This is a genomic window from Paenibacillus sp. NPDC058177, from assembly GCF_042883835.1.
Taxonomy (GTDB): Bacteria; Bacillota; Bacilli; order Paenibacillales; family Paenibacillaceae; genus Paenibacillus_AQ; species Paenibacillus_AQ agri.
In genome coordinates this window covers 1-57671 of record NZ_JBHVVB010000002.1, presented here as the reverse complement: position 1 = coordinate 57671, position 57671 = coordinate 1, and the positions used below count along the sequence as shown (strand labels likewise).

The 57671-nt window shown below is 49.2% G+C and carries 62 protein-coding genes, 1 riboswitch and 1 other annotated feature (1 of these 64 running past the window's edge); of the genes, 52 read left to right on the top strand and 10 right to left on the bottom strand.

Annotated features, from left to right (window positions below; genetic code table 11):
• The 8 genes from ACFVU8_RS10290 to ACFVU8_RS10255 all read left to right on the top strand — a co-directional run.
• Positions 1–52, top strand: the end of a protein-coding gene (locus tag ACFVU8_RS10290; protein WP_379465581.1) for a spore maturation protein. Its footprint begins 482 nt before the window's first position; only the last 52 of its 534 coding nucleotides appear in the window; its start codon lies beyond the left edge, outside the window; its stop codon occupies positions 50–52.
• 730 nt (positions 53–782) lie between these two features.
• A complete protein-coding gene (locus tag ACFVU8_RS10285) occupies positions 783–1127 on the top strand; it encodes an N-acetylmuramoyl-L-alanine amidase (RefSeq protein WP_387427283.1) in 345 nt (114 codons plus the stop codon).
• A 20-nt stretch (positions 1128–1147) separates the two neighbouring features.
• Complete coding sequence (locus ACFVU8_RS10280; protein ID WP_175373731.1) at positions 1148–1906, top strand: pseudouridine synthase; 759 nt, start codon at positions 1148–1150, stop codon at positions 1904–1906.
• 111 nt (positions 1907–2017) lie between these two features.
• Entirely contained in the window at positions 2018–2542 is a 525-nt protein-coding gene (gene resA, locus ACFVU8_RS10275; protein ID WP_175373730.1) for a thiol-disulfide oxidoreductase ResA, read from the top strand.
• The gene (gene resB / locus ACFVU8_RS10270; RefSeq protein WP_175373729.1) at positions 2539–4224 is read left to right on the top strand and encodes a cytochrome c biogenesis protein ResB; all 1686 of its coding nucleotides are present in this window, start codon (positions 2539–2541) and stop codon (positions 4222–4224) included. Before resA ends, resB begins: the two co-directional genes overlap by 4 nt.
• Positions 4221–5483, top strand: coding sequence for a cytochrome c biogenesis protein CcsA (gene ccsA / locus ACFVU8_RS10265; protein ID WP_387427281.1), 1263 nt, complete (start codon positions 4221–4223; stop codon positions 5481–5483). The genes resB and ccsA overlap by 4 nt, the downstream gene beginning before the upstream one ends.
• Before the next feature lie 76 nt (positions 5484–5559).
• Positions 5560–6276 (top strand): response regulator transcription factor, encoded by a 717-nt coding sequence (locus ACFVU8_RS10260; RefSeq protein ID WP_066363404.1) that lies wholly within the window; start codon positions 5560–5562, stop codon positions 6274–6276.
• On the top strand, positions 6277–7716 hold the full coding sequence (locus tag ACFVU8_RS10255; protein ID WP_379465577.1) for a HAMP domain-containing sensor histidine kinase: 1440 nt from the start codon (positions 6277–6279) through the stop codon (positions 7714–7716).
• A gap of 296 nt (positions 7717–8012) precedes the next feature.
• Here the strand turns inward: ACFVU8_RS10255 and ACFVU8_RS10250 are convergent, their stop codons facing one another.
• The 8 genes from ACFVU8_RS10250 to ACFVU8_RS10215 form a co-directional block, all read right to left on the bottom strand.
• Positions 8013–9005 (bottom strand): 3-oxoacyl-[acyl-carrier-protein] synthase III C-terminal domain-containing protein, encoded by a 993-nt coding sequence (locus ACFVU8_RS10250; protein ID WP_387427279.1) that lies wholly within the window; start codon positions 9003–9005, stop codon positions 8013–8015.
• 83 nt (positions 9006–9088) lie between these two features.
• Positions 9089–9439, bottom strand: a complete 351-nt coding sequence (locus ACFVU8_RS10245) for a hypothetical protein (protein ID WP_379465575.1) — start codon at positions 9437–9439, stop codon at positions 9089–9091.
• 167 nt (positions 9440–9606) lie between these two features.
• Positions 9607–9987: a carboxymuconolactone decarboxylase family protein gene (locus ACFVU8_RS10240; protein WP_066363379.1), complete on the bottom strand. Its 381-nt coding sequence runs from the start codon at positions 9985–9987 to the stop codon at positions 9607–9609.
• Between the two features lie 15 nt (positions 9988–10002).
• Positions 10003–11640, bottom strand: coding sequence for a thiamine pyrophosphate-binding protein (locus ACFVU8_RS10235; protein ID WP_387427277.1), 1638 nt, complete (start codon positions 11638–11640; stop codon positions 10003–10005).
• A 185-nt stretch (positions 11641–11825) separates the two neighbouring features.
• Positions 11826–11919: riboswitch (cyclic di-GMP riboswitch) on the bottom strand.
• A 568-nt stretch (positions 11920–12487) separates the two neighbouring features.
• Complete coding sequence (locus tag ACFVU8_RS10230) at positions 12488–13738, bottom strand: methyl-accepting chemotaxis protein (protein WP_379465573.1); 1251 nt, start codon at positions 13736–13738, stop codon at positions 12488–12490.
• 88 nt (positions 13739–13826) lie between these two features.
• The gene (locus ACFVU8_RS10225) at positions 13827–14813 is read right to left on the bottom strand and encodes a helix-turn-helix transcriptional regulator (RefSeq protein ID WP_387427275.1); all 987 of its coding nucleotides are present in this window, start codon (positions 14811–14813) and stop codon (positions 13827–13829) included.
• A gap of 194 nt (positions 14814–15007) precedes the next feature.
• A complete protein-coding gene (serA, locus tag ACFVU8_RS10220) occupies positions 15008–16600 on the bottom strand; it encodes a phosphoglycerate dehydrogenase (protein WP_379465571.1) in 1593 nt (530 codons plus the stop codon).
• Positions 16601–16856: 256 nt separating this feature from the next.
• Positions 16857–17082 (bottom strand) — a binding site (T-box leader).
• Positions 17083–17201: 119 nt separating this feature from the next.
• A complete protein-coding gene (locus tag ACFVU8_RS10215) occupies positions 17202–18107 on the bottom strand; it encodes a hypothetical protein (RefSeq protein WP_387427273.1) in 906 nt (301 codons plus the stop codon).
• A gap of 116 nt (positions 18108–18223) precedes the next feature.
• On the opposite strand from ACFVU8_RS10215, the gene ACFVU8_RS10210 reads away from it, so the two are divergent.
• The 4 genes from ACFVU8_RS10210 to ACFVU8_RS10195 all read left to right on the top strand — a co-directional run bounded on the left by ACFVU8_RS10210 (position 18224) and on the right by ACFVU8_RS10195 (position 20345).
• Positions 18224–18820 carry a CPBP family intramembrane glutamic endopeptidase gene (locus ACFVU8_RS10210; protein WP_175373719.1) on the top strand — a complete coding sequence of 199 codons (597 nt, stop codon included), beginning with the start codon at positions 18224–18226 and terminating at the stop codon, positions 18818–18820.
• Complete coding sequence (locus ACFVU8_RS10205) at positions 18817–19185, top strand: hypothetical protein (RefSeq protein ID WP_175373718.1); 369 nt, start codon at positions 18817–18819, stop codon at positions 19183–19185. Before ACFVU8_RS10210 ends, ACFVU8_RS10205 begins: the two co-directional genes overlap by 4 nt.
• Positions 19186–19250: 65 nt before the next feature.
• A complete protein-coding gene (locus ACFVU8_RS10200) occupies positions 19251–20021 on the top strand; it encodes a metallophosphoesterase (protein WP_387427998.1) in 771 nt (256 codons plus the stop codon).
• A 3-nt stretch (positions 20022–20024) separates the two neighbouring features.
• Positions 20025–20345: a hypothetical protein gene (locus tag ACFVU8_RS10195; protein ID WP_387427271.1), complete on the top strand. Its 321-nt coding sequence runs from the start codon at positions 20025–20027 to the stop codon at positions 20343–20345.
• 750 nt (positions 20346–21095) lie between these two features.
• Here ACFVU8_RS10195 and ACFVU8_RS10190 read toward each other — a convergent pair.
• Complete coding sequence (locus tag ACFVU8_RS10190; protein ID WP_387427996.1) at positions 21096–22004, bottom strand: polysaccharide deacetylase family protein; 909 nt, start codon at positions 22002–22004, stop codon at positions 21096–21098.
• Positions 22005–22098: 94 nt separating this feature from the next.
• Here ACFVU8_RS10190 and ACFVU8_RS10185 point away from each other — a divergent pair, with 94 nt between their 5' ends.
• The 40 genes from ACFVU8_RS10185 to ACFVU8_RS09990 all read left to right on the top strand — a co-directional run bounded on the left by ACFVU8_RS10185 (position 22099) and on the right by ACFVU8_RS09990 (position 57151).
• Positions 22099–22479: a hypothetical protein gene (locus ACFVU8_RS10185; RefSeq protein WP_387427269.1), complete on the top strand. Its 381-nt coding sequence runs from the start codon at positions 22099–22101 to the stop codon at positions 22477–22479.
• A 228-nt stretch (positions 22480–22707) separates the two neighbouring features.
• Positions 22708–23322, top strand: a complete 615-nt coding sequence (locus ACFVU8_RS10180) for a genetic competence negative regulator (protein ID WP_175373715.1) — start codon at positions 22708–22710, stop codon at positions 23320–23322.
• A gap of 132 nt (positions 23323–23454) precedes the next feature.
• Entirely contained in the window at positions 23455–24150 is a 696-nt protein-coding gene (prsW, locus tag ACFVU8_RS10175) for a glutamic-type intramembrane protease PrsW (protein ID WP_175373714.1), read from the top strand.
• A 385-nt stretch (positions 24151–24535) separates the two neighbouring features.
• Positions 24536–25894 carry a germination protein YpeB gene (gene ypeB / locus ACFVU8_RS10170; protein WP_387427267.1) on the top strand — a complete coding sequence of 453 codons (1359 nt, stop codon included), beginning with the start codon at positions 24536–24538 and terminating at the stop codon, positions 25892–25894.
• A gap of 163 nt (positions 25895–26057) precedes the next feature.
• Positions 26058–26711: a flagellar brake protein gene (locus ACFVU8_RS10165; RefSeq protein ID WP_175373712.1), complete on the top strand. Its 654-nt coding sequence runs from the start codon at positions 26058–26060 to the stop codon at positions 26709–26711.
• Positions 26712–26913: 202 nt separating this feature from the next.
• A complete protein-coding gene (cmk, locus tag ACFVU8_RS10160; protein WP_246317366.1) occupies positions 26914–27624 on the top strand; it encodes a (d)CMP kinase in 711 nt (236 codons plus the stop codon).
• Positions 27621–28208: a lysophospholipid acyltransferase family protein gene (locus tag ACFVU8_RS10155; RefSeq protein ID WP_379465566.1), complete on the top strand. Its 588-nt coding sequence runs from the start codon at positions 27621–27623 to the stop codon at positions 28206–28208. The genes cmk and ACFVU8_RS10155 overlap by 4 nt, the downstream gene beginning before the upstream one ends.
• 108 nt (positions 28209–28316) lie before the next feature.
• Positions 28317–29612 carry a 30S ribosomal protein S1 gene (gene rpsA, locus ACFVU8_RS10150; RefSeq protein WP_175373709.1) on the top strand — a complete coding sequence of 432 codons (1296 nt, stop codon included), beginning with the start codon at positions 28317–28319 and terminating at the stop codon, positions 29610–29612.
• 220 nt (positions 29613–29832) lie between these two features.
• A complete protein-coding gene (der, locus tag ACFVU8_RS10145) occupies positions 29833–31155 on the top strand; it encodes a ribosome biogenesis GTPase Der (RefSeq protein ID WP_066363333.1) in 1323 nt (440 codons plus the stop codon).
• A 12-nt stretch (positions 31156–31167) separates the two neighbouring features.
• The gene (gene plsY, locus ACFVU8_RS10140; protein ID WP_175373708.1) at positions 31168–31785 is read left to right on the top strand and encodes a glycerol-3-phosphate 1-O-acyltransferase PlsY; all 618 of its coding nucleotides are present in this window, start codon (positions 31168–31170) and stop codon (positions 31783–31785) included.
• Positions 31778–32818: an NAD(P)H-dependent glycerol-3-phosphate dehydrogenase gene (locus tag ACFVU8_RS10135; protein WP_175373707.1), complete on the top strand. Its 1041-nt coding sequence runs from the start codon at positions 31778–31780 to the stop codon at positions 32816–32818. The genes plsY and ACFVU8_RS10135 overlap by 8 nt, the downstream gene beginning before the upstream one ends.
• 67 nt (positions 32819–32885) lie before the next feature.
• Positions 32886–33161: a stage VI sporulation protein F gene (locus ACFVU8_RS10130; protein WP_175373706.1), complete on the top strand. Its 276-nt coding sequence runs from the start codon at positions 32886–32888 to the stop codon at positions 33159–33161.
• 138 nt (positions 33162–33299) lie between these two features.
• Positions 33300–33479, top strand: a complete 180-nt coding sequence (locus ACFVU8_RS10125; RefSeq protein WP_066363310.1) for a DUF2768 family protein — start codon at positions 33300–33302, stop codon at positions 33477–33479.
• Positions 33480–33563: 84 nt separating this feature from the next.
• Positions 33564–34178 (top strand): nucleotidyltransferase family protein, encoded by a 615-nt coding sequence (locus ACFVU8_RS10120; protein ID WP_379465565.1) that lies wholly within the window; start codon positions 33564–33566, stop codon positions 34176–34178.
• A gap of 16 nt (positions 34179–34194) precedes the next feature.
• Positions 34195–34563, top strand: coding sequence for a 2Fe-2S iron-sulfur cluster-binding protein (locus ACFVU8_RS10115; protein WP_379465564.1), 369 nt, complete (start codon positions 34195–34197; stop codon positions 34561–34563).
• 39 nt (positions 34564–34602) lie between these two features.
• A complete protein-coding gene (locus ACFVU8_RS10110) occupies positions 34603–35352 on the top strand; it encodes a hypothetical protein (protein ID WP_387427265.1) in 750 nt (249 codons plus the stop codon).
• A 429-nt stretch (positions 35353–35781) separates the two neighbouring features.
• Complete coding sequence (spoIVA, locus tag ACFVU8_RS10105) at positions 35782–37260, top strand: stage IV sporulation protein A (protein ID WP_379465562.1); 1479 nt, start codon at positions 35782–35784, stop codon at positions 37258–37260.
• A gap of 297 nt (positions 37261–37557) precedes the next feature.
• Positions 37558–37830, top strand: coding sequence for an HU family DNA-binding protein (locus tag ACFVU8_RS10100; protein WP_066363296.1), 273 nt, complete (start codon positions 37558–37560; stop codon positions 37828–37830).
• A gap of 114 nt (positions 37831–37944) precedes the next feature.
• Positions 37945–38193 (top strand): trp RNA-binding attenuation protein MtrB, encoded by a 249-nt coding sequence (mtrB, locus tag ACFVU8_RS10095; RefSeq protein ID WP_175373702.1) that lies wholly within the window; start codon positions 37945–37947, stop codon positions 38191–38193.
• A gap of 156 nt (positions 38194–38349) precedes the next feature.
• A complete protein-coding gene (locus ACFVU8_RS10090) occupies positions 38350–38892 on the top strand; it encodes a hypothetical protein (RefSeq protein WP_387427263.1) in 543 nt (180 codons plus the stop codon).
• 114 nt (positions 38893–39006) lie between these two features.
• The gene (locus tag ACFVU8_RS10085; RefSeq protein ID WP_379465560.1) at positions 39007–39876 is read left to right on the top strand and encodes a heptaprenyl diphosphate synthase component 1; all 870 of its coding nucleotides are present in this window, start codon (positions 39007–39009) and stop codon (positions 39874–39876) included.
• Positions 39877–39878: 2 nt separating this feature from the next.
• Positions 39879–40625 (top strand): demethylmenaquinone methyltransferase, encoded by a 747-nt coding sequence (locus ACFVU8_RS10080; protein ID WP_175373806.1) that lies wholly within the window; start codon positions 39879–39881, stop codon positions 40623–40625.
• A 1-nt stretch (position 40626) separates the two neighbouring features.
• On the top strand, positions 40627–41502 hold the full coding sequence (locus ACFVU8_RS10075; protein ID WP_379465559.1) for a UbiA-like polyprenyltransferase: 876 nt from the start codon (positions 40627–40629) through the stop codon (positions 41500–41502).
• Positions 41499–42101, top strand: coding sequence for a UbiX family flavin prenyltransferase (locus tag ACFVU8_RS10070; protein ID WP_379465558.1), 603 nt, complete (start codon positions 41499–41501; stop codon positions 42099–42101). Before ACFVU8_RS10075 ends, ACFVU8_RS10070 begins: the two co-directional genes overlap by 4 nt.
• 4 nt (positions 42102–42105) lie before the next feature.
• On the top strand, positions 42106–42963 hold the full coding sequence (locus tag ACFVU8_RS10065) for a menaquinone biosynthetic enzyme MqnA/MqnD family protein (protein ID WP_387427262.1): 858 nt from the start codon (positions 42106–42108) through the stop codon (positions 42961–42963).
• Positions 42960–43928: a polyprenyl synthetase family protein gene (locus ACFVU8_RS10060; protein ID WP_387427260.1), complete on the top strand. Its 969-nt coding sequence runs from the start codon at positions 42960–42962 to the stop codon at positions 43926–43928. Before ACFVU8_RS10065 ends, ACFVU8_RS10060 begins: the two co-directional genes overlap by 4 nt.
• 110 nt (positions 43929–44038) lie before the next feature.
• The gene (gene ndk, locus ACFVU8_RS10055; protein WP_175373695.1) at positions 44039–44482 is read left to right on the top strand and encodes a nucleoside-diphosphate kinase; all 444 of its coding nucleotides are present in this window, start codon (positions 44039–44041) and stop codon (positions 44480–44482) included.
• Positions 44483–44508: 26 nt separating this feature from the next.
• A complete protein-coding gene (locus ACFVU8_RS10050; RefSeq protein WP_387427258.1) occupies positions 44509–45312 on the top strand; it encodes a CheR family methyltransferase in 804 nt (267 codons plus the stop codon).
• Positions 45313–45421: 109 nt separating this feature from the next.
• Positions 45422–45583 carry a hypothetical protein gene (locus tag ACFVU8_RS10045; RefSeq protein WP_175373693.1) on the top strand — a complete coding sequence of 54 codons (162 nt, stop codon included), beginning with the start codon at positions 45422–45424 and terminating at the stop codon, positions 45581–45583.
• A gap of 190 nt (positions 45584–45773) precedes the next feature.
• Entirely contained in the window at positions 45774–46943 is a 1170-nt protein-coding gene (aroC, locus tag ACFVU8_RS10040) for a chorismate synthase (RefSeq protein ID WP_387427256.1), read from the top strand.
• A 2-nt stretch (positions 46944–46945) separates the two neighbouring features.
• A complete protein-coding gene (gene aroB, locus ACFVU8_RS10035) occupies positions 46946–48049 on the top strand; it encodes a 3-dehydroquinate synthase (protein ID WP_379465554.1) in 1104 nt (367 codons plus the stop codon).
• Positions 48043–48417: a chorismate mutase gene (gene aroH / locus ACFVU8_RS10030; RefSeq protein WP_379465553.1), complete on the top strand. Its 375-nt coding sequence runs from the start codon at positions 48043–48045 to the stop codon at positions 48415–48417. Before aroB ends, aroH begins: the two co-directional genes overlap by 7 nt.
• Positions 48418–48748: 331 nt before the next feature.
• The gene (trpE, locus tag ACFVU8_RS10025; RefSeq protein ID WP_379465552.1) at positions 48749–50302 is read left to right on the top strand and encodes an anthranilate synthase component I; all 1554 of its coding nucleotides are present in this window, start codon (positions 48749–48751) and stop codon (positions 50300–50302) included.
• Between the two features lie 33 nt (positions 50303–50335).
• A complete protein-coding gene (gene trpD / locus ACFVU8_RS10020; protein ID WP_175373689.1) occupies positions 50336–51376 on the top strand; it encodes an anthranilate phosphoribosyltransferase in 1041 nt (346 codons plus the stop codon).
• A complete protein-coding gene (gene trpC, locus ACFVU8_RS10015) occupies positions 51366–52196 on the top strand; it encodes an indole-3-glycerol phosphate synthase TrpC (protein WP_387427254.1) in 831 nt (276 codons plus the stop codon). The genes trpD and trpC overlap by 11 nt, the downstream gene beginning before the upstream one ends.
• On the top strand, positions 52189–52869 hold the full coding sequence (locus ACFVU8_RS10010; RefSeq protein ID WP_379465550.1) for a phosphoribosylanthranilate isomerase: 681 nt from the start codon (positions 52189–52191) through the stop codon (positions 52867–52869). Before trpC ends, ACFVU8_RS10010 begins: the two co-directional genes overlap by 8 nt.
• Entirely contained in the window at positions 52866–54065 is a 1200-nt protein-coding gene (gene trpB, locus ACFVU8_RS10005) for a tryptophan synthase subunit beta (protein WP_175373686.1), read from the top strand. The genes ACFVU8_RS10010 and trpB overlap by 4 nt, the downstream gene beginning before the upstream one ends.
• Positions 54062–54883, top strand: a complete 822-nt coding sequence (gene trpA / locus ACFVU8_RS10000) for a tryptophan synthase subunit alpha (protein WP_066363241.1) — start codon at positions 54062–54064, stop codon at positions 54881–54883. The genes trpB and trpA overlap by 4 nt, the downstream gene beginning before the upstream one ends.
• Positions 54884–54910: 27 nt before the next feature.
• Complete coding sequence (gene hisC / locus ACFVU8_RS09995) at positions 54911–56008, top strand: histidinol-phosphate transaminase (RefSeq protein ID WP_387427252.1); 1098 nt, start codon at positions 54911–54913, stop codon at positions 56006–56008.
• Between the two features lie 48 nt (positions 56009–56056).
• On the top strand, positions 56057–57151 hold the full coding sequence (locus tag ACFVU8_RS09990) for a prephenate dehydrogenase (protein ID WP_379465546.1): 1095 nt from the start codon (positions 56057–56059) through the stop codon (positions 57149–57151).
• Positions 57152–57451: 300 nt separating this feature from the next.
• Here ACFVU8_RS09990 and ACFVU8_RS09985 read toward each other — a convergent pair.
• Positions 57452–57671, bottom strand: a 220-nt coding sequence (locus tag ACFVU8_RS09985; protein WP_387427250.1) for a hypothetical protein, incomplete at its 5' end; no start/stop codon positions are given.

The following is a 57671-nucleotide window of genomic DNA, read 5'->3' as shown; positions in this document are numbered from 1 at the left end:
TGTCGTCGGCTTCGTGGCTGCCATTGCCATTTGCCTGCTCTTATTCGGATAATGGGGTATTCAAGCAGCATTGGTCTAAAGGGTGAGGCGAGCGAGGTACGAGCAGCATGGTGATGGGCAGGAGAGGTGGAGTCTCCAGTAAGACTCTTTGAACAACATGGCAGGGACTCTCTCGCTCAGCGTCGGGTTGCTTCCAGCCTCGGGAATATGTAAGTAAGAGCATTTTTGTACCTTAGTTAGATGGCAAGAAAGGGGGGGGAATCAATTAAGGGCATTTTTGAATGTTAATTATTCGGGTATACCACCTTTTTAGTGATATGTAGAAAAATAAGGTACAATAATGCACTTAATTCCCTTTTTCACTCTAAAATCATGAATTTAAGGTACAAAAATGACGTTATTTTGACGCTGAGTAGACTTTAGAAAAAGAAACGTTACATGAACGAAAACGGCGGGGATGGCAACTGTAGTGGCACAGGCGACCAAGTGAAAGTTGGGTTTTTCTGATTCACTGAACTTGTATGTCAGCTCCACATTGTGCAAGGTACATCAGTTCCCAGGTCAGTTCTCGGTCAGTCCTCGATAAGTCCCTGGAAGTCCCATGAAATGAATACATCTTCACTTTTGTTCTCTGTCCGCATCTCTCCGTATCTCTCTACCCGTAATCTTCCCGCACTAATCCCCCTTTTGCAAAGTACAAGATATTCACCGCTAGATCGTCACGCAGCTCTTCTCCTGGGCATATGCTATTGCAGCAATGTGTGGAGGGAGAGATTCTGCTGATGACGTACAAAGGTTTTATTTTACACCATTCCCGCTGCTCGTCAATTAACGGTAAAGGCTTCGATTTCTGGGTCGGGCAAGACGGGTCCATTTATGCCGCCCCGCTGCTCACCGATCCAAATTATATTCATCTCTGTCTGGAGGGAGATTACAGTACAGTCGAAAGTGCGCCGGAGCCACAGCGCAGAAAGGACCAGCTGTTTGCCACAGGCAAACTGATTCTGGAGCTGACCTCGCGCTACCGAATGGCCCCACTTCTTATCGAACCCCATAGCAATTCTTGCCCTGGTGCATTTTTTCCGTGGAATGAACTTGTGATTTATCCCTCGGGTGGTTATCATTAGTCTGAGGTGACTAGTCGAAAATGGAAAGATTACAGAAAGTTTTGGCACAAGCTGGCGTTGCATCCAGACGCAAATGCGAGGAATTGATTTTGGCCGGCAAAGTAGAGGTTAACGGGGAACTCGTAACCACACTGGGTACGAAGGTGGACCCCGCCCAAGATATTATCAAGGTCTCCGGCAAGGAAATCCGGGGCGAGAATAAAATCTATATTATGTTCAACAAGCCCAAGGGCGTAATCACAAGTGCTTCCGATCCTAAAGGCCGCAAGGTCGTTACGGATTATTTGAAGGGCATCAACGAGCGGGTATATCCTGTTGGCCGCCTGGACTATGATACGGAAGGATTGCTGCTGCTGACCAATGATGGCGAATTCGCCAATCTGCTGACGCATCCCAAGCATCATGTTCCCAAGACGTACCTGGCCACGGTCAAGGGTGTACCACATGGCAGCGCGCTGGACAAGCTCAAGGCGGGCATCAAACTTGAGGATGGCATGACAGCTCCGGCAGAAGTGGAGTACAAGGACATCGATGAAGCCAACAAGGAAGCGGTAATCAGCATCACGATCCACGAAGGCCGTAACCGTCAGGTTCGCCGGATGTTCGAGGCCGTGTCTCATCCCGTTATTCGTTTGAAACGGATTTCGTTCGGAGATATTTTGCTGCAGAATCTCAAACGTGGCTCTTATCGCCATTTGACTAAGGATGAAATCAACCATCTGCAGCAAATTGCCAAAAATGGATTGCTCAAGTCAAAAACACCACGCAAGGACACATAAAGTTCACAATTTGGCGCCCTAAAGTTGTGACAATATTCGTTATAATGTTCATAGGATGTTCACACCTAACAACTAAAGTAACGAGTTGCGTCACAGAAGGGGGCTTCATGTGTGGGCAAAGCTAGAAAACCGGTTCAGATTGTAATTTTATTACTGGTAGTCCTGCTTGGCGGCTATGCCATCGCTACCTCCGTATTTGGAGGGGACGGGAAACCCAAGGAAGGCAGCAAGGCGCCAGCCTTTGAACTGTTGGGCTTGGACGGCAAAGCTCATACGCTGGATGAGTACAAAGGTAAGGCTGTCGTGTTGAATTTCTGGGGTTCCTGGTGTGCGCCATGCGTGAAGGAAATGCCAGCTCTCCAGGCGCAGTGGGAGAAATGGAAGGATCAAGGCGTTGTTGTCGTAGGCGTAAATGTAGGCGAAGACCAAATGACTGTGGAAAACTTTGTGAAGATGGTAAACATCAATTTTCCGATTGTTATGGACCCGGGGCGGGATGCAGTACGCAGCTACGGGATTTCGCCGATGCCTACGACTTTTTTCATTAATAAAAAGGGCAAGGTGGACAGTATTCATATCGGTCAGCTTGATCTGGATACGCTGGATTCACAAATCGGGAAGTTGGTGGGCCCATGAGCGGACGGACGCCGTTAATTACCAACACCAAATGCGAATGCGGCCATCAGAATCCGGTAGGCACAGTCCTCTGCGAAGCCTGCGGCAAGCCGCTGGACGAAACGGGGAATTCCAGTGAAAATCTTGAAATGCGGTATGACGGTGTAGCCCGCCGTTCACAACGTTCTAACCCGAATGTGATCGACCTCGTCTGGAACTTTTTTTCATCCGTCAAAATTGCCATTTATCTGATCGTTTTAACACTGCTTGGCTCCATGCTGGGAACCATCTTTCCGCAGGAGAGTACCTTTCTCAACATCGATGCTTCAACGTATTACAAGGAGCAATACGGAACAGCAGGGCACATCTACTATAAGCTCGGACTATCCCATACATATGAATCCTGGTGGTTCGTCCTGCTGCTGGTAATGATCGGGGCCTCGCTCGTGATTTGTAGCCTTGACCGCGTGCTTCCACTTTATAAAGCGCTAACAAGACAGAAAATCCGCAAACACCGACAGTTCCTGACCCGGCAAAAGGTCGTGCTGGTCACGGAAATGGGGGAAGAGCCGGAGGAATGGGTCGGCCGGATATCTCAGCCGCTGAAGAAGCGTGGTTACCGTGTCATCACGGAGGGCGGGGCGCTACTCGCCGAGAAACACCGCTTCAGCCGCTGGGGGCCATACGTCATACATATCGGCCTGATTATTTTTTTACTTGCCGTACTTGCGAGAGGGTTGCCGGGTCTAAATATGGATCAGCACCTTGCCTTTCCGCAAGGGGAGGTTACGCCAATTCCGGATACGACCTTTTATCTTAAAAATGAGAAATTCACCGTAGAATTCTACACCGAAGCTGAAATGCCGGAAGAATTCCGGGGCAAAAAAGTGCTGCCCAAGCTGTACGAAACCAAGGCGGTCCTGTATGAATGTATAGCAGACTGTGGGGATCCGACGCGTACACCGCAGCTAAAAGAAGTGGCCGCACATGATATTCAGGTCAACTCTCCTTTGAGCTACAATGGTTTGAAAGCGTATCAGTTTGATTATGATCTCACCCCTGTCCTGCGTTCAGTACAGCCGGAACTTAAGAATAAGGTGACCGGGGAAGCGTACGGCAAATTCAAGCTGGAGATGAAGAATCCGCAGCGTAGCTTTGAGGCAGGACCTTATACGCTTACCCTGAAAGAGAAGTACATGGACTTTGGTCTGAACGAGAGCGGGCAGCCAGTGTCCAAAACGCCATATCCCAATGCACCGGCCTTTCTCTTCCTGATTAAGGGACCGGGCCTGCCGGCAGATGGTCAACAGTATTTCTATTTCCCTAAGCAGGTTGACAAGGTGCAATTCCAGCAGGAAGGCATCAATGACAAGCTGGGCGGGGCAGATCGCTTCCTGGAGCTTGAAGTCAGCAGCATGCAGGATGTCGATTTTTCCGAATCTACGGCATACCTGAATGTGCGTGTGGACCGGGCCATGCCTTTTGTATGGATAGGTGCGGGTATAGTGATGTTAGGCCTTGTACTGGGCTTCTACTGGCAACACAGACGCATCTGGCTCACCGTCCAGAACGGAGAGCTAATCCTAGGAGGACATACGAACAAGAACTGGTTCGGATTTCGCCGTGAGATCGTATCTATTCTGGAGAAGGTAGACATGGTAGTGGATGAAAAATCATTGGACAACGGGGGAGGTCAAGCATGAGCTTACTCGATTTCAGCAGTGATGTTTTTATAGCCGCCTTTTTCTTATACAGCGGTTCGTTCATGCTATTCACGATTGCTATTATGGGCCGGAAGTGGTCTGGTCGCAAACCGGAGGAACACACTGCCCGCTGGGGCCGTATTGCTTTTATCGCCTCTTCACTGGGGCTCTTGTGCCACATGGCTTACTTCTTTACCCGCTGGGCAGGGGCAGGTCATATTCCGGTTAGCAATATGTATGAATTCATGACCTTCCTGTCGATGATGGTGATGGTCGCGTTTACCGTGATGTTCGCTATTTATCGTAAAATTTTGCTGGGACTGTTCGCAGTTCCTATCTCGATTATTATTATGGCTTATGCTGCTGTGTTCCCGCAGGAGGTTCAGCCGCTGATCCCCTCGCTGAAATCTATCTATCTGAACATCCACGTTACGCTGGCAGCGCTGGGCGAGTCGTTCTTTGCTGTTGGTTTTGCCGCGGGACTCATGTATCTTCTGCGTACTGTGAACTTCACTAGCAAGGAGAAAAACGACCGGAAGCAGCAACGGCTTGTTGAATTTACTTTGTTCTCTATTATTGTCATCATAGCCTTTCTGGGGTCGGTTTTTGCTTTCCGGGGAGCCGGATACGAATCGATTTTTGTCCGCGAGAACGTTACGATTGACAGCCCTGGGCAGGAAGATAGTACAATAGAGAGAGTGAGTTATAAAATGCCGCCGATTGTGGCACCTTACCATAGCGAAATTGAGAGCTTCCAGCCCTTCCTGGGCATGAAAAAACCGTTGTTCGAAGCGCCTTCCTGGATGAATGGCGTGAATGCGGGCCGGAAGTTTAATACCGTAATCTGGTCGCTCCTTTCCGGGCTAATTCTCTACGGGTTGATTCGGCTAATTGTCCGCAAACCGCTGGGAGCAGCCCTGCATCCCGCAATGGAGGGTATCGACGCTGATGATCTTGATGAGATCACCTACCGGGCGATAGCGATAGGCTTCCCGATTTTTACACTGGGGGCTTTGATTTTTGCAATGATATGGGCTCAAGTGGCTTGGGGAAGATTCTGGGGTTGGGACCCCAAAGAGGTCTGGGCTCTTGTCACCTGGCTGTTTTATAGCGCTTATCTCCATTTACGGCTTGCTCGCGGATGGCAGGGACGCAAGTCCGCATGGCTCGCCGTACTCGGCTTTTTGGTCGTAATGTTTACCCTGATTGGCGTTAATCTGGTCATTGCCGGACTTCATTCCTATGCAGGAACGGATTAAGCGGTAAGTAAATCTGCCAAAACAGCCGATAGTAAGGGTAACGTTCTACTGTATTTGATGAAGGGGTTGTAGTGAAATGGCAGATCATTTGAACAGAATTCTGGTCGTGGATGACGAAGAACGTATCCGCCGCCTGCTTAAGATGTATCTCGAAAAAGAAGGTTATGAAATCGATGAGGCGGAGGACGGCGAAATCGCCCTTCGCAAAGCAACAGCCAATGATTACGGGCTGATTCTGCTGGATGTAATGCTGCCTGGCATTGACGGGATTGAAGTATTGACTAGACTTCGCGGCGTTAAATCGACACCGGTGTTAATGCTTACCGCCAAAGGCGAGGAGATCAACCGGGTGCAGGGCTTCGAGATGGGTGCAGACGATTATGTCGTCAAGCCGTTCAGTCCGCGTGAGGTCATCTATCGGGTGAAGGCGATTATGCGCCGCTCCTCGGCTACAGCTTTTCTATCTAAGGAGAGCAATTCCAGCAACAATATTGTATTCCCGCACCTTATTATCGAACATGATGCACACCGTGTAACTGCCGGCGGCCAGGAAGTCAGCCTGACCCCTAAGGAATACGAACTGCTGCATTACCTGGCGATTTCGCCGGACAAGGTGTTCTCACGTGAAGAACTGCTCAAGGACGTCTGGAATTATGAATTTTTCGGAGATTTGCGTACTGTAGACACGCATGTGAAGCGTCTTCGTGAGAAGCTGAATAAAGTATCGCCGGAATCTGCAAGCATGATCACGACCGTCTGGGGCGTAGGCTACAAACTTGAGGTGCCTAAATAGGTGAACTTCTGGAGAAGCCTTGTCGGCAAGCTGTGGGTCACGATCATCTGTCTGGTTGCTGTCGTACTGATGACACTGGGATTATTCCTGTTGCCTTACATCGACAGTAATTTTGCCAATTCCGGGGCGATCAAGCGCTTATTTTTGTACACATGCATGATTGGGTTTTCTCTGACGACGTTCTTTGCCTTATTTCTGTTCACTAAGATCACACAGCCGATGCAGCAGGTGATCGAGGCCGCTAACAACATTCGCAAAGGCGAATACGGAACCCGGCTGACCCTAGTCACCAGTGACGAAATCGGACAGCTCGCGACCTCCTTCAACCACATGGCAGCGGAGCTGGAAGAGAATATTCGCAGTCTGAATCATGAGAAGGGTCATCTGTCCAGTGTTCTGCGCAGTATGAGTGATGCAGTGGTCACCTTTGACATTGATGGTCACATTATTCTGACTAATCCGCATGGACAATCTCTGCTGGAGACCTGGCGTAACCTGGAGTGGGAGCAGGAAAGCGACCCCGAACCCGGTGAGGAGATCATCAGCAAGGGAGAGGTTCCCCTACCGCTTCGTCCGCTCTTTCTGAGCACACTGCAAGAAGGGGGCGATCAGCGCTCTAATGTGCATGTCCGGCAGGGTGTCTGGTCTGTACATATGGCTCCGCTGTATTCCGAGAACCATATTCGGGGTGCTGTAGCGGTACTGCGTGATGTGACTGAGGAGGTCAAGCTGGAGAAAATGCGGCGTGACTTCGTAGCGAATGTATCGCATGAGATTCGCACTCCGTTGTCTATGATGCAAGGGTACAGCGAAGCACTGCTTGATGGGATGGCCTCTTCGCCCGAGGAGAGCAGTGAATTGATTCAGGTCATTCATGATGAATCACTGCGTATGGGCCGGCTGGTGAAGGATCTGCTGGATTTGGCACGCATGGAAGCCGGGCATACGGATATGCTAAAGGCCCAGGTTGATATGAGTGAATTGCTGGAGAGGGTCTACCGCAAGTTCTCTGTGAGGGCCAAGGAACGTGGCATTGATCTGCAGTACAGGAAGCTAAGTGAGGAACTGTTGCTGAAGGCGGCCGATGAGGACAAGCTGGAGCAAGTGCTTACGAACCTGCTGGACAATGCTTTCCGCCATACCCCTGCCGGGAAGAAGATTCTGATTGTCGCGGGTCAATCCGTACAGGAGAGCCGCCGTTATGTTGAGATCGAGATTCGGGATGAAGGTGTAGGCATTCCGCCGGATGATCTCCCGTACATCTTCGAACGGTTCTACAAGGCTGACAAAGCTCGTGTCCGCGGGGAATCCGGGGGGACGGGACTGGGTCTGGCCATTGTTAAGAATATAGTCGAATCTCACCATGGTCACATCTCGGCTGCGAGCAAATTGAGTGAAGGAACGACCTTTACACTGCGCTTACCTGTCGAAAAACAGTAATTCTGAACAAAGCCTGACAGCACCTCTGATCTTCGGAGGTGCTTTTTTGTTGAATGGAACCGATTAATCTTGTTCATCGTGGAACAAAACACAGCTGTACAGCCCCTTATCGTCTTCAGCAACACCTTTAACAGACAAATGAGTATAATCGTATAATCCCTAAGACAATCCCTAAGATCCGGAGAGAAGTCTCCTAGAATCGGTTTTGCGTAGGCCTGCCGAATATAGAAAAAGAAGCACTCCTCAGCACTAAACTGCTGTTGGAATGCTTCTTTTGTAGACTTATATAAGTAAGCTTAGTATTCGATCACGACTGCAATATTCTGCATGCCTCCACCGACAGTCCAGAATAATACTTTATCGCCGCGTTCGATTTGTCCGGTAGATACAGCCTTATGAAGAGCAATAAATGGACTGCTGGTCGAAGTATAACCAAATTCATCCCCGACATACACGGCTACGCTGCTATCAATTCCGACTTTCTCCGCAACACTGAGTATATTAGGAAGAGACAGCTGCGAGAAGCAGGCTGCTTTGATGGACTCCGGAGCGATGTCTGAATCGGCAAGTAATGTTTTGATCGATTCGACAGCCGCTTCTACACAAATGGAATCATCAAAGGGAGTGAATTCTACATTAAATTCGCCAGGAGCGATGCCCTTCGTTCCCAATTTGGCTAAACCTTCAGCAGGGAAGACAGAATTGTACAACACACAAGTATCCGTCTGGTAGATAGAATCGATTAATCCAACTGCGTTCTCATCACGCTCCAGGATGACCGCTGCGGCAGCATCGCCGAATCCGGCATAGTATACCGGGTTATTGCGGTCGGCATGTGGAAGGATATGGTCGGACCCAATTACCAGCGCACGGCGGATACGGGGGTTCGCCATCATCTGCCGGCTGACCTGTTCAAAGGCTGCTGTCATCCCTGTGCAGTTTGCATTGCTGTCGATGCAGATGGTATGCGAAGCCGCATTAATCAAACGGTGCATGATCACCGAATTAGTCGGGATTATGTATTCCGGCGTTTGACTGGAGAAGGCGATAAGGTCGATATCTTCACCAGCAAGTCCCGCTTGCTCCAGCACATTGCTGGCCGCCTCAAATCCCATAGTCAGTGCATTCTCGTCCTCATTATCAATACTGTAGCGGGTTTCACGACCCAATGCCGCCAGAAGTCCACGAATCTCTATTCCTCTATCGTCAAAATGTTTGATGTAGAAATCATTACCGATTTTGTTACTCGGATGATAAATAGCGATGTCTCTGATGCGTATGCCGGCCATTGAATTGCCCCCTTATTAGTGATGAGCTGATGGATCGTTGCATGAGCAGGTAAGATACAGGCTGTAATATGAAGTTATTTGTCTTATGCAGTAACTGTAGAGATGATTTCCAGGTTATCCAGACCAGATTTTCGGCCCAGACGAGCCAATTGCATTTTAAGAATTGGGTTGTTCTCAAGGGTTAGGAGTACTTTGGCAAAGCCGTCCTTCTTGATCATGATGAAGCATCCTTCCAGCAGAGGTACGACATTAGGAGCGGTAACGTTAAGCTTTCTGCAATCAAAGTGTAGCTCATAGTCTGCTGGAGTGATCGGGTTAATGGTTTGCTGATAAGCTTGAATGGATTTGATGCCATCCTCTTCAGAGAACGTGCCATCCAATTCGACATTGATAATCTTTTTAACCGAATCTGTCTTCAAAATAAATTTACCCATTCCTTCATCGCTCCTATAAATTAGTTTTATCCAAAAACTTTGATTCCCTATTTTCGGCAATCGATAATATACTTATTTTTGGGATAATTTAACTATATTAATAGCATATGATTGATAGAATTACAATGAGAAAGTCGAAAAATGTAAATTTTTGAATTATACAGATGTTACTTCACTTCTTCTAAAACTTCGAGCAACACGTTAAAGGCACTGATTACTCGCGGAGCTCCTAGAGCAGGCACCAAATGAAGCAGAACACCTTTAAGCTGTTCCTCAGTGACACCTACACTTAGCGCCATAACATAATGGACGCCTAGTTGTTCGTATTGTCCCATCGCAATCAAGGCGGAGATCACGGCAACTTCTTTCCAGTCATCACCGATCGTGTTGCGCTGGAAAATGTCACCGTAGGCGGCGCCCATAATGTATTCAGCCAGATCTGGAAAATGGTCTTTAATAGGTGCCAAAGCTTTGGCACCATACTCCCCAGATAAGTTAGCAAAGTGGTTGAGACCACTATTGATATTTTTGTTCAAATTGTCGCTCATAAATTGGCCTCCTGATTAAAGATTCACTACACGGTGTGCAGTAGGTGGTACTTCGTCACGGTCAGTCAACAGTTCGATTACCGCGACCTTGTTCAAAGCTACCGCATCTGCGATCGCAGCGGAGAATTGATCCAAAGTTTCACAGCGATATCCGGTTGCTCCAAGCGATTCGCCGAACTTCACAGCGTCCATTGGGACTTCGAAAAGGGTTCCGTCAATACGGCCTGTGGTCTTCTCCATGCCCTTAAGCGCCATATCCAGTTGCATGTTGTTTACAACGATAAAAATAACCGGGATATCCTTACATACTGCTGTATTAATCTCTGCACCCAGCATCATAAAGCATCCATCGCCAGTCACACAGAAGATCGTTTCATCCGGTGATGCAACCTTGGCGCCGATAGCCATGCCAATTGCATTACCCATGCAGGCAAAATAGGCATCGAACACAAAACTGCCCGGTTTTTTAACGTTATACCATTTAACGGCATTAAAGCCATGGCTTCCATCATCCACGAATAGAGTGTTGTTGTATGGAATAAAGTCACTCATCACGCTCATAACTGAAGCCAGGGACAGGCCTGGAAGCTCAGGCAGTTCTTCCCGATAGTTAAAGCTTGGAGTATTATGTTTGGTCACAGAATCTCTATCCAGGTGTTCAAGATAATACACAAGATTATCACGCAGATCCCCGGTGACCGGTATAGTTTTGGAGGTCAGAATCTTGCCTACAAACGTTGGGTCACTATCGAACTGAATTAATGTCTCTGGATGATTCTCGCGTTTTAGATTACAGATAGTCATATCGCTCAGACGGGAGCCCAGCACGATATACAAATCACTACGATTCAGCATGTCATCGCCATGTGTACATCCGCCGACACCGACAGGACCGTGATACAGCGGGTGATCCCAAGGAATAGCACCTTTGCCGCCAGGAGAAGTCACGACAGGGATGTTGAATGTTTCAGCCAGTTCAATCAGCTCTTTGTGAGCCCCGGAACGGTTAACACCTTTACCGGCAATAATCAGTGGGTTCTCAGCATTGTTAATAGCGTTGATTACACGGTCATAATTGGAGATGCTAACGAGCGATTCACGCTCTGGATAAACTACCGGGAATTCTTCCAGAAGTTCAGTCTGAACGTCGAATGGCAAGCAAAGATGAACGGGACCACGGTTACCGCTCAGAGCAATTGAGATAGCATGATTGAAAATGGTGCTTAAGTTATCGCCACGTTCTACAAGCTTACTGAACAGGGTAGCGGGTTTAAACATATCGGCAAGATCAGCCAGATATGAGGAAGAATCCTGACATTGCGGAATACCTAGTTCTTTTATAGATTGATGCCCTGTAATAAATAACACCGGAATGTTATTCGCCTTGGCATGGGCCGCTGCAGTAAGCAGATTCGTTCCTCCGGGACCGGATGTCCCGAAAGCAACGCCTAGTCCGCCAGTCTTAAGGGCATAGCCTGCGGCTTCAAAGCCGGAACTGGATTCATGTCTTCCAGGAATAAACTCAATACCGTAATCCACCATCTTTAGAACTAAGGGACAAATGGATTTACCAATAATACCAAATGAATGGGTTACTCCGAGGTTACGTAGTGCCTCCGCCATATAATCTGCGACTGTCTTCAAAAAAAACACCTCTCAAGTAAATGAATTGGGTTAAGTAAAAGATAAATATATTATCGTTCTGGTAACGCCAAATGTTTAGAACGATACTAACAGGTACAAAGAAACAACAAAACCTGTGCTCGAATAATGGAGCACAGGTTGGAAGCAAAAAACCGCCAATCAGACCGCGAAATTAAGTCGATCCTCCTGGTTTTCTCTGCAACCTGGCAGTCATGGCCCCCAAAAAAATGAGGCTGTAGATCCATGGCTTTGCGTCATTCCTTTTCAGGAATTTTGCCCATATAAATGTTATAACTAATTATAAGAATAATTTTCCTTTACATTATATTCCTAGCTCGTCTTTGTCAATATATTTTACACAAACGAACTCGGAATTTGACGAAAAATATGAAATAAAGTAGGAATTTAGTTTTAATTTAAAATGTATCCAAGGGTGCATTGCAAAATGGAATGCGGTTACAAAATAGGCCTGAAATATGCATATCATTCAGAGAAAAAGCAAGATTGTATTAAAGGGATTGGTGTAAAAATGCAAATTAGATGAAAACAGCTGAATGGACAAGATTAGATATTAATTGAAGAAATTAGTTGGAGTTATATTTACGATGATGTTTTTCATGAAAGGCAATGAATCCAAGTGCTCAATTTCTTTTGGACTGCACAGGAGGGAACTGGGTTAAAAGTAGGGTGTTTGAAAGGGGAGAGGATAAACTTTATTTGTGGGTACGAACTTCTAGAAAGGTCTGAAAGTGATATAATGCAAACGTTTCATAAGTTACAAAACAGCCGTGAAAGTTTGAACTTATACGGCTGTTTTGTGTTAAAAGGAACAAAAATAAAAATTTTATGACAAGTTCTAAAATTTAAAAATATGAATCGTTTTTTGTAGCTGAAAGACGGCTGACGTCATTTTTTCAGACTCATCCGCAACGGATTGGAGGGCATTGATCTGCTCACTCATCGATGCAGAGACTTCCTCGGTGCTGGCTGCTGTCTGCTCTGTAATTGCTGAAATATTCTCAATCGCAGAGGAGATCTTCAGAGCACTGTCCAGCATCAGGTCGCTTTCCGAAGAGAAGGCGGCGATTTGCTCGGTAATGTACTGTACACTTTGGACAATTTGCCCGAAAATCTGTGCAGTTTGAATGATCATTTCATTCTGTACCTGAACGACTTCTTCATTGATGGTGATGTTCGCAATGGCTTCCTTAATGTCACTTTCAATGCTACGTACGAGGCCGAAGACCTCTTTGGTCGAGGCAGTTGATTCCTCTGCCAGTTTGCGTACTTCCTGAGCTACCACAGCAAATCCACGGCCATGCTCTCCGGCACGGGCAGCTTCGATGGAAGCGTTCAGAGATAACAGGTTGGTCTGTTCCGCAATTTCGGTGATGGTTTTCGTAATCATGGTGATACCGCGAGCATTATGGGAAAGGGCATCAATGGTATCGGCCACTTTTTGTGTAGCTTCGATATTCTTACGCATGCCTTCTGCCTGGGTATCCACCGATTGGCGACCTTGCTCCACCAATTCTAGCGTATGTATAGATTTCTTGTTCATTTCTTTGGTTGAATGTGCGTAATTGGAGACCTTAGTCTCAATATCTTTAATAGAATCAATCATACCGGCAATATCACTCGAAATTTCGTTGGCACCTTGAGCCAGCTCATTAGAAGAGGTCGCCACCTGGGACATGACGATCTTCAGATTCTGATTCTTGTCTTCGATGCCGCGGCTTGCATCCATAACCTGACGGGTGATCTGTGAGGCGTCGGTCAAAATGGTCTTCAATTTGTCGATCATCGTATTAAAGGAGCGGCTGATATCACCCATGGAGCCATTCTCGTCGGCTCTATGCGTAAAGTCTCCCTTAGAGATCGTATGCGTTACGTTGGAGATGTCATCGAACGACGATGTAAGCGTTCTCTCAACAAAGCGGGAAAGAGGGTAAGTCAGGGTTGCAAGCAGGACCACCAGAATGATGCCGATAACAATTTTGCCGAGAATAATAAAAGTAACCAAAACAGGGATGGAGAATAAAGCGGCAACGAGGTAGCATCCGGCGACAATTCTTTGCTTCAAAGGCAGCTTGTACATCCAGTCCATAGGAAATATGTCCCCCTTTAATGTTGTGTATTGTAATATTATAGGCGATTAAAGGGGGATAGGTCTATTGTAAGAACTGACATAAATGCTATTCGGGACAAATTTTGACTAAATTCTGTCCGATAGACTCATATAATGCGGTGGTATCTATCAGTGCTTGTCGTACTTGCTCCTGCAGTACTTGCGGTGAAAGGACCAGGACACTGGACCCATAAGACAAAAGTACCCGGCAGGCCCACTCCAGGGCGTTGAAATCGGCCTCAACCTCCAACCATCCGGCGAGGGAGGACGGGGTAGTGTTTTTTACAGTAAGATATCGCTCCCGCGCGAAGTCCTTCATTATTTCTTCCCTTATCAACACGGTAGCTGGATAACTTGGCAAGGCAGATTTGAAAGCCTGGGTGGATTGCCGCCAATACTGGCCAAGATCGAAGTCTTCCGGACGCTTGAAAAAGTCATTCGTGAGCTCTGCATGTTGCAGTCTGGACACCCGGTAGGTCCGTAGCTCACCTCTGCTTTCTGCAACGACATACCAAACTCCGCGTTTGGTTACGAGCCCGAGGGGATGAATTAGTCGTTCGCTAGCTTCGTTATTGCGCAGGTATGTTATTTTGACAACACGATCATGCCAAAGGGCCTCCTGCAGTAGCGCCAAAAAAGGATATGACTCATCTGAGGGATGCCAGCTTGCCCCGTCCACATGAATCCGTTGAACCGAATCAAGCGTGGAACTGCTGGAATGCGGTGCTACTACGGCCTCCAACTTGCGGGCGGCAGAAGAGAAATCCCCTTCGATGCCAAGGTCGCTAAGAATCGTAGAGTCAGCAGATAGCAGGAGAGAGGCAATCTCTTTAGGCTTCATGCCTGTCAGGGAGGTGCGATAGCCCTCGGTAAGCATCCAGCCGCCTTCTCGTCCCCGCTCTGCCAGTACGGGAATGCCAGCTGTGCTGAGCGCCTCCATATCCCGGAATATGGTCCGCTCAGAGACTTCAAGTGTTTGCGCCAGGTCACGGGAGGTCATTTTGCCGCGATTCTGCAGCATCAGTAATATAGAAACGAGCCGGTCAGCTCTCATATCCGTTGTCCTCCTTGAGCGTTATAGTTCAAGTTTATCATATTAATATGTCAGTTGATGTCATATATAAAATGGAATTTAAGCAAAATGAGATTCTGTGTTCCTGAGTAAAATACAATAAGCCACCCCCGCTAAAGAGCGGAGATGGCTTATTGTTGTATCTATGGATATCATTTAAGGCAGTAGCATGAAGCCTACAGCAGAACGATTTCCTCAGCAGTATTGATCTCTGGAAGTCCAGCCAGCTTCACGAGCACGTCTTGTGGAACGGCCTTGTCAACAGTGAGCAGCATGATTGCTGCACCGCCAACGATTTTGCGTCCAACCTGCATGGAGGCGATATTGACATTGTTCTCACCCAGCAGCGTTCCTACCAGACCGATAATACCCGGTTTGTCATTGTGCGAGATGACGAGTTGATGACCTTCCGGCGCAATATCAACCGGGAATTTATTCACTCGTACGATCCGCTCGCCATAGCCTTGAAGCAGGGTGCCGGCTACGAGACGCTCTTCATCATGCTCAGCTTTCAAAGTCACGGTGATGAGGTTGGTGAAGCCTTTTGTTTTGGAGGCTTTGGTCACAACAACATTCACATCGCGAGTTTTGGCCAGATGCATGGAGTTGACAATATTAACATCCCCAGCAAAGTGACGGGAAAGCACACCTTTCACGATGTAGCGGGTCAGCGGCTGTGTATCCACATCCGAGAGGTCTCCGGCATATTCGACGTGAATTTCACGGATCGCTGCATCGGTGATTTGGGTCGCAAAGCTACCAAGTTTCTCACCAAGGTTAAAGTAAGGCTGCAGCTTGTTCATTACGCTTGGTGCTACCGGCGGAATGTTAACAGCATTAATGAACGGTTCGTTACGCAGGATATTGAGTACCTGCTCAGAAACGTCGATTGCAACGTTCTCTTGGGCTTCAACGGTGGAAGCACCCAGATGCGGCGTTACAATAATTTTCGGATGGGAGAGGAACGGGTGGTCAGCTTCAGGCGGTTCCTTCTCAAATACGTCAAAGGCGGCTCCGGCAACAATCCCGCTGTCAATTGCTTCTACCAGTGCAAGCTCGTCAATAACGCCGCCGCGGGCACAGTTAACAATGCGCATGCCTTTTTTCATTACTTCGAACTGCGGACGGGCAATCATATGACGTGTTTCTGGTGTCAGTGGAGTATGAACCGTCATGAAATCTGCATTTCGAACGATATCATCTACAGAAGCCAGCTTAACTTCGAGCTTCTCAGCACGATCAGCTGTCAGGAACGGGTCATATGCCAGAATGCTCATACCGAAGGCTTTGGCACGTTTGGCTACTTCGCTACCGATCCGGCCCATACCGAGTACGCCGAGTGTCTTACCACGCAGCTCAACGCCGAGGAAAGACTTTCTATCCCAAGTGCCGCCAATAGTCTTGGCATACGCTTGTGGAATGTGACGGGCAAGAGCCATCATCATTGCAAAAGCATGCTCACAAGTAGTAATTGTGTTACCATCCGGAGCGTTAATAACAACTACCCCGCGCTGGGTAGCAGCATCCAGCTTAATGTTGTCAACGCCCACGCCAGCGCGGCCAATGACCTTTAGCTTACTTCCGGCTTCAATAATTTTTTCAGTAACCGTTGTTTGGCTGCGCACGAGCAGGCCGTCGTAATCCCCAATAATCGCAATGAGTTCGTCTTCGCTAAGTCCTGTTTTCTTGTCAACCGTTACATCATTTGCATCCATCAACTGCTGAATCCCCAAATCACTGATCGGATCCGATACTAATACTTTAAACATGGTTTCTCTTCCTCCTTATGATTAGAAAGCTTTTTATGTTGAGGATGCCCCCGAAAGGGCGGTCCACAGTACCCGTAGTATCTTGTTTTGTTACAGTCATGAAGAAGAACGCTACAAAAATAACGAAGCAACGCGGTGTCGCATCAAAGAAATTGGATACAACTATCCCGCGAAAATAAGACAATAGCCCATATAAGAGAAGGATATTGGGATGCTGGAGATACAAAAAAACTCTCAACCCCATACTACTGCCGTAGTAAGGGACGAGAGTTGTCGTGGTACCACCCTAATTCACTGCCTCTTGTCAGAAGCAGCCTCAATGGCCTGCATAGGCCACACTGGTAACGGAGTGATCCGATTGCATCTACTTAAAGTTCGATACAATATCTCAGGAGCGCTAAAGAGTTCTGTTCGTCACCGGTTTGCACCAACCACCGGCTCTCTGTAGACTAGCATCGTCTTTGTTCCATCATCGCTTTTGCTTGATTAATTTTTCATAATGTAACATGGCTATGCCAAATGTGTCAATAGGCTTTTGCAGGATGAGTCTTACGTCTGCTTGAAGTGAGCCTCATTTTTCGTTATGATGCAGTAACTGGTCTTATTCATAAAAGAACGGGAGCTGGGGAATCGTTTCCTTAGGATAATATTGTTCCCGCCATTTGATGAAATCCTGTTCCTGAACAGCACCTGTGGAAATCAGCAGCGTCAGAGACGACTGAACGTCTGCGAGCTTGAGTGAGCTTGCGGTGCCGGAGTAAATCATATCGTCCACTTTTGCTGTGATGTCCTGGGGATCATACCCCGCAAATATCCCCCGGTTCAGCAGCATATCTGCGATTGTCGCATTCTTGAGTAGTAACGGCATCTTCTTCCATTGGACAAAGCTCAGCGTTTTGATCTCCTTGGTAGTAGCGGGTATCTTATTGTTGGCTCTGGCTCCCCACTTCAGCATGGAATCGTAGAATTGTTTTTGTGACTGCAGGCCAAATTTAACTGCGCTGACTGTAAAAGGATCACTTTTTAGCAGCTTGGCAGTTTCCGTTCCCACTGCACTAGCGGATACCTTGCCGGAGGCCTGTGAGAAGAGAGTCAGACTTTTCAGGATATTCAGTTGGGACTGCTGAAGCAGCGGTGAGTTGGTGAAAATAGAGTCCTGGGTAACCTTTTTGTACTGTTTGTCGGCGAGGATACCCAGGTTCTTGAGTGTGGCGGCGTTTTCACGGGCATCCGTACTTCGAGCGAGCTTGTCGACTTCGCTATTCCAGCTTCGCTTGAATTCCCGATAAGGCAAAAATACGTTATGATAGAAGGTAACAAGATCCTGCTGCTGGTATGATCCAGAAGATTCCTCTGGGCTCTTGGCCTCCTGGAGGTGTTCGTATTTTGCTTCAGTTTTATCTGCGCCAACCTTCACTCCCGTAAAAAAAGCGGCGAATGCGGAAATCAGAAAGAAAAGAAATCCAAGAGTGTACAGCATTTGGGTTCGGGAGGTTAGATTTTTCATAATTAAGTGCTCCTTTTTCTGGGAAAATAATCGTTATGTATTTTGCAGTAATCGCTAAGGACGGACTCTACTTTGGGAGCTGCCCGGAAAAATCATTATAGAACAGGCAGGTTAAGATGAGAAAAAAATTTAAGATTGGTGATATCAAAGTAAAAAGGGTAGAACCGCAGCAGCTTACAGACCGTCTTCTTTTGCTTAATCTCTACATTACACAAGGGCTTACGTTATTTATCGGTTTGATCTGGATTTTATTACAGAAAAGAAATCCGCTTCAAGTCATAAATCTGCCCGAAAGCACACAATTTCTGTACTGGGGCCTTGGTTTGGCTGGGTTAATGCTAATTGTTGACTTTTTAATGACATATATTGTGCCCGAGGAAACGATGGATGACGGGGGCATCAATGATATGCTATTCCGCGCCCGGCCCATCTGGCATATCGTGCTGATCGCGGCCATGGTGGCAGTATGCGAGGAAGTGCTGTTCCGGGGAGCGATTCAACATGCATTTGGTCCATATTGGACTAGCATTCTGTTCGCTCTGATTCATGTACGTTATCTGCGACACTGGATACCTACGGGCTGGGTGTTCTTGAGCAGCTATGGACTAGGTTATATTTATATCCATACAGGAAGTCTCTGGGCGCCTATTTTATGTCATTTCGTGATCGACCTCTTCTCCGGTTTGGTCATCCGCTACAGGAGGGAGTCATGAGCGAGCAATTAAGCCGGGTTCAATCCCGGCAGAAGAAAAGTCGGAAGCAGACTTCTGTCAAAGCCAAACCGTCGACTGGGACAAATAGCCATCCTGCTGTAGATGAGCCGGTTCGTCCTAGCACGCTAAAGCCACCAGCTACGCTTTCTCGTAAGGGTCGTCGCCAGTCTGGCGCGGCTACGCCTCCCGATAAAGGGAACACTGGTGAAGAGTCAACCCCGTCCCGCACCGAAACTTATTCCTCTGATCGTGTCCGCCTCAGTAAAATGTTCGTCAATTCCTTGATTTTTCTATTCGTTTTGCTGCTAGCGTTTCTTTTGACATGGGGAATTAAGGGTGCTCCGCCATTGGGTGATCTATGGTAATTTTGCCCATCTTCATTATTATTGGATCCCTTTTGCTCTTAGCAGGGGGCACATTTGTGCTGCTGATGGTGAGGAATGCATTTAAGAATCGAATTATTGCCGAGGAAATATTATTGGAGACGCTGCCCGCATCTTTTGACGGCTATCGGATTCTGTTCATAACCGATATTCACAGGCGGAGGCTCCCTTCGGATATGCTGAAGGCACTAAAAGGCAAAGTGGATGCTGTTTTTGCGGGCGGCGACCTGACCGAAAAGAATAGTCCGCTAGATCGTCTGGCTGAAAATATGGAACTGTTGGTATCCATCGCACCTACTTATGCAGTTCATGGCAATCATGACTATAAGGCGGACATAGAACGTGTAGATGAGATTATCCGAAACAGCGGTGTAAGGCTCCTGCTCGATGAGAATGTTCTTATTGAACGTAAGGGAGGAGCATTCTGGCTGACTGGAGTGGATTTCCCCAAGCGAGGCGGGAAGACAGCGTATGCCCCACTGCCAGCATTGTCCGGTTTAGATCCTGACGTCTGCAGAATCTTTCTGGTGCATGATCCGATGTGGCTGTCACAAAGGCGTACAGTTCCAGGTGAATTGGTGCTGTCGGGGCATACCCATGGCGGTCAGGTGATTCTGCCACTTATCGGCAGCAAGCGTGTGGAAAGCTTTTACGATCACTACAAGGCTGGGATGTATCCGTGGCCCCGCAACGATGGTTCAGGAGCAACTGCACAGGTGCTGATCAGCCGTGGCTTCGGTACGGCGCATTTGCCGATTCGTTGGGGCAGTCCTGCCGAAATGCATGTACTCACGTTACGTTGTAAGGAACCTGTATAACATATGAAAAAGGACTGTCCCAAAACAAGTGAATTCCTTGATGAGAAGTCCATCTACTTAAAAATAAAGCGGAAAAACATGGCGGTGCTCAGGAAGATTCCTGAACCCGCCATGTTCTATTTGTGGCCGACGACCACATTCTGGAGCAAGGATGGGAAAGCGCAAGTCAAAGCGCAAACCCAAACCCAAACCCAAACCCAAACCCAAACCCAAACCCAAACCCAAACCCAAACCCAAACCCAAACCCAAACCCAAACCCAAACCCAAACCCGAACCCAAACCCAAACCCATTTGGCCTTGAGGGGTGCCGATCTTGTACAGTAAAAGTGGATGTCGTGAGGTGCTTGAACAACTGGAAATACTCCCGTTATTGATTCGAAAAAGGGAGTGATTCCAAAAATAACGGGAAAAACTCCCGTTAATCTTTAGGGTTTCCCTCTATTTTCTTATAACAGAGGGGGATTAACTGGATAATTTCCCGTTAATTCGAATAGAACCTTAGAAAAGGGGAGAAATAACGGTGCTTTTTCCTGTTAAGCGAAGCCCAAGCTTAGAACAAGCTCAGAGCCAATCTCAAAGCAACTATCAGAGCAATGCCTAGAGCCCAAAGCCCAACTCAGAGCAAAACTCAGAGTAAACCCTAAACCCCAAAACCAAATCCCAGTGCCCAACTCAGCGCCTAGCTCCTAAGGTAGGGTGTAAGGACTTACACCGATCTCTGACCAGTCCACCATTCTGCACAACATGCGCACGACGGCGGTTCAAGGTCCCGATTTACTTATAGTTCCTGACCTTCAGGTCCTGCGTTCGAGCTGGGGCCTGCTCTACCGTGATCTACTATTTGAATTAACATGAAAAAGCTCCCCTATTCGCAGCAGAGTTTATGATTATCTCTGTCTACCAAGAGGGGAGCTTCTTCGTTTAGAATCAACGCTGCTCAATGGGGCGTTGATTTTGAACTGTCTATTTTTGAACTTTCTACCTCTGTCCTGCCTACTTGAAGGGGCTTATTTACTTTTGAAACAACCCCTTAATTTTCACGATATCAGTAAGCGGTCAAATCGTCTTCCATTCTCAGCGCATCTTCAGTTCAATGCTGCGGGGATCCACGAAGCTATAGCCTTTCTCCTCTAGAGTCGTTAGGAGCTTATCCAGCGCTTCAGTTGTCCATGGCAGCTCATGCATCAGAATGTTGCTTCCGGAGTGAAGCTGGTCCGTTACGTTTCCTATCAGTTTCTCGGTCTTGTTGCTGTCTTTCTCCTTCATTTCCCAGTCCAGAGAGCCTACGGACCAGGTCATGTAGAGCATGCCATTCTCCGCAGCAACCTTCTTGCCAACATCGCCACCCGCCCCATAGGGAGGTCGGAAGAAATGCGGTGTCTCACCTGTAATGTCTTTAACAGCTGTTTGAACATCTTCAATCTGCTTCTTCACGGTGTCATAAGGCTTATTCTTTAATTCGATATGATCCCAGCTGTGATTGCCGAGAATACCGCCACGTTCGTGAATAAGCTTCAATAGCTCGGGGTGCTCCTTAATCCGGTATCCGTTCATGAAGAAAATGGCCTTGGCATGGTGCTTGTCCAAGGTATCTATAATCGAATTGATCATTTTAGCTTCCTTGGGTCCGTCATCGAAGGTGAGGAGGACTACTTTCTTGGGCGTGCCTTCCTCATTCGGGACGATATCATAATTTTTGTTCATATGGTACAGAAGCGGAACTTCAGCCGCCTGTTCATTGCCGCCAGTACTGCTCTCCGCGTCATGATTTATCTGTGGGGAAGGACTTGCCAGATTCCCTTCAGAGTTCCCGGTGTTAGTTGCAGAATTATTTGTTCCCGCCGGTACTGTGGATGCTTCCTGCGACGGAGCTGCTGTAGGTGAATTCCCTGTGTTGTTCACTGCTTCAGAAGAGCCCTCATTATTGCTGCATGATGCCAGCAGAAAGGCGGAGAGCAGCAGCGCTATTGTTGCTTTACCCACTTTTTTCAACTCGCTTTCCTGTTATTAGACTGTATGAGCCGGATTCTTTCCGCGAACACTAGACATGATTTTACCATACAAGGAGGTTGAGGATATGAATACTTCGTCATTTTTATGCGGAGTTTTGCTGGGTGCCGCGGCCAGTATGATCATCTCGAAAAAACGCAGCGTGCTCATGTCTTCGCTAGGACAATCAGGGGCGAACGGGCACGGCGCCGGTGATCGGGCCAAAGAAAAATTATTCGGCATGGCTATGACTGGATTTGGAAATACCTCGGCATCTGGAGAACAAGACCAAGGCCATGAGCCGGATAGCAAATCGGGCAAGGGTGAGCATAAAAAGTCCGAATCCCCGGTCCAGTCGAAGGAATCCAATCTGAAAATGCTGAAGGAATTTATCAGCAGCAACCCTGATGTGAAGCATGAAGTCGAGAAGATTCTGAAAGATACGCACTCTGCCATACCGGGTTTGTAACCGCAAAAGGCTCTTGCAGAATCATTTTGAGGATGCACATATCCGCAAAATGATTCTTTTTTATTCGTCATGGAATACAGCTTGGAAATGGGGTGCGGATTTTATATTTATTTACGTGCATTTATGGCGCCAAAATGATAACATACATACATAGTAACCATTTTTGGCTCATTACTCGGGACTCATCATACATTATAATAAATTGAGCTTGCAAAGGAGGATCCTGTCATGAGAATAGAGAGATTAGGTCAAGATAAGATACGGATTTTCCTCACTTTTGACGACCTGAGCGAGCGGGGCATCCAGAAGGAAGATATGTGGCAGGAAGTTCCCAAGGTGCACGACCTGTTTACGGAAATGATGGATCAGGCGTACAGCGAACTTGGCTTTGACGCTACAGGTCCGCTGGCCGTGGAAGTGTTCGCTTTGCCCGCACAAGGCATGGTCGTTATTGTGACCCGGGGAAAATATGATCACCATCAGTACGGTGCGTCCGGGGAGGATGAATTGCCCGAAGAGATTTACGAAATGGAAGTTACTCTTGAACAAAGCGACTCCATTGTATATGCATTCCGCGATTTTGAGGTTCTGATTGAAGCGGCCCATGTACTCATCGGCAACATTACTTCCGGGGGAAAACTGTATTCTTATAATGATAAATGGTATCTCTACTTCGATCCGAAGGAATACGAAGAATCTGTTTTATCTGGTCTAGTGGCCGTGCTGTCTGAATTTGGTGATTCGTCATCGATTACAGACGCTGTACTGGCTGAATACGGTAAGACTGTTATGGCTGAGAATGCAGTGGAAGTGCTCTGCACGCACTTTAAACGGCAGGAATAATCAGAGAGAGACAGGGCTGAAGCTTGCTTGTCAGCCCTGTTTTGCTTTATGGAACAGGTAGCTTTTTAGTTGGAAATTGGATTAACAGAGCTGGGCATGTGCCCGGTTCTTAACATGCAGGGAGGTTGTTCGGTGCTTATCTTATCGATTATTTCGTCGGCAGTGGCGCCAGGACTAGCTCTGCTAACTTTTTTCTATCTGAAAGACAAGTATGATCAGGAACCATTGCACATGGTTATCAAAGTGTTTCTTCTTGGTTTTCTGATCGTTTTTCCGGTAATGATTATTCAAAGAGGACTTATGCTGGGCTGGGGCGACGGTCCGTATGTGGAATCTTTCCTCATATCGGCCGGCGTGGAAGAATGTCTGAAGTGGTTTGTGCTGTACCATATGATTTACAACCATACCGAATTTGACGAGCCATATGATGGAATACTATATGCCGTAGCGATCTCGCTCGGCTTTGCAACAATAGAAAATGTAATGTACGCCTGGTACAGCCATGCCTCCATTGGCTCCATGTTTCTGCGTGCCCTGCTTCCTGTCTCCGGACACGCCATGTTCGGTGTAATTATGGGATATCACATGGGCAGGGCCAAGTTCTCAAAAGGGGCCAGAACGCGGTGGATTCTGGCCATTTCACTGGTTCTCCCATGGATCTGGCATGGGATTTACGATTTTATTTTGAACACAACAGCAAACTATTGGATTTGGTTTATCGTTCCCTTAATGGCCTTCCTGTGGTATGGGGGAATGGGCAAGGTTGCCCGGGCTAACAATCGATCCCCATTCCGGGTTCTGAAGCGAGAAGAAGAGATTAACATGTAGCAAATTTGGGCACACTTACTCTAAAAGCAATTCCTCAGCAAGGAATTCCACAGAGTAGCGAGGTGTCTTTTTTTGCGTGTAAAGGTTCGAATCATTTGCAAAAACTGCGGCGAGACCTATATTTTAAGAGGGGTCAAGGAGCAGGGTGTCATTCAAACCGGCTTCAGGCAATGCCTGTGCAGCAACAGCAGTGGCTTTCATATTGAAGAGAGAATTTAAACGGCAGGAGACTGTTATGATGGAACTATCCTTTGCTGCGCCGGGTCCCCACATTATGCGGGGATTTTTTTGTGTGAACGGTAAAGCTGGTTCTTTTTATGCATAAGACTTCTCGGTTATTGTCAAACTAACGGCAATTAGCTATCGAAAGGAGTCTTGCAGCCATATGTACAAAAGATTAAGTGCTGTAATGTTTCCCTTGACCGCGCTGCTGTTGCTTGGAGCGCTTGTGTGGGGATACCAGGAGAATCAGGAGAAGAACTCAATTTTGCTTAAGGCAGAGAACCAGTATCAGCGGGCCTTTCACGACCTTTCTTATCATGTGGAACGTTTGCACGGTGAGCTGGGAAATACGCTTGCGGTCAACTCTGCATCCAGCGGGACGCACCGCAAAGGTCTTGTCAACGTATGGCGTCTGACCAGCGAGGCGCAGAATGAAATCAACCAACTGCCGCTGACCTTACTGCCTTTCAGCAAAACGGAGGAGTTCCTCTCCAAAATCTCTAACTTCTCTTATAAAGCCGCCGTGCGGGATTTTACCAAAAAACCTCTTACTGATGGTGAACTTCAAAACTTGAAGACACTCTACACCAACTCGGGTGAAATCTCGAAGAACTTGCAGGACGTACAGAATAAGGTTATCAGCAACCGCTTGCGCTGGATGGATGTGGAGACAGCCCTGGCGACAGAGAACAAATCGGAGGACAACACGATTATCGACGGGTTCAAGACCGTGGACAAGCGGGTTGGCGAATACCCGGAGCTGGATTGGGGCCCTTCCGTCGCAAGTATTTATGAGAAACGCTCTGTCAAGAAACTGGGTGGTGCTCCCGTAACCCCTGAACAGATTCGAAGTAAGGCGATCAAATTCGCCGATGCCGGGTCTAATGCCAAAGTGGATGTTCGAGAGAATGGGAAGGGTACGGAGTGGGAGTCTTATACTGCCACGGTTACCGGCTCAAATCAAAAACAGCTCATCAGTATGGATTTCACCAAAAATGGCGGTCTGCTGATCTCTTACCACAATAACCGCGAGGTAGGGCCTGCTAAGGTCTCCATGAAAGAAGCGGTGATCAAAGCAGAACAGTTTCTGAATAAGAAGGGCTTTCCTCATATGACAGCAGTAAGTGCCGATCAGTACGATAACATGGGGAACCTGACATATGTTACGAAGCAGGGTGACGTCCTGATTTATCCGGAGAAAATAACCGTTCGTGTCGGACTCGACACAGGGGAAGCGACCGGGTTTGAAGCCAGTGACTATGTGAATCAACATAAAGAAAAACGGGAGATTCCGAAGCCGAAGCTTTCTTTGGCAGAAGCAAGGAAATTGCTGAATAAAGATTTTAAGGAAAGCTATAACCGCTTAGCCTGGATTAAGAACGATGATTCCACAGAAGTGCTGACTTATGAGTTCGGCGGGGCGATTAATGGCTCAAAATACCGTATCTATTTGAATGCAGAGGATGGTACCGAAGAATCGGTTGAACAGATCAGAACCTCCTCTGGGGCTCAGAAAAAATAACGGATGACCTTCCGGAAAAGAGAGCCAATCAAGCAGGGCGCACCCTTAAAGGGCTGCCGCCCTTTTTTCTTGCCATCACGAATATATTTCTCACCCGGGCTGCAAAAGGCCATGCTATAATCAGAATTAGAATATCTTACTAATTCATGTGGCGGTGACACCTTTGTATCCCAAAATCAACGACAATCTATACATTCAAGTCGCTTCCAGTGATGCTGTCGAAGCAGAAGTTGAATATAGATCGAGAATCGCAGAGACGGAAGATGAAGCTTTTTTGATTGAAATCCCGATGCAAGAGGGCAGCGGGAGGCTGAAGAAATTGACGGTTGGGGACGAGCTTTCGGTCTACTTTATGACTGAGGGCGGCATTAAAAATTACTTTTACACCCACGTTGTAGGTTTCAAGGAGGATGTAATCCGGATGGTTCGGGTGCGCAAGCCTGCACCAGAATCCATTTTCAAGATCCAGCGGCGGAGCTTTTTACGGGTAAGCGCAGAATTGGAGCTAGCTGTAAAGAGCAGCAATGGCAACCGTTTTCTCGTACGGACGGAGGATGTCGGCGGAGGAGGAACTTCCTTTCTGACCGATGCCAAGGTAAAGCTCGATGTAGAGGACAAACTTTCTTGTTGGTTATTAGTTCCTTACCGTAACGGTACATCAGAACATGTGAATTTTGAGGGCGAAGTGGTGCGGATCAAAACGCTGGAGAACGGGCGTAGTCTGGCGATGCTGAAGTTTGCTGCGATTTCCGATACCGAACGCCAGAAAATAATCCGCTACTGCTTTGAGCGTCAGTTCGATTTCCGCAACAGATAGGGCTTTTTTCTGGTGTGATACGACCTGTGCGGTTTTGCACTGACGTACAAACTGTGGTATAATTTCATAAGTCGCAGGCAATGCCTGCTTTTTTCTTGATAATATCGGCGGGAGCACCCTGCCGGTATGAAGTCAATGCTGATTTGAAATGTCATCGCCAGATGCTTTTCTTATGAAAGCGTGTTTGAGGAGGAATGCCCCGTTGGATAGGCAGGGTACACATATTAACGACAGAATTAACGTCGCTATCGACGGACCTGCCGGGGCAGGCAAGAGTACTGTTGCCCGATTGGTTGCCCAGAATCTTTCTTACATTTATGTTGACACAGGGGCAATGTACCGGGCGATAACCTGGTATATGATCCGTGAAGGCATTGTGCCGGAAGATGAGAGCGAAGTCAACCGAGCCGTTAACGGCATGGAGATGGAACTGATTCCGGAGAAGGACAGGCAGAAGGTGTCGATCAATGGGGAAGACGTGACCCCATATATCCGCAGTCTTCAGGTCAGCGGCCTAGTGTCGCAGTATTCCAAGATCGAGGGTGTAAGATCCAGGCTCAGTCACCTGCAGCGCCAGATGGCATTGCGCAAGGGGGTTGTGATGGACGGCCGCGATATCGGTACGACCGTGCTGCCGGATGCCGAAGTGAAGATTTTCATGACGGCCAGTGTGGAGGAGCGCGCGCTTCGCCGTTACAAGGAGCTCAGGGATACGGAAGAGGTTACTCTGCAGCAGCTTGAACATGATATTGCCCAGCGTGACCGTCTGGATGAAGGACGGGAAATATCGCCGCTGCGTCGTGCGGAAGATGCGATTCTTCTGGATACGACGTTAATGGATATCACTCAGGTTGTAGAGGCCATCGTGTCACACTGCAGATCTTATGTTGACGGGGAGAGAAATCATTTATGATTTATAACATTTGCGTTGGAATACTCCGTGTGATCTACGCTATTGTCTTTCCATTAAGAATCATAGGGAGAGACAATGTGCCAAAGGAAGGCGGGGTACTACTCTGCGCGAACCACATCAGCCTGCTTGATCCCATGACGATTGGCATTAAATTGAAGCGCAAGGTGAAGTATATGGCAAAGGCGGAGCTTTTCGAGGTTCCTGTTCTGGGCTGGCTCATCAGACAGTTGGGCGCTTTTCCTGTCAAGCGTGGCGGTGTAAGCAAAGAATCCATTAAGACAGCCCTTACTACACTTCGTAGTGGTAATGTAATGGGCATTTTCCCCGAAGGTACCCGCAACTCCGATGCTGGAGCTGCGAAGAAAGGTGCAGCAAGCTTTGCGCTTCGCAGCGGAGCGGCTGTTATTCCGGCAGCGATTATCGGCGAGTACAAGCCTTTTCGCCGGATGACTGTAGTTTATGGAGCTCCCATTGACCTCAGTTCCTTCGAGGGAGCAGGAAGCGATTCTCTGGATGCCGTTACTGATGTCATTATGTCTCGGATTCATGAGATGATGGAGACTGGAAAGCCAAGCGCAAGCTAGGTTTCAAATCCGGTATCCTAGTGGTAAGATTTTAAGGTAATGATTGTTTTGAACTCTGCTCTACGCGGGTTTAAATAAATGGGGTTTTGAATCGAGGAGGGTAATCACATGTCTGAGGAAATTAGAAATCAGGAAGCTGCGGAGAATGTTGAGAACAACGAAACCGTAGAAACAACAGAAGCTGTGGAAGCTGCTGGAAACAACGAAGAAGTGACTAACCAGGAAGATTTGGAAATCATTTCTTTGAAAAAAGGCGATACCGTGAAAGGAACAATCGTCAAAATCGAAGATAACCAAGCTTATGTAAGCATTGGATATAAATACGACGGTGTGATTCCAATTCGCGAACTTTCTTCTGTACAACTTGACAACGCTGCTGCAGCTGTCGAAGTTGGACAGGAAGTAGAGTGCAAAGTTGTCAGCATCAACGACAACAAGGAAAGCCTTGTGCTCTCCAAACGTGCAATCGACAGCGAAAAATCATGGGAAGATCTTGAGAAGTATTTTGCTTCCCAAGAAGCTTTCGAAGTTACTGTGGCCGACGTAGTTAAGGGCGGTCTGGTAGCAGATGTTGGCGCGCGCGGATTTATTCCAGCTTCCATGGTTGAGCGTCACTTCGTTGAAGATTTCAGCGACTACAAAGGACGTACCCTGCGTGTGAAAGTCAAAGAACTTGACCGTGAGAACAGCAAGGTAATCCTGTCGGCTAAAGAAGTTCTTGAAGAAGAATTCGAAGCCAACAAGCAAAAAATCATGGCTGAGCTTACTGAAGGCCAAGTACTTGAAGGTACTGTACAACGTCTGACTCAATTCGGCGCATTTGTTGATGTGGGCGGAGTAGACGGTCTTGTACACGTATCCGAAATTGCTTGGAACCATGTTGATAAACCATCTGACGTGGTATCAGAAGGCGATAAAGTAACTGTTAAAGTACTTAAGGTTGATCCTGAAAAAGGAAAAATCAGCCTGAGCATCAAAGCAGCTGCTCCAGGTCCTTGGGATTCTGCAGCAGGCAAAATCAATATCGGCGATGTTGTTACAGGCGAAGTTAAACGTCTGGTGAACTTCGGCGCATTCGTGGAATTGCTTCCAGGTGTTGAAGGTCTTGTTCACATCTCGCAAATTTCCCACAAACATATCGGCACTCCGCATGAAGTGCTGAAAGAAGGACAAGAAGTTCAAGTGAAAGTACTTGACTTCAACCCGTCCGAAAAACGCGTTAGCCTGAGCATCAAAGAAACTGAGGAAGCTCCTGCTCCTTCCGCTAAACCGGAAAGACCAAGCAGAGACAGAGCACCTAAAGAAGTGCTTAACAATCCAAATGTTTCTCTGAGCAACGAAGGCCTCAGCTTCACACTTGCTGAGCGTTTCGGCGACAAGTTGGACAAATTCAAGGGCAACTAATCCCTTAACCCAGAAAGAAACGGATACCCCGTCTTTTCAGGGATGGGGAATCTAACCGGGTAAAGTAATCGGCGAACCCTCAATACGGGGGTTCGCCGATTGTGTTTTTACTGGTGCTTTTGGCTGAACGGTAGAAGTGGATACTACCCGAAGATACGGTTAGCCAATTTTATAGTTTTTTGCTATGATGAGTAACGTAAGGAAGACAGGAGGAATGAATATGGCAAGACCCGTAGTGGCGATCGTTGGGAGGCCTAACGTCGGGAAATCGACGATTTTTAACAGGTTGATCGGCGACAGATTAGCCATTGTAGAAGATAAACCGGGGATTACACGTGACCGGATCTATGGTATTTCGGACTGGAACGGTACTTCGTTCAGTGTAATTGATACTGGTGGGATTGAAATTGACGGTGAAGATGCAATTCTGAAATCGATCCGCGTTCAGGCGGAACTGGCGATTGAGGAAGCTGATGTCATCGTCTTTATGTGCGAGGCCAAAAGCGGATTAACGAATTCCGATGAGGAAGTTGCTCAAATTCTGTTCCGTTCCGGCAAGCCGGTGGTGCTAGCCATCAATAAAGTGGATAACATGAAGCGTACGGAAGATATTTATGAATTCTACAGCCTCGGATTTGGCGATCCAATCGGTATTTCGGGAAGCCATGGTACCGGTCTGGGAGACTTGCTGGATGCGGTTACGGAGCGCCTCCCAGAGCCAACGGAAGAGGAATATGATGACGATGTGATCCGTGTTGCTTTGATCGGCCGTCCGAATGTTGGTAAGTCCTCGCTGGTCAATGCGATCCTGGGAGAAGAGCGCGTTATTGTCAGCAATATTGCTGGTACAACGCGGGACGCGATCGATACGCCATTTGAACGGGACGGACAGCGTTACGTGCTGATTGATACTGCGGGTATGCGTAAGCGCGGTAAGGTATATGAAAATACCGAGAAATACAGCGTGATGCGTGCAATGCGTGCGATTGAGCGCGCGGATGTCGTGCTCGTTGTTATTAATGGCGAAGAGGGCATTATTGATCAGGACAAGCATATTGCCGGTTATGCTCATGATGCGGGTAAAGCATCTATATTTGTAGTGAACAAATGGGATGCGGTAGAGAAAGATGACAAGACGATGCAGAACTTTGAGAACAAGATTCGCGATCATTTCCTGTTCATGAGTTATGCTCCTGTAGTTTTCTTGTCCGCACTGACCAAACAGCGTCTGCAAAAGCTGCTGCCTGTAGTTCAACACGCGGCACAGCAGCATGCGCTTCGGATTACGACGCATCTGATTAATGATGTTATTTCTGATGCTGTTGCCATTAATCCGCCGCCAACGGACAAAGGACGTCGTCTGCGCATCAACTATGCAACTCAGGTTGCCGTGAAGCCTCCAACGATTGTCGTGTTTGTCAATGATCCGTCGCTGATGCATTTCTCCTATGAACGTTATCTGGAGAATAAAATCCGGGCGGCGTTTAATTTCGAAGGAACGCCGATCAGACTCTTTACACGGCGCAAATCAGACGAAGGTTAGGGGAGAAGAAGCGTGGCGCTTGAAATTCTGGTTATCGTTGTCAGCTATTTGCTTGGCTCCGTCAGCTTTAGTGTACTGCTTGCGAAGCTGCTGAAAGGCATTGATATCCGTCAGTATGGGAGCGGCAATGCAGGTGCAACCAATACCTTACGGGTTCTTGGTAAAGGTCCTGCGATATTGGTGCTGGTTCTGGATGTACTGAAAGGGATTGCCGCAGTATGGCTGGGCACCTGGCTTTTCGGCTGGGGAACCTGGGCAGCGGCACTCTGCGGAATTGCTGCCATTGTGGGGCATAATTGGCCGGTGTATTTTCATTTTCGCGGGGGCAAAGGCATTGCTACTACGATCGGTGTGATGGCTACGTTTGCGTTCTGGCCTGCGCTGTCCGCCGGGATCATCGCCATTTTAGCTATTGTCATTACCCGATATGTATCTCTGGGTTCGCTTATTTTTGTAGCGTTGACACCACTCTTTCTGTTGTTGACTGATTATACGCCGCCGATTCTGTGGACAAGCATTGTTATTGCTATCTTTGCTTATTGGCGTCATCGGACCAACATTGTGAAGATCGCCGGGGGCCGTGAGAACAAGATCGGCTCCAAGGTTAAAGGAGGAAACCGCGTTGTCTGATAAAGTTTCTGTGCTGGTCGCGGGAAGCTGGGGGACGGCGCTGGCAAGTGTGCTGGCAGCCAACCACCGGGAGGTTTATCTGTGGACGCGCAACCCTGATCAGGCTGCTGAAATTAATACATCCCATACCAATCATCATTATTTGCCGGGAATTAATCTGCCGGCTAACATTATTGCGACAACGGATTTGGAGAGCGCCGTAACTGGCTCCAGCGCTGTGGTTATTGTGGCACCCTCTTCGGGCATGCGGCAGGTTGCGCGCAGTCTGAAGCCCTTCTGGAAGGAAGATATGCTCTGCGTTCATGCGACCAAAGGCTTCGAATCGGAGACGATGAAGCGCATGTCTACCGTGATATCCGAAGAGCTAGGCTGTCCTGAAGGACAGGTAGTGGTGCTCTCCGGGCCAAGTCATGCTGAAGAAGTTGTGCGCCTTTGTCCGACAACGGTTGTCGTGGCTTCCAATGACGACAAACGTGCAGCCGCTGCGCAAGAACTGTTCATCAATAATGATTTCCGGGTATATACGAACCGTGATCTGGTAGGGGTAGAACTGGCCGGAGCGCTTAAGAACATCATTGCACTTGGCGCAGGTCTTTCTGATGGTCTGGGGTTTGGCGACAATGCTAAAGCTGCGCTATTGACCCGTGGTTTGGCCGAGATCTCCCGGGTCGGGGTAGAGCTCGGAGCGAATCCGCTTACGTTTGCTGGTCTGGCTGGAATCGGGGACCTTGTGGTTACAGCCACCAGTCAGCACAGCCGCAACTGGCGTGCAGGGTCACTGCTGGGTCAGGGCAAGCCTCTGGCTGAGGTGCTGGATTCCATGGGCATGGTAGTGGAAGGTATTCGCACGACGGAAGCAGCCTATGCCATTTCACTGAAGCTCGGTGTGCAAATGCCGATTACCGATCAGATCTATCATGTTCTGTTCAAGGAAAGAAGTCCGCGTAAGGCTGTGGAAGCACTGATGGGCCGCGACCGCAAGACGGAAATGGAAGCTATCTCGCAGGAAACTTGGGAACAATGGCACTCCTGATTAGGTTCACCTTTTGCCGGATATCCTCATATGTTGTTATTGGGGATTGACGGAGGAGGGATGAGAAGTGAGCAAAAATTTTTCCAAGGACGCTTTGAACGCCATTAACAAGAAGACGGGGAAAAACATCACCGAAGGCGCCATCAAAAAACTTGCCGGTACTGTCAAGCCGGGAACCACGCAGAATGAAGCCCAGCTCCGCCAGTTGATCAAGCAGGTGTCATCAATGGCCAAAGTACCGGTCAGTGAAGAGACGGTAAAGAGTATTGTTAATGCTGTCCAAAAAGGCGGGGCTACTTCAGGCTCGATGGAGTCTTTAATGAAACTGATCCTGAAAAAATAGCGTTATGGCCTGGCAAAAGAGCAAAAGATTCTGGAATCAGCAGTATTCCGGTACTTTTGCTCTTTTTTTTGCAGAATTGGATATCTTTCATGATATAATAGTCCCTATACATTGCAGCCGAATGGGAGGAGTTCAGCCATGGATCCAATGACAAAAATGTGGTTGTCCCTGATTGCGATCCTAGTGATGGGATTGTCTGTATTCCTGATTACCTTCGCCCGCAGTAAGACTAAGGGCGTAGTTCGGGCTATTCTGTCGGTCATTGCTTTTCTGACAATGGTGATCGGTATTTTAGGCGGGGCAGCTTCAATTATGTAAGCAGTTACATAACAACATGGACTAACTTCATAGACAAGTTCTGAAGGAATCGTATCACGATTTTGTAGGGATGGATGTGATGATATGGCCGAAACAGAGATATCTCTGGAACTGCTGGCGGCCTTACGTAGCGTAGCCGATTTACTGGATTTCACATGGGAGGACAACCCTCCGATCTGGATGCTGGGCGGGAGCTGCGGGCTGCTGCTGCATGGAGTGGCGCTGGGGAGAAAGCCGCAGGACATTGACCTGTATGCCGACATGGGGGCCGCTGAGCGGCTTCATGAGGCCATGAGCGCTTATGCTGTAGATAATCCTGTGGAAGACCGTAGCAACGGCTGCTATTCCTTACTCAGTCATTACCGGATCGGCGGGATGAGTGTGGAGCTTGTGTGCGGTTTTCAGATTTACAGAGGACTTTCCCGTTATTCTGTAGAGACAGTCCGCTTATTGCGCCATGCCTCATTGCAAGTAATTCCAGAGATCGGAATGCTGAGGCTGATGCCATTGGCGCACGAGTTGGTTTTCAATATCCTTAGAAGTCGTGCAGATCGTTATAAAGCCATCTCTTCCGTGATGAGAATGGATATGCCGCGCCATTTGCCTCCCTTACAGGAACTCATCCAACATCATCAATGGGGACCGTCCCACATGTCTGTACTGGAAGGGCAACTGGATATTACGAGGGCAAATGCGTAAGGAAAGGAAGGACAGCATGATATCGCAAAAAGGAAGTACAGTAGTGTTTCAACCTGACGGGCGTCATGCGGTTGTGAACCGGGGTGTAACTCTACTGGAAGCTGCCCGCAAGGCTGGTGTAACGATCGCAACACGTTGCGGCGGCAAGGCCGGCTGCCTGATGTGCAAGGTTACAATAGATCCCGAGCAGGCAGAAGGCGTAAGACCGCCTTCAGAGGCGGAACGGAGAAAGCTTGGAAGCGCCATCGGGCAGGGGCAGCGCCTGGCCTGTCAGGCCGCTGTATGGGGTGACGTCACGGTCATTGTGCCGGAGGACCCGTTCAAAGCTGCGGTCCGGCGGAAACTGGAAGCCGCCCGGCGCGGGGAAGAAGACGAGCTATGGTAATAATGAGCAGATACATTCATAGAGAAAGGGGAACATCTGTTGAAATACATCTTGCAAAGGAAGGGGCTCAGAGCGGCTGGAAGCCTCATGGGACTGTTGCTGCTGCTGTCTTTTCCTCTTTCCGGCTGTATGTATCCAGGGGAAACGGAACGGCAGTCAGGGGTGAATTACCGTGAGAGTGTCAAGCGGATACAAGCTGCGGTTGACGATTACCAGCAGGAGGAGGAACTGCTCCCGATCCTGAATGCTGACGAGACAACACCAAGATATGAGAAGTTCAGAATTGATCTGGACAAGCTGAACAAAAAGGGTTATCTGGACGACATCCCGGCCACCGCCTTTGAGAAGGGCGGCAGTGCTTATTTTCTACTCCTGGATGAAGAAACTGATCCTAAGGTGAAAGTCATGGACCTAGTGACCGTACAGAAGGTTAATGATGTCCAGCGCCAAGTGAACCGCTACAAGTCTTCTCATGGGGGCAAGCTGCCGGTAGCAGAGGAGTTATACCCTGGTCTGCATACCATTGATGCCAAGAAGGCGGGCTCGGCCTCCATTACCCTGAACAGCGTATACTCCGGCCAGCCTCTTGAATTTATTATGGATCGTGAAGGCACGGTGTACGTTGATTATGTATTCGATATTATGAACGCTATTGACAAGAATGGTGGAGAACATAAAGATGGGCAGGATTTGCGACTTGAACTGGAGCAGGCCTCCTATTATGTCCCTGTGAAGTCTCTTCCCTACCAGTGGATCAATGGTCAACCTGTTCCACAGCCTCCGGGTTGAGTTTAATTACAAATCAAATTGCCCTCTGAATACGGCTGCCCTTGTTGGGTGGCTGTTTCTTTTTGTGACCTTAGTTATACGGTTCTATCAGAGTTGCCCTCCTCATATGATTGATGAGAAAGCTTCCGGGCGTTTGGCCGGCCCGCACCCTAAGCGCAGAGTCCTCTTTTTATGATTTTATACGAAATTGCGCGAAAGCAGGTCATAAATCCGTACCGGATACATATGATGATACTAGTCCAAATGCATGTCCGAGCATTCGGAGTTTAGCGCGGGACCGTACGTTCCGTATCGCCAAGCGGCTAAGCTACGAGCGGGCATACGAAGGTCCGGTTAGTGTCCTGCTTAGGGACATGATTACCGGCGGAACGCGAAGTCGATGCTCTGCAGGCATTTTTTCTTCGGAAGTATATGAGGAGGGGATCTCTTTTGGAAAAAGTCGATATTTTCAAGGACATTGCCGAGCGAACCGGCGGAGATATTTATCTTGGCGTCGTCGGCGCGGTCCGCACGGGTAAATCAACATTTATTAAGCGCTTCATGGAAACCATTGTTTTGCCCAACATCACGAGTGAAGCAGATCGGGTAAGAGCAGTTGATGAGCTTCCGCAAAGTGCAGCCGGAAAAACGATTATGACAACAGAACCGAAATTCGTCCCTAACAATGCGGTGCAAATCAAGGTCGCGGAAGGGCTGGAGGTAAACGTCCGGCTGGTCGACTGTGTTGGTTATGCAGTTGATGGGGCCAAAGGCTATGAAGACGAGAACGGTCCGCGGATGATCTCGACGCCGTGGTTCGAAGAACCGATTCCGTTCCAGGAAGCGGCGGAGATTGGTACCCGCAAAGTCATTCAAGAGCATTCCACACTGGGCGTAGTAGTTACTACCGACGGCACCATCGCCGAAATCCCCCGCATTTCATATGTGGATTCTGAAGAACGCGTCATTGCCGAATTGAAGGAAGTAGGCAAGCCGTTTGTGCTTGTCATCAACTCTACCCGTCCTCGCAGTGAGGAAGCGCAGCAGCTTCGCAGCGAACTTGCCCTCAAATACGATATTCCGGTCATGACCCTTAGTGCAGCCAGCATGTCGGAGGATGATGTGACCGGCGTCCTGCGCGAAGTACTTTACGAGTTCCCTGTGCATGAAGTGAATGTGAATTTGCCGAGCTGGGTGATGGTCCTTGGCGAGAACCACTGGCTGCGCAGCAGCTATGAGAATTCAGTTCGTGATACGGTCAAAGACATTCGCCGCCTGCGCGATGTCGATCGGCTGGTGTCCCAGTTCACGGAATATGATTTTATCGAAAGAGCCGGCCTCAGTGGGATGAACATGGGGCAAGGGGTAGCCGAGATTGACCTGTTTGCTCCAGAAGAGCTGTACGATCAGGTTCTGGTGGAAGTGGTCGGGGTCGAAATTCGCGGTAAGGATCATCTGCTGCAGCTTATGCAGGAGTTCTCACACGCCAAGCGCGAGTATGATCGCTTCTCCGAGGCGCTGGAGATGGTCAAGACCACAGGCTATGGTATAGCCGCACCTTCACTAGCTGAAATGGCGCTGGATGAGCCGGAACTGATTCGGCAGGGCTCACGCTTCGGGGTCCGGCTGAAAGCAACAGCACCATCCATTCATATGATCCGCGTCGATGTCGAGTCGGAATTCTCGCCGATTATCGGGACGGAGAAGCAGAGTGAAGAGCTGGTCCGCTATTTGATGCAGGATTTCGAGAACGATCCGATCAAGATCTGGGAGTCTGATATCTTTGGACGGTCACTGCACTCCATCGTCCGTGAGGGTATTCAGGGCAAGATTGCGATGATGCCGGACAATGCCCGCTATAAACTTCAGGAAACGCTGGGCCGGATCATCAACGAGGGTTCGGGCGGACTGATTGCTATCATTCTTTAACGGAATAGACACACTGAAAGAGCAGGGATCATCCTGCTCTTTTTTGTTTGTTACAGTTGCTTTTATGTCAGCATAGGGCTAGGAAATCATGCAACATCCCGATCCCGGCTGATACTTTCTGCTCCTTTTTTAAGTAACGCCTTGAAATTATGGATGGGCTGTATTACTATAAGTTTGTTGCGCTTTTAGGGTCTAAGGGCGCCATTGTACTTTAATAAACGGGATTATCACGTATATTTTGCGTTGAAACGGAAAGAGTGAATGATACCGGAAATTTGCCCAGGGAGGTGAAAAGATATGAATAAATCTGATTTGATCAATGTTGTTACTGAAGCAACTGAACTTCCCAAGAAAGATGCTACTAAAGCGGTAGATGCTGTTTTTGAAGCCATCGCGGAAGCTCTGCAAAACGGTGACAAAGTTCAACTGGTTGGATTCGGAAACTTTGAAGTGCGCGAGCGTTCTGCACGTAAAGGCCGTAACCCTCAAACTGGTGAAGAAATCGAAATTCCTTCTAGCAAGGTCCCAGCGTTCAAACCGGGTAAGGCGCTTAAAGACGGAATCAAATAAAGATTTCTACATATCGACCCGATTTTTCGACAAACACGATGCCGCCCTCCCAGGCGGCATTTGTTTTTGGAAGCAGTATTAGGGCAGACCAATAGGCTCAGAGGAGGATCAGAGATGACGGAGAACAAGAATGGCGGGAACCCGCTTCCCTCAGGAAGCGACTACATCGTGATCAAGGCTAAGGAAAACGGAGTACAGGTGATTGGATTGACACGTGGTCTGGACACACGGTTTCACCATACAGAAAAGCTGGATAAAGGCGAGGTGCTGATCGCCCAGTTTACCGATCATACCTCAGCGATGAAAATCCGCGGAAAAGCCGAAATATGGAGTAAACACGGACAACTGGAGAGCGAGAGCTGAAAAGCAGGCATAGCCTGCTTTTTTTCGAAATATAAGTAAGTATGAATCGAGTTCATAAATCCATAAGTGGAATCCGCATTATGAAATTGATTCAGTATGTCTTTTCGTATAAACAGACAATGAGGCGGAAACGATGGATAGGAGGGGGGCGTGACTATGAATAAAACTTGGTGGATCGGTGCCTTGCTGCTGTTGACTGCTGGCTCGGCTATACTGCTGCCGCGGCTGGCAGATCTGGAATCATCCCTCCGGCAGGATCGCGGAGCGGTTGAGACCTTCAGTGAAGACAGCGATATGGTGTTGGATGACACTAACCTTGTGGATGCTATAGGTACGCTCCCCCTGACGCTAACCATTGGCAGTGTTGGCTGGGAGAACGGGGTGTTATCCCTGGATCTGATGGTAACAGGCAATGATCACGATCCAGAGGAGCTGTATCGTAATATGGCTCAGGCAGTAGCTTTTGCTATTCAGGATACCACCAACGTGAATCAGCTACTGCTGCGTGTAGTTGCCGAAGACAAGTGGACCCAGACACGCAGATTACTGCTGGCTGGAGACATTCGCCGGCGTGAATGGTTGGGAGAACTGCAAAAGGAACTTCTGAACACGGGGAATCGTCCCCTCTCGGAACATCTTAAAAGCAGTTTCAGGATTAGCGAAAGCGACCTGTGGAAAAACCAGTTCATTTCTCCCTGATCTGGGTAAAAGAAACTAGGACGCGTTATCGTGCGTCACAAAAAAACATGTGATATAATAGACAAGATTGTGAGCAAAGATATAGTAATAACGTCAATGGCTTCGGAGGCTGAAATGAAACCGTACCGCATACCGCAACTGGCTAAACCCTACACTGACTACGACATGATTCAGCGGCACACGGAATTGCCGCCGTTTTCCGATGGCCGGAGTCATTTGTTATATATTTTTCTGAACCGGGGCTCCTCTGCTGAAGGACAGAACAGTGAGCTGTACACGCTGGTAACTGCGCTGGCGCAGCTTGGTCTTGATACCCATGAGGGAATTGATCGGTCGGAGAATGATCCTGGCGGCGATCTTATGCGCTCTCGTCAATTGAAAGTGCTGGCTGGTGATTATTTCAGCAGCTGGTTCTACCATTTGCTGTCAAAGCGCGGTGAAGTGGAGCTTGTCGGTACACTAAGTAACGCAATTGCCGACTTTAATATCACTAAAGCCCAGCTCTACAGAAAGATGAAGGGCATGCTGCTTTCTGCTGATGAATATTTGCGGTACAAGGCACAGCTCAACATGGTGCTGTTTCTTTCTTTTACACCTAAGATCGAGCCCGTACTTGCCGGATTGTGGGAGAAGCTACTCGCCGAAATCAGCCTGTGTGAGGCGCTGGCTACGGAACTGCGACGCAGCAATGATCTCTCTCAAGCACTGGACAGTTACAGCTACTGGAAGATGCTGGAGACGGCGTCTGAAGAGGAGCAGCGGTTGTTGCGGGGAAGAGAATTCGATCTGAAGGATTGGAAGAAGCTTATGATGAAGTATAAATGTGATTCCCTGCTGACGGACAAGCTGCATCAATGTATCCAGTCCATACAGGGACTGCTGCAGGGAGTAAAGGATGAGGGGCTTCTTACTGAACTAAATGCCTTGCTTGATGTCTTCCTGCTGCAGATAGAAATTCCGGGACAAGCAGCCGTGGAGGGGTAATGATGACGATGGAGAAGACAACGGCTTCCGTCCAGGGGGACGGAGTCAAACCTAAGGAGCAATTTGTACATTCTGTATTCGAGAGTATTGCCGGCAAATATGATGTCATGAATGATATTATAAGCTTCCGGCGCCACAAGTCGTGGCGGAAATTTGCAATGAAGAAAATGGCTATGCGTCACGGAGATACCGCTGTAGATCTGTGCTGCGGCACCTGTGACTGGAGCATCGCCCTGGCCGAGAAGAGTGAAACGGGCTCTGTGATGGGTCTCGACTTCAGTGCGGGCATGCTGGCGGTTGGTCAACGTAAGATAGAGGAGCGCGGCCTGCAGGACCGTATTTCGCTGGTCGAAGGCAATGCGATGGAGCTGCCGTTCGGCGATAATTCCTTCGACTATGCAACAATCGGCTTTGGCCTCCGCAATGTTCCTGATCCTGTGCAAGTCTTGAAAGAGATGCAGCGCGTGGTGAAGCCGGGCGGGATGGTTGTGTGTCTTGAGCTGTCCAAGCCGATGACACAGCCCTTCAAGGGTGTGTATTATTTTTATTTCCAAAGAATCCTTCCTTTAATGGGCAAGCTGTTTGCGAAGCGCTATGAGCAGTACAGATGGCTGCCCGAATCATTGGCTCTGTTCCCTGACCGGGAGCAGTTGGCTGCTATTTTCCGTGAAACCGGACTGAACAAAGTGGAATCCTTCCCCTTGACCGGAGGCATCGCGGCACTACACATTGGGCTCAAGGAGAAGTGAGATGTTTAAGAAAATCGGCATCTTTTTGCAAATGATCAAGTTTGAACATACAGTATTTGCTTTGCCCTTCGCATTTATGGGCGCATTACTCGGTTCGGTGGTTATGTTTGGTACGCTGCCGTCCTGGGCGCAGATTGGCTGGGTTGTTGTGGCAATGTTTGGCGCACGAAGCGCGGCTATGGGCTTAAACCGGTTAATTGACCGGGTCAGTGACGCCAAAAATCCGCGTACAGCGGGACGAGCCATCCCGGCAGGCCTGCTCAAGGTCGGGGAAGTCGTCATCTTTATCGCTGTTTCGTTCTTTTTGCTCTTCTGGGCTGCTTATAAGCTGAATCCGCTGTCGATGAAGTTATTACCGATAGCCGTCTTTTTACTTGTTTTTTATTCTTTTACCAAACGTTTTACCTGGGCATGTCATCTTATTCTTGGATTGACTGTGGCGCTAGCTCCACTCGGCGGCTGGGTGGCAGTAACCGGAACTGTTGATATTACCTCCATGGTATTCTATTTTACGATTGTTTTCTGGCTTGCAGGCTTTGATGTTATCTATGCTTGTCAGGATGTGGAGTTCGACAAGAAGGAAGGACTGCATTCCATTCCTGTGCGGTTTGGCGTGGCTAAGGCGCTGGTTATCGCCCGCGTATTTCATATTTTGACCAGTGTTGGCTTCATTTCTTTGCTCTTCATGACCAATTTGAGCTGGTGGTATGCAGCTGGAATGATTATTGCGTACATTATACTGTTCTATGAGCACTATATTGTTACCCCAAATGACTTAAGTCGTTTGCAGACTGCTTTCTTCACCATGAACGGCGTGCTCAGCATCGTCGTCTTCTCATTCACATTGATTGACCTGGTGGTGCAATACTATAAATGATTACTTCTACACCTAAAAGTTTTGTTGTGGGCATTACGGGGGCGAGCGGCGCGGTATACGGCGTTCGCCTGACGGAGACCCTGCTGTCCATGGGGCATACCGTGCATCTTGTGGTAAGTACTGCCGGCTGGCGTGTATTCAAGGAGGAGCTGGGCTTCGCCGTCACAGACCGGGAAGGCTTTTTGAACGATACGTTCAAAGGCCATCCCGGTTCTCTGCATTATCACCCTGTTGCCGATATCGGAGCTTCGATCGCCAGCGGATCTTTTCGTGTGGAAGGCATGATTATAATGCCGTGCTCCATGGGCACACTCTCCGCAGTAGCCAATGGCGCTTCTGATAACTTGATGAGTCGTGCGGCGGATGTCATGCTGAAGGAAGGACGGCCGCTGGTGCTGGTACCACGCGAGACGCCACTGCATGCGATACATCTGGAAAATATGCTGAAACTGGCCCGTTTGGGTGTTCGCATCATTCCGGCCATGCCGGCATTTTATCATGGACCGCAGAGCATGGACGATCTGATTAACTTTATGGTCGGCAAGGTACTGGATAACTTAAATATTGAACATCATCTATTCCGTAGATGGGGGGAGTAAAGAGATGAGCAACAGTGCTACTGTAATTGGAAAAATAAGTTATACCAACTCATGGCCGGTCTTTCACAACTTTCATCCTTCTTCCCTGAAACATCCGGCGACAATGGTCAGTGAGGTGCCAGCCGTCCTGAACCGGGGCATGAGTGAGGGGAGCATTCATGTGGGTGCACTTTCCTCCTTCGCTTATGCTGAGGCCAGTGACCGTCTGTTGTTGCTTCCCTCTCTGTCGGTCAGTTCAGACGGACCTGTAAGGTCCATCCTGCTGTTCTCCAAGAAGCCGCTGGAAGAAATTGCGGATGGAATCATAGCGGTTACCAACACATCGGCAACTTCGACCAATCTGTTGAAGATAATTATGCAGAAGGCTATCGGAGGACGCCCGCAGTACATAAGTGCAGAACCTGATTTGGACGCAATGATGGAGGTCGCCGACGCCTGTCTCTTGATCGGTGATAATGCCATCAAGGCTTCCTGGCAGAATAAGGGGTATTTGGTGACAGATCTCGGTGAGTTCTGGAAAAAGTGGACCGGACTTGGCATGACCTTTGCAGTCTGGGCTGTGAACCGGGATGCGGCGCGTAACAAATTCGCTGCGGTCGCGGAGATCGCAGAAGCCTTTGCTGAGAGCAAACGGCGTGGGGTGCGTGATCTTGCTCCGATTGTGTCCGAAGCCATGCGTACGGTTGGCGGTACGGAGGTTTACTGGTACGGATACTTCCGCAATTTGTGTTATGACTTTGAAGAAAGGCAGCAGGAAGGTTTAAACCTCTATTTCCGCTATGCCTATGAAATGGGCCTGCTGCCGCAGGAAGTGAAGATGGAGCTTTGGAGCCACAATCTGCTGACACGGGTGAAGGAATGAAACGACTGCAAATATTTGGCATGCTAAATAAGGATATGGACCAGATTGAAAAAGAACTGTACCGCAGTGTTCAGGGTGACAACGAACTGCTGACCGAGACCTCGCTGCATCTGCTGAAGGCTGGGGGCAAACGCCTGCGCCCTGTCTTTGTACTCATGGGCGGCAAATTCGGAACCTATGACCTGGAGAAGCTGAAGCGGGTGGCTGTTCCTTTGGAGCTGATTCACAGCGCTTCACTAGTACATGATGATGTCATAGATGATGCCGAGCTGCGCCGCGGTGAGCAAACGGTCAAAGCCAAGTGGGATGATAAAATTGCCATGTACACAGGGGATTATATCTACGCCAAGGCGCTTGTGATGACTACTGAGCTGAAGAATCCGCGCATTCATGAGATTTTATCCAGAGCGATGGTGGAAATGTCTATCGGAGAGATGGAGCAGATCCGGGATTTTTTTAACAGCGGGCAGAGTGTACGCCATTATCTGCGGCGTATCCGCCGTAAGACAGCACTGCTGATTGCGATCAGCTGCCAGCTTGGCGCGCTTGCTGCAGATGCCGAGCCAGGGGTGGCGCGGCTGCTCTATAATTACGGATACAACGTCGGTATGGCGTTTCAGATCCGTGATGATCTGCTCGATCTTTCCGGGACGGAGAAACAAATCGGAAAGCCGCCGGGTAGTGATATGCGACAGGGCAACATCACCCTTCCTGTCATTTATAGTCTGGAGGATGAGCGCTTACGGCTTCCTCTGCTGGAGGAGCTGGATGCTATTCGCAAAGGTCAAAGAGGGGTAGGCCGTGCCATCGACCTGATTCTGTCGGGAGAGGGGATTACCAGGGCCGAGGATCTGGCTTCCCGTTATATTGAGAAGGCTCTGACTGCGCTTGAAGCACTGCCGAATAACAAGACGAAGCGAAGCCTTCGTGATATTGCTTTTTTCGTAACAGGTCGGGCTTATTAAATGATTTAAGCGTTCACATATTGCCCGGTTTCTGCTAATATCAGAAAGTATATACTTCCTTAAATTCTCATAAACACCCATCCTATGTATAGGAAAATGGAGAGTGACCTATGGAAAAAACATATCTGATGATTAAGCCGGACGGTGTTCAGCGCGGATTGATCGGGCGGATTGTAGCCCGTCTGGAAGATAAGGGCTTTAAGCTGGCTGCTGCCAAGCTGATTCAAGTTACGGAAGAGCAGGCCAAGAGACATTATGCAGAGCATGAAGGCAAGGATTTTTTCCATGAGCTGGTGGGCTTCATTACGTCTGGTCCTGTATTTGCAATGGTCTGGGAAGGCGATGATGTGATTGCCCTGAGTCGTCTGCTCATCGGCAAGACCAAGGTTGGGGAGGCACTGCCGGGAACAATCCGCGGTGATTTTGCCAGTCACACCCCGCTTAACTTGATTCATGGTTCCGATTCGCCGGAAAGTGCGGAACGGGAAATCGCCAATTTCTTTGCTCCCGAAGAATTGGTGCAGTATAACAAAGACATCGCAGTCTGGATGTAAGTTTCGGGCGGGAGGCAGGAGATAGAATGTCTGATCTTGATAATCAAACAGTAACAACAGACCCGGATTATCTCGGGTTTATTCATAACGTCAAGCAGAGCACAGGTATCGACCTGGCTCAGTACAAAGAAGCGCAGATGAAGCGTCGTCTGACCACGTTGCGGATGAAAAATAATTATAGAAGCTTCACCGATTTCTACGCGGCGATGCTTAAGGACAAGGCCTTATTCTACGAATTTTTGGATCGGATGACTATCAATGTCTCCGAATTTTGGCGTAATCCTAATCGCTGGGAAGTGCTGCGGGATGTCATCCTTCCAGAACTGGAACGTTCCAGCCGCAAGCTGAAGCTGTGGAGCGCTGCCTGTTCGACCGGGGAAGAGCCGTATACGCTGGCGATGATCTTGTCTGATAAGGGCATTCTGGGGCAGACGGGTATTCTTGCTACAGACATTGATGATGGTGCCTTAGCAAAGGCGAAGCAGGGGCTGTATCTGGAGCGTTCCATTAAGGATGTGCCACAGGATGTGGCGGCCCGCTATTTTGCACCGGAAGGTCCGGTTCTCAAGGTCAGCGATTCTGTGAAGAAGCATGTCGATTTCCGCAAGCAGAATCTGCTGCTGGACAAGTTCGATGACGGGTTCGACCTCATTATTTGCCGCAACGTGATGATCTATTTCACGGAGGAAGCGAAGCATAAGCTGTATCACAAATTCGCGCAAAGCCTTCGTCCCGGCGGGTATCTTTTTGTCGGCAGCACGGAGCAGATTTTCACCCCGGGCCAGTATGGCTTTGAAACGACGGAAACGTTCTTCTACCGGAAAAAATAAAATCTTCTTTTCCATCTTTTAAGCAGCCTGTACGTATACTTTGCACTGGTTCCAGCGATACTGGATCTTAGATAGCATTCTCAGTACGAAGCGAAAGGTCGTTTAACTGATGGACAAAAGTAAGGTTATTGCCGCCTATCGGCGCGGTTTCATTACCGTTCGTGAGTGCGGGCAAATTCTCGGCATGGATGATGTGCAGCTTAAGACCCTGTTACAGCTAGAGGCGGACAATAAAGTCTTGCCCGAGGGCAGACGGCGTGTCGGAAGCTGATCTGCATCATCCGGGCCCAGAGCGGCGTCGTTTATACCCAAAAGGGTATAGGCGGCGCTTTTTAACTTCCTGGAAGGATCTCTACAAGGAACTGACTTCCTTGTCAAAGCGGATTCCCTATACTATAATGAGCAAAGATCATCAACATTTTAGCGGTTTACAGTTTAAAAGTGTGAAGGGGGAACGCAGCATGAGTTTACGCTATTTAACAGCGGGGGAAACGCACGGCCCCCAGCTTACTGCCATTATCGAGGGATTGCCAAGCAATCTTACACTGAATTTTGAAGAGTTGAATTTCCAATTGCAGCGCCGTCAAAAAGGATATGGCCGTGGCCGGCGGATGCAAATTGAGAAAGATACCGCCCAGATTGTTGGGGGGGTACGTCATGGTTACACCACAGGTGCGCCAGTAGCGCTAGTTGTAGAGAATAAGGACTGGACGCACTGGAGAAATATCATGAACATCGAGCCGATTCCTGGCAGCGACGAAGAGAAACGCCGGGTTAATCGCCCACGTCCAGGTCATGCGGATCTTAACGGTGGTTTGAAGTACAACCATACCGACCTTCGTAATGTACTGGAGCGCTCCAGCGCACGTGAGACGGCAGCAAGAGTGGCCTGCGGCGCGGTAGCCAGACAGTTTCTGGCGGCGTTTGGCGTGAAAATTGCTGGACAGGTTATTCGAATCGGCGAGATTGAAGCGCCTGCGAATGATCTGCCTATCGATGAATTGATCGCCCGTACAGAGGAATCCTCTGTAAGAGTTGTGGATAAAGAGACAGAACAAAAAATGGAGTCCTACATAGACAAGATCAAAGAAGAAGGCGACTCCATCGGAGGTATCGTCGAGTGTATTGTTGAAGGTCTTCCTATCGGACTAGGCAGCCATGTTCAGTCTGATCGCAAGCTGGATGGTGCCATTGCCGGAGCGGTAATGTCCATCAATGCGTTCAAGGGCGTGGAAATCGGTATCGGCTTTGAAACAGGCAAGCTGCGCGGTTCGCAGGTGCATGACGAGATTGCCTACGAGGCCTCCAAAGGGTACTACCGGGCGAGCAATCGTCTGGGCGGTTTTGAAGGTGGCATGACCAACGGCATGCCGGTAGTGGTTCGCGGCGTTATGAAGCCAATCCCTACGCTCTACAAGCCACTGCAAAGCGTGGATATTGACACGAAGGAGCCGTTCACGGCCCAAGTTGAACGTTCGGATGCCTGTGCAGTGCCAGCAGCATGTGTAGTTCTGGAGAATGTTGTGGCATGGGAGATTGCGAAAGGCTTCCTTGACAAATTCGGTGGAGATTCCATGGAAGAAATCAAGGCCAACTATGACAACTACCTCGCCCAACTGGAGCGTTACTAGTCATGCGCAGCATCAGGGTGGAATTGGGTGAACGTTCTTATCCGATTCATATCGGCAGCGGCCTGCTGGCAGAGATTGGCGAGCGATGTGCGGAGGCCGGATTCCCGGTTCGCAGCCCGCTGCTGATCGTCAGCGATTCAGAAGTAGCCCCGCGCTACCTTCCAGCATTGGAAGCTGCCTTGAGGGACTATGGATATACTGTTGTTCATCACATTATTGCAGCTGGTGAAGCTTCCAAGTCGCTGGCCGTCTATGAAGAGGTAATGACTACAGCTATCCAGGCTGGACTGGACCGCCGTTCGGCGGTGCTGGCCCTGGGCGGTGGTGTTGTTGGTGATTTGGCAGGCTTCGTGGCCGCAACTTACATGCGGGGAATCGGATTCCTCCAAATTCCTACAACGATTCTGGCACATGACAGTAGTGTAGGCGGCAAGGTGGCAGTGAATCATCCGCTGGCGAAGAATATGATCGGTGCTTTTTATCAGCCGTCAATGGTGCTCTATGATTTGGATACGCTGGCTTCATTACCGGCACGTCAAGTCTCTTCCGGCCTTGCGGAAGTAGTGAAGCATGGCCTCATCCTGGATAAGGATTTTGCTTACTGGTGTCGGGAGCATGCGGCTGAACTGCTGGCACTGCAGCCTGAAGCTCTAGGTTATGCGTTAGAACGCGGCTGTGCCATTAAGGCTCAGGTTGTGTCAACCGATGAACGTGAGCAGGGTCTGCGTGCCATTCTGAACCTTGGACACACAATTGGCCATGCGATTGAAGCGGTTGGCGGCTATGGAGTATTCCTGCATGGGGAAGCCATTGCTATTGGAATGGCAGGTTCGGCACTTCTGGCTGTGAAGCTGGGTCGTGACAAATCTATCTATGATGAGACGGTCTCCATGCTGACGTCACTTGGACTTCCAGTCACTCTTCCTGCCGAGTACAGTGAGGACGAGCTGATGGAAGCGATGATGCATGACAAGAAATTCAAAGAAGGTCGAATGACCTTTATCGTACCGGATGATATCGGGGCGGTAAGTATTGTGGATGATGTGCAGGCATCGCTGGTACGCGAGGTTATTGCACAGCTCAAGAAGGAGGGGAGCCCGTGGTAAACCGGGGGATTCGCGGAGCAACAACCGTGACGGGCAATGAAGAGGCAGAGATTCTGCGGGAGACCGTTGTGCTATTGCGGGAGATCGTAGAACGCAATGATGTTATTGCCGAGGATATTTGCAGTGTCTGGATTACGATGACTGAGGACTTGGATGCTACATTCCCGGCCCGAGCCATTCGGGAGATGGAAGGCTGGGAAATGGTGCCGCTGATGTGTGCCGTTGAGATTCCGGTCAAGGGCAGCCTGCCCCAATGTATCCGTCTGATGGTACAGGTTAATACGGAGAAGGCACAGCGTGAGATCCATCATGTTTATTTGAATGAAGCGCGCAAGCTTCGTCCAGACTTATCACAGACCAAGTCATAAATTAATGATTCGGGGTTGTCAGTGACCTCTGTCATCATGTATAGTGTAGTTAGCCGAGTATAGCAGAGTTTAGTTTAGTTGAGATGAGTATAGCTGAGTTGAGTACAGGATTTAGATGAGATTAGCTGAGAGCATAGAGTGAGAAAGATTCTTTTTTTGAGTTGACTGATTACGGGATAAGTGTATTCAGTGCAGCCATTTAGGGATATTTCTGCAAATGCGCTGCTGATTGTCCTATGCTCTATTTCATATACTTACTTACACAAACCTCTACTTCGGTAGAGGTTTTTTTGATTTTTATAAACCAACCATTCCCTCAGGAGGTAACCCAATGACGAATCCGAGTGTTGAACAAGTAGTGGCACTGTCGCGGGACTATAATCTGATCCCTGTCGTAAAACGGCTGCTTGCCGATATGGAGACGCCGATCCGGCTCTTCCAGCGTTTTGCTTCACGTGACCACGCATTTTTGCTTGAAAGTGTGGAGGGCGGCATCCAGTGGGCCCGGTATTCCTTCATTGGCAGCGACCCGTTCCTGTTGATCTCCGGCAAAAAGGGAGTGATCGAGGTAGAGGTTGGCGGTGAGAAAAAGCACCTGAAAGGCAAGCCGATAGAGGAGCTTAAGGCGCTACTTCGTTCCTACCGTAGTCCCAAGCTGCCTGAGATGCCTCCGTTTACAGGTGGAGCTATCGGATTCTTCGGATATGATCTGCTGCAGTATTACGAGAAGCTCTCCCCGCATGCTAATGATGATCTGAAGATGGATGATATTCGTTTTATGTTTTGCGACCGGATTATTGTGTTCGATCATGTGAAACAGCAGCTTCTGCTGATTGGCAATCTGCATATTAAGGACGGCGACACTGATGCAGACATTCGCGTAAGTTATGAGGCTCTTAGTGCGGGTCTGGAGGAAATGGCCGAAGAATTGCAGAAAGAAGGGCCCAAGGAGAACGTTAACAAGCGCAGTCTTCCTGAAGATATTGAGCTGGGAGATATCCACTCAAATCTGACGAAGGAACAGTATATGAACAATGTGGAGCAGGCCAAGGAGTATATCCGGGCCGGAGATATTTTTCAAGTGGTGCTGTCACAACGGCTGCATATTGAAACTGAGGTCTCACCGCTTCATGTCTACCGTCTGCTGAGAACACTTAATCCTTCACCATATATGTATTATCTGAAAATGGATGAGGAGATCATCGTCGGCACCTCGCCAGAGGCATTGGTTAAAGTGGATGGCAGCAGGGTGGAGACACGGCCGATCGCCGGAACCCGTCCCAGAGGTGCAAATGAAGCTGCGGACCGTGCGCTGGCTGCCGAATTGCTGGAGGATGAAAAAGAGCGCGCCGAGCATCTGATGCTCGTCGATCTTGGACGTAATGATCTTGGGCGGGTCTCGAAATTCGGCACCGTAAAATGCGATTCATTCATGGAGATTGAGAAATACTCGCATGTTATGCATATGGTCTCCGGAGTGTCGGGCACACTGGCCGAGGACAAAGATTTCTTCGATGCCTTCCTTTCCTGCTTGCCAGCGGGAACAGTCTCTGGCGCACCGAAGCTACGGGCGATGGAAATCATCGCGGAGCTGGAACAGGAAGCACGGGGCGCTTATGCAGGCGCTATAGGTTATCTCGGGTTTTCCGGTAACATGGACTCCTGCATCACGATCCGCACCATTATTTTCCGTGAAGGCAGAGCCTATGTGCAGGCTGGGGCGGGAATTGTGTGGGATTCCGTTCCCGAGAAAGAGTACGAAGAAACAATGAACAAGGCGAAAGGCATGCTGAAGGCGATCCGGATGGCAGAAGCGATGTTTCCGGCACAAGTCAAAGAGAAACAGGTAATCAATCAGGATTACATGTATGAATATACCCCTTGATAGAATCATTCAACTGAACAGGAGGAAGAGAGCATGGAGGCAACGAAATTGATACAATCGGGACTCGCCGGTTTGATAGAAGGCAAGGATCTTTCCCGTAACGAGGCGCGGGACATTATGGGCGCGATTATGGACGGAAAGGCATCTTCTGCACAGATTGGTGGCCTACTAACCGCACTGCGGATTAAAGGGGAAACCGTAGATGAAATTACCGGGTTTGCGGAAGCGATGCGCGGCTTCGGTACGCATGTATCTACAGAGAGTGCCCGTCTACTGGACACTTGCGGCACAGGCGGCTCGGGTATTCATAAGTTCAACATTTCCACAGTCTCGGCGATTATTTCGGCTGCAGCGTCTGTAAGGGTCGCCAAGCACGGCAATCGTTCGGCCTCAGGACGCGCTGGCAGTGCTGATGTGCTGGAAGCTCTGGGCGTTAATATCCATCTCAATGCCGAGCAGGCACGTCAATGTCTGGACAGTATCGGCATTTGCTTCCTGTTCGCACAGATCTATCATCCCTCCATGCGGCATGCGGCGGCACCACGCCGTGAGCTGGGTGTTCGTACAGTATTTAACATGCTTGGTCCACTAACTAACCCCGCTGGTGCAGACCGCCAGCTTCTTGGCATCTATGACCGCAGCAAGACAGCAACCATAGCGACTGTACTGAAGGAGCTTGGCTCCAAGCGGGCTATGGTCGTCAGCAGCCTGGATGGTCTGGATGAGATCAGTATCTCGGCACCGACACTGGTGTCGGAGCTAAAGAATGGTGTGGTTAGCACCTATGAGGTGACGCCACAGGAGCTGGGTCTCACCATGCATCCGCTGGAAGACGTATTGGGTGGAGATGCAGCTGAGAATGCAGCAATTATTACATCGGTACTGCAAGGCCAAGTCAGCCCATACCGGGATATTGTTCTGGCAAATGCGGGAGCCTGCATCTATGTAGCAGGTCTTGCCGATACGCTGGCCGGAGGCGTGGAGAAGGCTAAGGCAGTAGTAGATTCAGGGCAGGCATTATCCAAGCTGGAACAGCTTGTAGCGATGACGGAGGAACTTAACTATGTATCTTGATAAAATTGTTGCCACCAAAATTAAAGAAGTAGAGACGCTGGCGGCCAGCTTTTCGCTAGCCCAGGCTGAACGCGATATTGCAGCACTGCCGGGAACCAGAGGCTTCCGTGAAGCCCTGGTGAGCCGCAGGAACCGGGAAATGGGACTGATCGCCGAAGTGAAAAAGGCATCACCCTCCAAAGGCTTGATCCGTGCCGATTTCGACCCTGTTGCCATTGCCAGGGGTTATGAAGCAGGAGGCGCGGATTGCTTGTCCGTGCTGACGGACAAGGAATATTTTCAAGGCAGCGGCGCTTATCTGCAGCAGGTTCGCGAGGCAGTTGGACTACCGCTGCTGCGTAAGGATTTTATCATCGATGAAAAGCAAATCTATGAAGCCCGCCTGCTTGGCGCGGACGCGGTGCTGCTGATCGCGGCTATCCTGACACCGGCAGCATTGGCTTCGTTCACAGATACAGCTGCCAGTATTGGTCTCGATGTGCTGATTGAGGTACATGATCGCAGCGAGCTTGCGACTGTATTGGATACCGGAAAAGGAACGGCCCCACATGTGCTGCTGGGGATCAATAACCGTAATCTGCGGACGTTCGAGACTTCGCTTGCCACCACAGCAGAGCTGGCCGGAGAAATTCCGGCGGGTGTGCCGGTGATCAGCGAGAGCGGGATTGCCGGACCTGCGGATATCGCCTATTTAGCCACAACAGGGGCGCAGGGTGTGCTGGTCGGAGAGTACTTGATGCGCCAGCCAGATGTAGAGACTGCAGTGAATGTTCTGCTGGGTCCTCTACCCGAAGGAAAGGGCCGTGTCCGTCATGGCTGAGACAAAGGTAAAAATCTGTGGACTTCAGGACGTTGAAGTGCTAAAATCTATGGAGCGCTTGCCTTTGGATTATATCGGGTTCGTCTTTGCTCCCAGCCGTCGAAACGTGACGACGGAAAGAGCCGCAGCGCTGATTGCGGAGCTGCGGAATTGGAAGACCGGCAGCATTCCCAAGGCTGCCGGTGTCTTTGTCAATCCTGAGCTGGCAGAGCTCAGAGAGTTGCTTGATGTCGTGCAGCTGGATGTCATTCAGCTGCACGGGAATGAGAGCCCGGCATTTTGCCGGGCGGTGAAGCTTGCTTTTCCTGAAGCTCAGGTATGGAAGGCCCTATCGGTGCAGGAGACGGACGGTGCTGCTGCCGGTAAAGGTCTGGCTTCTCTTGAATTGTACGCAGGGAGTGTAGATGCGCTCCTGCTGGATACCTACGATCCTTTGCAGAGTGGGGGTTCCGGCCGAACCTTTGCCTGGGAACTGATACCGGCTTACCGAGAAGCGGCTGCTGCACATGGACTGCCGCTGTTTGTCGCCGGCGGGCTTCATCCCGGCAATGTTGGGGAGCTACTGGAGCAATACGCGCCGGACGGCGTAGATGTCTCCAGTGGTGTAGAGAGCGACGGCATCAAGGATATTATCAAAATGACCGCTTTTGTGGAAAGGGTGAAGCAATCATGACACAGGTACCGGATCAGCATGGACGTTTCGGTTCTTTCGGGGGCCGCTTCGTACCCGAGACTTTGATGAATGCACTGATTGAGCTGGAGGAAGCCTACCGCAAGCATTCGGCAGACCCTGCTTTTCAGGAAGAAATAGATTATCTGCTCAAGCAATACTCCGGACGGGAGACGCCGTTGTATTACGCGGAACGCCTTAGCAAGCATCTGGGCGAAGCCAAAATCTATCTGAAGCGGGAAGACCTTAACCATACCGGTGCGCATAAGATCAACAACGCTATTGCGCAAGGGATTCTGGCTAAAAAGATGGGGAAAACGAAGGTGATCGCCGAGACCGGTGCAGGCCAGCATGGTGTTGCTACCGCTACTGTGGCAGCACTGCTCGGGATGGAGTGTAAGGTATTCATGGGTGAGGAGGATACTCGCCGTCAGGCCTTGAACGTTTTCCGCATGAAGCTGCTTGGCGCAGAGGTTATTCCTGTAACCTCCGGTACGCGAACGCTCAAAGATGCCGGTAACGAAGCACTCCGCTATTGGGTCAGTCATGTAGATGATACATTCTACGTACTGGGTTCAGCGGTAGGACCGCACCCGTATCCGATGATGGTCCGCAACTTCCAGCGGGTGATCGGGGATGAGACCCGCCGTCAGATTCTGGAGGCCGAAGGCCGTCTGCCAGATCTGCTGGTCGCGGCAATCGGAGGAGGCAGCAATGCCATCGGGATGTTCTATCCTTTTGTGGAAGATGAGAATGTTGGACTGATCGGTGTTGAAGCAGCGGGTAAAGGGGTGGACACGCCTTATCATGCAGCTACCATGAGCAAGGGAACCCATGGGGTCTTCCAGGGCTCGATGAGCTATCTGTTGCAGGATGAATATGGCCAGGTGCAGGAAGCTCACTCCATATCGGCAGGTCTGGATTATCCGGGTGTTGGACCAGAGCATTCCTATCTGAAGGATATCAAGCGTGCGCAGTATGTACCGATCACCGATGCTGAAGCGCTGGATGCTCTCAAGCTGCTGTGTGTCACAGAAGGTATCATTCCTGCCTTGGAGTCGGCTCACGCCATTGCTCAGGTAGTGAAGATTGCGCCAACCTTGACGAAGGATGATATCGTAGTCATCTGTTTGTCCGGCCGTGGCGATAAGGATGTAGAATCGATTATGGCGTACACGGAAGGGGCGGAAAAAGCATGACAACCGAAACGACGAACCGGATGGATCTGGTGTTCCGGAAGCTGAAGGCTGAAGGACGTACGGCGTTGATTCCTTTTCTTACCGTGGGTGATCCGGATCTGGAGACGACATTGGCCATTATCGCCGAACTGGAAGCCGCCGGAGCGGACATCCTGGAGCTGGGAGTACCTTATTCCGATCCGCTTGCTGACGGTCCGGTCATTCAGCGGGCTTCCACACGGGCGCTGCGCGGACAGGTTAATATCCGCACTTGTATGGAGACCGCGCTCAAAGCGCGTCAAGCCGGCAGCCAGCTGCCGTTCATTTTGTTCACCTACTACAATCCCGTGCTGCAAATGGGCCTGGACAACTTCTTTGCCGAACTCGACGCTCATGAAATCAGTGGCCTGATTATTCCTGATCTACCCATCGAGGAAGCGGAGGATATGCGCCGCCGCAGCCGCGCCGCCGGAATTAATCTAGTACCGCTGGTGGCTCCAACCTCTAGCGAACGTATCGCCCGAATTGTGAACGGGGCCAGCGGTTTCGTGTATTGCGTATCTTCGCTGGGTGTTACGGGGGAACGGTCATCTTTTCATGAAGGCGTCGATGCCTTTATCCAATCCGTACGCGAAGCGACAGATCTTCCGGTTGCTGTGGGATTTGGAATCTCGACGGGTGAACAGGTAGCCCGCTTCGCCAAGATATGTGACGGGGTTGTGGTGGGCAGTGCGATCGTCCGCAAAGTGGAGGATGTGATTCCTCTGCTGGATAACCCTTCCACTCGCCAGGCGGGGCTGTTGCAAATTCGTGAATTTGTGGCACAATTAAAACCATAACTACAATATGGAGAGCGAGGACGGTTCATGAATCCTAAACCGAATATCGTAGACTTGCCAGTCTACAAACCAGGGAAACCTATTGAAGATGTTAAAAGAGAGCTTGGCTTAAAGGAAGTTATTAAGCTGGCTTCGAATGAGAATCCTTACGGGGCTTCGCCCAGCGCGAAAGCCGCGATTATCAAGGAACTGGACAATCTGTATCTTTACCCGGACGGGTCGGCTGTTGAATTGACAACTGCGCTGGCTGCCCATCTTGGCGTGAAGAATGACAATATTATTTTTGGCTGTGGCTCCGACGAAATCATCGCGTTGATCACTCGTGCATTCCTCTTGCCTGGCGATGAGACGATCATGGCTGATCAGACCTTCTCTGTCTATAAGAGCAATGCGGACATCGAAAGCGCGATTACAATTGAAGTGCCGCTGATCGACGGGACACATGACCTAGATGGCATCCTGGCCCGTGTTACGGACCGCACCAAGATCATCTGGATCTGCAACCCTAATAACCCTACAGGAACCATTGTAGCGCATGATGCTCTGCTTGCCTTCCTGGATGCAGTGCCTGCACATGTCATGGTTGTGCTTGATGAGGCATACTGCGAGTACGTTACCGATCTGTCCTACACAGATGGTATCAAGCTGCTAGGCACCTATTCTAATCTTGTAGTGCTGCGTACCTTCTCCAAAATCTACGGATTGGCTGCTCTGCGGATTGGCTACGGTGTTGCCAGCCCAGCTATCATTTCGTTGATCAACAAGGTGCGCGAGCCATTCAATACAACCAGAGTTTCTCAGGCAGCAGCGCTGGCTGCTCTGCAGGATCAGGACTATGTACAAGAATGTCGTCGTCTTAACAGTGCCGGCATTGTGCAGCTTCAAGGGGAGTTTGAACGCCTTGGTCTGAAATCTTTCCCGGCGCACGGTAATTTCATTATGGTGGATGTGCGTAAACCTGGACTGGAGATCTTTGATGCGTTACTTCGCAAAGGGGTCATCGTCAGAGCAGGTCATCAAGTGTATCCGACTTACATTCGTGCTACGGTGGGTTCCACTGAGCAGAATAAAGCCCTAATCGCTGCGCTCGAAGCTGTGTTGTCCGAGCAAGGTGTACTGGCATAACGTGATACAAGTGAACTGAAAACACAGAAGGCAGGTAGTTCAAAGAACATGACGACAAAAATAGCAATATTCGGTGTCGGTCTGATCGGAGGCTCTCTGGCCCTTTGCTTTAAAGGCAAGGAGGGCCTGACCGTTGTAGGCCATGCCCACCGTCCTGAACTCGTTCAGAAATACCTTAGCAGAGGCGTGGTTGATCATGCCACGCTTTCTGTCGAGGAAGCGGCACTTGATGCCGATTTTATTTTTTTATGTGTACCTGTAGGACTGCTGGAGGAATACCTTATTCAGCTCAGTAAGCTCCCACTGAAACCAGGCTGCATCATTACAGATGTCGGCAGCACCAAAGCCAGCATCTCCGCATGTGCGCTCACGCTTGATTTGCCGGATGTGCACTTTATTGGTGGGCATCCGATGGCAGGCTCCGAGCGTTCCGGGGTGGAAGCAGCCTCTTCACTCTTGTTCGAGAACGCATACTATGTACTAACACCTCCACCTGATGTACCGGAGGAGGCTTATCATTCATTGTCATCTCTGCTTTTACATACGAAAGCACAGATTGTAAGGCTGGACCCGGAGCACCATGACGAGATCGTTGGTGCCATTAGCCACCTGCCGCACATCATAGCTGTGGCGCTGGTGAACCAAATTCATGCTTATGACAATAAGGATTCGCTATATAGCACATTAGCTGCGGGTGGTTTCCGTGATATTACACGGATTGCTTCCAGTGATCCTGTGATTTGGCGTGATATTCTGCTCAACAACCGTTCTGTAATGCTGCGCCTATTGAAGGACTGGAACCAGGAGGTCGATGCTTTTATCGGCTTGCTGGAGGCCGGAGATGGAACGGGGATTGAACAGGCTTTTCACGAAGCGAACAGCTTCCGCAGTCAGCTTCCGGAGCGGCGTAAGGGCATCATCACGCCGTTGTTCGACCTTCATATTGATGTGCCGGACCATCCGGGTATTATCGGACGGATTGCGACCGAACTGGGCGATCAGGGTATCAACCTTAGCAACGTGCAGATTATTGAGAGCCGGGAAGATGTTCCCGGGATCATGCGCCTGTCCTTCCGTCAGGAGACGGACATGGAGCGAGCCAAGATCCTGCTGCAGCAAAGAGACTATACGGTATATGTGTGAAAGCCGGGGCGTGATGCCCCGGTTTTTTTGTGCGTTCAGAGACGAGTGTGTGGACTTTGGTTGTCCGAACTTAGGTGTACGAACTAGGTGTACGAACTAGGTGTACGAACTCAGGTGTGAGGACCAGGTGTGAGGACAGAAGTGTGCCGAACTCTGATGTGTGCAGCTCTAAGCTCTGAAATTCTCCAACGCAGATTGCAATACAGCCATATGCCATATTGTGCAGATAAATAACAGGAAAAGTTCCAGCTAATTTTGTCTTCTGGGCACTTTTGAAAGTATTAACAGGAAAAACTCCTGCTAATAAGCTGCGATATTGGCTTTTTTGCCAAACAGGGGATGAATAACTGGAGAAATTCCTGTTAATTGAGGCGAAAAGCAAATATTAGCTAAAATAACAGGAGAAAATCCCGTTACTGGATCACAACCCAAACCCAAACCCAAACCCAAACCCAAACCCAAACCCAAACCCAAACCCAAACCCAAACCCAAACCCAAACCCAAACCCAAACCCAAACCC

Bases quoted from the DNA above. Each gene is read 5' to 3' on its own strand.
- rpsA (WP_175373709.1), top strand. From the start codon at position 28,317: ATGTCTGAGGAAATTAGAAATCAGGAAGCTGCGGAGAATGTTGAGAAC.
- ACFVU8_RS10200 (WP_387427998.1), top strand. From the start codon at position 19,251: ATGGTGAGGAATGCATTTAAGAATCGAATTATTGCCGAGGAAATATTA.
- ACFVU8_RS10010 (WP_379465550.1), top strand. From the start codon at position 52,189: ATGGCTGAGACAAAGGTAAAAATCTGTGGACTTCAGGACGTTGAAGTG.
- ACFVU8_RS10280 (WP_175373731.1), top strand. From the start codon at position 1,148: ATGGAAAGATTACAGAAAGTTTTGGCACAAGCTGGCGTTGCATCCAGA.
- trpC (WP_387427254.1), top strand. From the start codon at position 51,366: ATGTATCTTGATAAAATTGTTGCCACCAAAATTAAAGAAGTAGAGACG.
- ACFVU8_RS10060 (WP_387427260.1), top strand. From the start codon at position 42,960: ATGAAACGACTGCAAATATTTGGCATGCTAAATAAGGATATGGACCAG.
- ACFVU8_RS10045 (WP_175373693.1), top strand. From the start codon at position 45,422: ATGGACAAAAGTAAGGTTATTGCCGCCTATCGGCGCGGTTTCATTACC.
- trpE (WP_379465552.1), top strand. From the start codon at position 48,749: ATGACGAATCCGAGTGTTGAACAAGTAGTGGCACTGTCGCGGGACTAT.
- ACFVU8_RS09990 (WP_379465546.1), top strand. From the start codon at position 56,057: ATGACGACAAAAATAGCAATATTCGGTGTCGGTCTGATCGGAGGCTCT.
- ACFVU8_RS10080 (WP_175373806.1), top strand. From the start codon at position 39,879: ATGACGATGGAGAAGACAACGGCTTCCGTCCAGGGGGACGGAGTCAAA.
- ACFVU8_RS10260 (WP_066363404.1), top strand. From the start codon at position 5,560: ATGGCAGATCATTTGAACAGAATTCTGGTCGTGGATGACGAAGAACGT.
- mtrB (WP_175373702.1), top strand. From the start codon at position 37,945: ATGACGGAGAACAAGAATGGCGGGAACCCGCTTCCCTCAGGAAGCGAC.
- ACFVU8_RS10125 (WP_066363310.1), top strand. From the start codon at position 33,300: ATGGATCCAATGACAAAAATGTGGTTGTCCCTGATTGCGATCCTAGTG.
- ACFVU8_RS10100 (WP_066363296.1), top strand. From the start codon at position 37,558: ATGAATAAATCTGATTTGATCAATGTTGTTACTGAAGCAACTGAACTT.
- ACFVU8_RS10245 (WP_379465575.1), bottom strand. From the start codon at position 9,439: ATGGGTAAATTTATTTTGAAGACAGATTCGGTTAAAAAGATTATCAAT.
- ccsA (WP_387427281.1), top strand. From the start codon at position 4,221: ATGAGCTTACTCGATTTCAGCAGTGATGTTTTTATAGCCGCCTTTTTC.
- ACFVU8_RS10070 (WP_379465558.1), top strand. From the start codon at position 41,499: ATGATTACTTCTACACCTAAAAGTTTTGTTGTGGGCATTACGGGGGCG.
- ACFVU8_RS10205 (WP_175373718.1), top strand. From the start codon at position 18,817: ATGAGCGAGCAATTAAGCCGGGTTCAATCCCGGCAGAAGAAAAGTCGG.
- ACFVU8_RS10285 (WP_387427283.1), top strand. From the start codon at position 783: ATGACGTACAAAGGTTTTATTTTACACCATTCCCGCTGCTCGTCAATT.
- ACFVU8_RS10155 (WP_379465566.1), top strand. From the start codon at position 27,621: ATGATTTATAACATTTGCGTTGGAATACTCCGTGTGATCTACGCTATT.
- resB (WP_175373729.1), top strand. From the start codon at position 2,539: ATGAGCGGACGGACGCCGTTAATTACCAACACCAAATGCGAATGCGGC.
- aroC (WP_387427256.1), top strand. From the start codon at position 45,774: ATGAGTTTACGCTATTTAACAGCGGGGGAAACGCACGGCCCCCAGCTT.
- ACFVU8_RS10195 (WP_387427271.1), top strand. From the start codon at position 20,025: ATGAAAAAGGACTGTCCCAAAACAAGTGAATTCCTTGATGAGAAGTCC.
- der (WP_066363333.1), top strand. From the start codon at position 29,833: ATGGCAAGACCCGTAGTGGCGATCGTTGGGAGGCCTAACGTCGGGAAA.
- ACFVU8_RS10090 (WP_387427263.1), top strand. From the start codon at position 38,350: ATGAATAAAACTTGGTGGATCGGTGCCTTGCTGCTGTTGACTGCTGGC.
- ACFVU8_RS10115 (WP_379465564.1), top strand. From the start codon at position 34,195: ATGATATCGCAAAAAGGAAGTACAGTAGTGTTTCAACCTGACGGGCGT.
- serA (WP_379465571.1), bottom strand. From the start codon at position 16,600: ATGTTTAAAGTATTAGTATCGGATCCGATCAGTGATTTGGGGATTCAG.
- ACFVU8_RS10180 (WP_175373715.1), top strand. From the start codon at position 22,708: ATGAGAATAGAGAGATTAGGTCAAGATAAGATACGGATTTTCCTCACT.
- ACFVU8_RS10240 (WP_066363379.1), bottom strand. From the start codon at position 9,987: ATGAGCGACAATTTGAACAAAAATATCAATAGTGGTCTCAACCACTTT.
- ACFVU8_RS10065 (WP_387427262.1), top strand. From the start codon at position 42,106: ATGAGCAACAGTGCTACTGTAATTGGAAAAATAAGTTATACCAACTCA.
- trpD (WP_175373689.1), top strand. From the start codon at position 50,336: ATGGAGGCAACGAAATTGATACAATCGGGACTCGCCGGTTTGATAGAA.
- ACFVU8_RS10230 (WP_379465573.1), bottom strand. From the start codon at position 13,738: ATGGACTGGATGTACAAGCTGCCTTTGAAGCAAAGAATTGTCGCCGGA.
- ndk (WP_175373695.1), top strand. From the start codon at position 44,039: ATGGAAAAAACATATCTGATGATTAAGCCGGACGGTGTTCAGCGCGGA.
- ACFVU8_RS10120 (WP_379465565.1), top strand. From the start codon at position 33,564: ATGGCCGAAACAGAGATATCTCTGGAACTGCTGGCGGCCTTACGTAGC.
- ACFVU8_RS10215 (WP_387427273.1), bottom strand. From the start codon at position 18,107: ATGAAAAATCTAACCTCCCGAACCCAAATGCTGTACACTCTTGGATTT.
- ACFVU8_RS10225 (WP_387427275.1), bottom strand. From the start codon at position 14,813: ATGAGAGCTGACCGGCTCGTTTCTATATTACTGATGCTGCAGAATCGC.
- ACFVU8_RS10185 (WP_387427269.1), top strand. From the start codon at position 22,099: ATGAATACTTCGTCATTTTTATGCGGAGTTTTGCTGGGTGCCGCGGCC.
- trpA (WP_066363241.1), top strand. From the start codon at position 54,062: ATGACAACCGAAACGACGAACCGGATGGATCTGGTGTTCCGGAAGCTG.
- ACFVU8_RS10250 (WP_387427279.1), bottom strand. From the start codon at position 9,005: ATGGCCGGCATACGCATCAGAGACATCGCTATTTATCATCCGAGTAAC.
- ACFVU8_RS10085 (WP_379465560.1), top strand. From the start codon at position 39,007: ATGAAACCGTACCGCATACCGCAACTGGCTAAACCCTACACTGACTAC.
- ACFVU8_RS10075 (WP_379465559.1), top strand. From the start codon at position 40,627: ATGTTTAAGAAAATCGGCATCTTTTTGCAAATGATCAAGTTTGAACAT.
- aroB (WP_379465554.1), top strand. From the start codon at position 46,946: ATGCGCAGCATCAGGGTGGAATTGGGTGAACGTTCTTATCCGATTCAT.
- ypeB (WP_387427267.1), top strand. From the start codon at position 24,536: ATGTACAAAAGATTAAGTGCTGTAATGTTTCCCTTGACCGCGCTGCTG.
- hisC (WP_387427252.1), top strand. From the start codon at position 54,911: ATGAATCCTAAACCGAATATCGTAGACTTGCCAGTCTACAAACCAGGG.
- trpB (WP_175373686.1), top strand. From the start codon at position 52,866: ATGACACAGGTACCGGATCAGCATGGACGTTTCGGTTCTTTCGGGGGC.
- ACFVU8_RS10050 (WP_387427258.1), top strand. From the start codon at position 44,509: ATGTCTGATCTTGATAATCAAACAGTAACAACAGACCCGGATTATCTC.
- ACFVU8_RS10210 (WP_175373719.1), top strand. From the start codon at position 18,224: ATGAGAAAAAAATTTAAGATTGGTGATATCAAAGTAAAAAGGGTAGAA.